The sequence below is a fragment of the Ruegeria sp. CDSC042 genome (genome assembly GCF_059610745.1).
Map to the genome: position 1 here is coordinate 1 of NZ_JBXWOF010000002.1, position 56,529 is coordinate 56,529.

General features: G+C 57.6%; 52 protein-coding genes and 1 tRNA gene (1 of these 53 only partly in view). 14 read left to right on the top strand and 39 right to left on the bottom strand.

Translation table 11 applies throughout. The features are described 5' to 3' along the window. Nucleotides 1-121: 121 nt before the first annotated feature. Genes AC2FHX_RS05670 through AC2FHX_RS05690 form a run of 5 tightly spaced genes read right to left on the bottom strand, consistent with a single transcriptional unit; the run spans nt 122 to nt 7,066 of the window. The gene (locus AC2FHX_RS05670; RefSeq protein ID WP_496701041.1) at nt 122-2,752 is read right to left on the bottom strand and encodes a phosphoenolpyruvate carboxylase; all 2,631 of its coding nucleotides are present in this window, start codon (nt 2,750-2,752) and stop codon (nt 122-124) included. After that, on the bottom strand, nt 2,752-3,723 hold the full coding sequence (locus AC2FHX_RS05675; protein ID WP_281972635.1) for a 2-hydroxyacid dehydrogenase: 972 nt from the start codon (nt 3,721-3,723) through the stop codon (nt 2,752-2,754). The genes AC2FHX_RS05670 and AC2FHX_RS05675 overlap by 1 nt, the downstream gene beginning before the upstream one ends. Further along, nucleotides 3,723-4,613, bottom strand: a complete 891-nt coding sequence (gene sucD, locus AC2FHX_RS05680) for a succinate--CoA ligase subunit alpha (RefSeq protein WP_281972634.1) — start codon at nt 4,611-4,613, stop codon at nt 3,723-3,725. The genes AC2FHX_RS05675 and sucD overlap by 1 nt, the downstream gene beginning before the upstream one ends. Beyond that, complete coding sequence (locus tag AC2FHX_RS05685) at nt 4,613-5,809, bottom strand: malate--CoA ligase subunit beta (protein ID WP_496676769.1); 1,197 nt, start codon at nt 5,807-5,809, stop codon at nt 4,613-4,615. Before AC2FHX_RS05685 ends, sucD begins: the two co-directional genes overlap by 1 nt. Nucleotides 5,810-5,824: 15 nt before the next feature. After that, nucleotides 5,825-7,066, bottom strand: coding sequence for a pyridoxal-phosphate-dependent aminotransferase family protein (locus AC2FHX_RS05690; protein WP_496701039.1), 1,242 nt, complete (start codon nt 7,064-7,066; stop codon nt 5,825-5,827). A gap of 219 nt (nt 7,067-7,285) precedes the next feature. On the opposite strand from AC2FHX_RS05690, the gene AC2FHX_RS05695 reads away from it, so the two are divergent. Beyond that, nucleotides 7,286-7,915 (top strand): response regulator transcription factor, encoded by a 630-nt coding sequence (locus AC2FHX_RS05695; RefSeq protein WP_246097171.1) that lies wholly within the window; start codon nt 7,286-7,288, stop codon nt 7,913-7,915. 823 nt (nt 7,916-8,738) lie between these two features. Here the strand turns inward: AC2FHX_RS05695 and AC2FHX_RS05700 are convergent. Then, the gene (locus tag AC2FHX_RS05700; RefSeq protein WP_142635208.1) at nt 8,739-10,859 is read right to left on the bottom strand and encodes a CHASE2 domain-containing protein; all 2,121 of its coding nucleotides are present in this window, start codon (nt 10,857-10,859) and stop codon (nt 8,739-8,741) included. Between the two features lie 181 nt (nt 10,860-11,040). Then, on the bottom strand, nt 11,041-11,727 hold the full coding sequence (locus tag AC2FHX_RS05705) for a FecR family protein (RefSeq protein WP_281972630.1): 687 nt from the start codon (nt 11,725-11,727) through the stop codon (nt 11,041-11,043). 600 nt (nt 11,728-12,327) lie between these two features. Between AC2FHX_RS05705 and AC2FHX_RS05710 the strand changes: the two genes are divergently transcribed. Further along, nucleotides 12,328-12,417, top strand: a tRNA-Ser gene (locus AC2FHX_RS05710). Nucleotides 12,418-12,803: 386 nt separating this feature from the next. Here AC2FHX_RS05710 and AC2FHX_RS05715 read toward each other — a convergent pair. The 20 genes from AC2FHX_RS05715 to AC2FHX_RS05810 all read right to left on the bottom strand — a co-directional run bounded on the left by AC2FHX_RS05715 (nt 12,804) and on the right by AC2FHX_RS05810 (nt 33,187). Further along, nucleotides 12,804-13,706, bottom strand: coding sequence for an FAD:protein FMN transferase (locus AC2FHX_RS05715; RefSeq protein ID WP_496701037.1), 903 nt, complete (start codon nt 13,704-13,706; stop codon nt 12,804-12,806). Further along, entirely contained in the window at nt 13,703-14,218 is a 516-nt protein-coding gene (locus AC2FHX_RS05720) for a nitrous oxide reductase accessory protein NosL (protein ID WP_142635212.1), read from the bottom strand. The genes AC2FHX_RS05715 and AC2FHX_RS05720 overlap by 4 nt, the downstream gene beginning before the upstream one ends. Beyond that, nucleotides 14,215-15,036: an ABC transporter permease gene (locus tag AC2FHX_RS05725; protein ID WP_271948643.1), complete on the bottom strand. Its 822-nt coding sequence runs from the start codon at nt 15,034-15,036 to the stop codon at nt 14,215-14,217. The genes AC2FHX_RS05720 and AC2FHX_RS05725 overlap by 4 nt, the downstream gene beginning before the upstream one ends. Next, complete coding sequence (locus AC2FHX_RS05730) at nt 15,033-15,926, bottom strand: ABC transporter ATP-binding protein (RefSeq protein ID WP_271948641.1); 894 nt, start codon at nt 15,924-15,926, stop codon at nt 15,033-15,035. Before AC2FHX_RS05730 ends, AC2FHX_RS05725 begins: the two co-directional genes overlap by 4 nt. After that, entirely contained in the window at nt 15,916-17,172 is a 1,257-nt protein-coding gene (locus tag AC2FHX_RS05735) for a nitrous oxide reductase family maturation protein NosD (protein WP_496701035.1), read from the bottom strand. Before AC2FHX_RS05735 ends, AC2FHX_RS05730 begins: the two co-directional genes overlap by 11 nt. Before the next feature lie 3 nt (nt 17,173-17,175). Next, a complete protein-coding gene (gene nosZ, locus AC2FHX_RS05740) occupies nt 17,176-19,083 on the bottom strand; it encodes a TAT-dependent nitrous-oxide reductase (RefSeq protein ID WP_281972625.1) in 1,908 nt (635 codons plus the stop codon). A gap of 14 nt (nt 19,084-19,097) precedes the next feature. Beyond that, nucleotides 19,098-21,221 (bottom strand): 4Fe-4S binding protein, encoded by a 2,124-nt coding sequence (locus AC2FHX_RS05745; RefSeq protein ID WP_496701051.1) that lies wholly within the window; start codon nt 21,219-21,221, stop codon nt 19,098-19,100. A gap of 44 nt (nt 21,222-21,265) precedes the next feature. Next, a complete protein-coding gene (locus tag AC2FHX_RS05750; RefSeq protein WP_496701033.1) occupies nt 21,266-21,670 on the bottom strand; it encodes a hypothetical protein in 405 nt (134 codons plus the stop codon). Nucleotides 21,671-21,819: 149 nt separating this feature from the next. Continuing rightward, nucleotides 21,820-22,011 carry a hypothetical protein gene (locus AC2FHX_RS05755; RefSeq protein ID WP_496691879.1) on the bottom strand — a complete coding sequence of 64 codons (192 nt, stop codon included), beginning with the start codon at nt 22,009-22,011 and terminating at the stop codon, nt 21,820-21,822. 28 nt (nt 22,012-22,039) lie between these two features. Beyond that, a complete protein-coding gene (locus AC2FHX_RS05760) occupies nt 22,040-23,593 on the bottom strand; it encodes a cytochrome D1 domain-containing protein (RefSeq protein WP_496701031.1) in 1,554 nt (517 codons plus the stop codon). Continuing rightward, nucleotides 23,568-24,782 (bottom strand): heme d1 biosynthesis radical SAM protein NirJ, encoded by a 1,215-nt coding sequence (gene nirJ / locus AC2FHX_RS05765; RefSeq protein WP_496691877.1) that lies wholly within the window; start codon nt 24,780-24,782, stop codon nt 23,568-23,570. Before nirJ ends, AC2FHX_RS05760 begins: the two co-directional genes overlap by 26 nt. Then, nucleotides 24,770-25,270: a siroheme decarboxylase subunit beta gene (gene ahbB, locus AC2FHX_RS05770; RefSeq protein WP_496691876.1), complete on the bottom strand. Its 501-nt coding sequence runs from the start codon at nt 25,268-25,270 to the stop codon at nt 24,770-24,772. Before ahbB (AC2FHX_RS05770) ends, nirJ begins: the two co-directional genes overlap by 13 nt. Next, nucleotides 25,267-25,716, bottom strand: a complete 450-nt coding sequence (locus AC2FHX_RS05775; RefSeq protein WP_142635234.1) for an Lrp/AsnC family transcriptional regulator — start codon at nt 25,714-25,716, stop codon at nt 25,267-25,269. The genes ahbB (AC2FHX_RS05770) and AC2FHX_RS05775 overlap by 4 nt, the downstream gene beginning before the upstream one ends. Next, nucleotides 25,713-26,702 (bottom strand): siroheme decarboxylase subunit beta, encoded by a 990-nt coding sequence (ahbB, locus tag AC2FHX_RS05780; RefSeq protein WP_496696563.1) that lies wholly within the window; start codon nt 26,700-26,702, stop codon nt 25,713-25,715. The genes AC2FHX_RS05775 and ahbB (AC2FHX_RS05780) overlap by 4 nt, the downstream gene beginning before the upstream one ends. 3 nt (nt 26,703-26,705) lie before the next feature. Next, on the bottom strand, nt 26,706-27,851 hold the full coding sequence (locus AC2FHX_RS05785) for a cytochrome D1 domain-containing protein (protein ID WP_142635237.1): 1,146 nt from the start codon (nt 27,849-27,851) through the stop codon (nt 26,706-26,708). Next, nucleotides 27,848-28,198 (bottom strand): c-type cytochrome, encoded by a 351-nt coding sequence (locus AC2FHX_RS05790; RefSeq protein ID WP_496701028.1) that lies wholly within the window; start codon nt 28,196-28,198, stop codon nt 27,848-27,850. The genes AC2FHX_RS05785 and AC2FHX_RS05790 overlap by 4 nt, the downstream gene beginning before the upstream one ends. Then, on the bottom strand, nt 28,191-28,952 hold the full coding sequence (cobA, locus tag AC2FHX_RS05795) for a uroporphyrinogen-III C-methyltransferase (protein WP_281972619.1): 762 nt from the start codon (nt 28,950-28,952) through the stop codon (nt 28,191-28,193). Before cobA ends, AC2FHX_RS05790 begins: the two co-directional genes overlap by 8 nt. 189 nt (nt 28,953-29,141) lie before the next feature. Continuing rightward, nucleotides 29,142-29,549: a cupredoxin domain-containing protein gene (locus AC2FHX_RS05800; RefSeq protein ID WP_496701026.1), complete on the bottom strand. Its 408-nt coding sequence runs from the start codon at nt 29,547-29,549 to the stop codon at nt 29,142-29,144. 53 nt (nt 29,550-29,602) lie between these two features. Further along, a complete protein-coding gene (locus AC2FHX_RS05805) occupies nt 29,603-31,387 on the bottom strand; it encodes a NapC/NirT family cytochrome c (protein ID WP_496701024.1) in 1,785 nt (594 codons plus the stop codon). 123 nt (nt 31,388-31,510) lie between these two features. After that, entirely contained in the window at nt 31,511-33,187 is a 1,677-nt protein-coding gene (locus AC2FHX_RS05810; RefSeq protein WP_271948614.1) for a cytochrome D1 domain-containing protein, read from the bottom strand. Nucleotides 33,188-33,419: 232 nt separating this feature from the next. Here AC2FHX_RS05810 and AC2FHX_RS05815 point away from each other — a divergent pair, with 232 nt between their 5' ends. The 7 genes from AC2FHX_RS05815 to AC2FHX_RS05845 all read left to right on the top strand — a co-directional run bounded on the left by AC2FHX_RS05815 (nt 33,420) and on the right by AC2FHX_RS05845 (nt 40,117). Then, nucleotides 33,420-34,601 (top strand): NnrS family protein, encoded by a 1,182-nt coding sequence (locus AC2FHX_RS05815; protein WP_496701022.1) that lies wholly within the window; start codon nt 33,420-33,422, stop codon nt 34,599-34,601. A gap of 98 nt (nt 34,602-34,699) precedes the next feature. After that, nucleotides 34,700-35,149 carry a c-type cytochrome gene (locus AC2FHX_RS05820; RefSeq protein ID WP_142635251.1) on the top strand — a complete coding sequence of 150 codons (450 nt, stop codon included), beginning with the start codon at nt 34,700-34,702 and terminating at the stop codon, nt 35,147-35,149. Nucleotides 35,150-35,164: 15 nt separating this feature from the next. Further along, entirely contained in the window at nt 35,165-36,532 is a 1,368-nt protein-coding gene (locus tag AC2FHX_RS05825) for a cbb3-type cytochrome c oxidase subunit I (RefSeq protein ID WP_496676741.1), read from the top strand. Nucleotides 36,533-36,537: 5 nt separating this feature from the next. Continuing rightward, the gene (locus AC2FHX_RS05830) at nt 36,538-37,347 is read left to right on the top strand and encodes a CbbQ/NirQ/NorQ/GpvN family protein (protein WP_416383916.1); all 810 of its coding nucleotides are present in this window, start codon (nt 36,538-36,540) and stop codon (nt 37,345-37,347) included. Nucleotides 37,348-37,356: 9 nt separating this feature from the next. Next, nucleotides 37,357-39,279 (top strand): nitric oxide reductase activation protein NorD, encoded by a 1,923-nt coding sequence (locus tag AC2FHX_RS05835; protein WP_496676738.1) that lies wholly within the window; start codon nt 37,357-37,359, stop codon nt 39,277-39,279. Then, nucleotides 39,276-39,824 carry a cytochrome c oxidase subunit 3 gene (locus tag AC2FHX_RS05840; RefSeq protein ID WP_496701020.1) on the top strand — a complete coding sequence of 183 codons (549 nt, stop codon included), beginning with the start codon at nt 39,276-39,278 and terminating at the stop codon, nt 39,822-39,824. The genes AC2FHX_RS05835 and AC2FHX_RS05840 overlap by 4 nt, the downstream gene beginning before the upstream one ends. A gap of 5 nt (nt 39,825-39,829) precedes the next feature. Next, nucleotides 39,830-40,117 (top strand): cytochrome C oxidase subunit IV family protein, encoded by a 288-nt coding sequence (locus tag AC2FHX_RS05845; protein ID WP_496701018.1) that lies wholly within the window; start codon nt 39,830-39,832, stop codon nt 40,115-40,117. Nucleotides 40,118-40,173: 56 nt separating this feature from the next. On the opposite strand, the gene hemA is transcribed toward AC2FHX_RS05845, so the two are convergent. Continuing rightward, a complete protein-coding gene (gene hemA, locus AC2FHX_RS05850) occupies nt 40,174-41,397 on the bottom strand; it encodes a 5-aminolevulinate synthase (protein ID WP_496701016.1) in 1,224 nt (407 codons plus the stop codon). Between the two features lie 179 nt (nt 41,398-41,576). Here hemA and AC2FHX_RS05855 point away from each other — a divergent pair, with 179 nt between their 5' ends. Further along, nucleotides 41,577-42,269: a Crp/Fnr family transcriptional regulator gene (locus AC2FHX_RS05855; protein ID WP_271948599.1), complete on the top strand. Its 693-nt coding sequence runs from the start codon at nt 41,577-41,579 to the stop codon at nt 42,267-42,269. Between the two features lie 590 nt (nt 42,270-42,859). Here the strand turns inward: AC2FHX_RS05855 and AC2FHX_RS05860 are convergent. Genes AC2FHX_RS05860 through pgsA form a run of 3 tightly spaced genes read right to left on the bottom strand, consistent with a single transcriptional unit; the run spans nt 42,860 to nt 44,225 of the window. Further along, nucleotides 42,860-43,303: a molybdenum cofactor biosynthesis protein MoaE gene (locus AC2FHX_RS05860; RefSeq protein ID WP_142635265.1), complete on the bottom strand. Its 444-nt coding sequence runs from the start codon at nt 43,301-43,303 to the stop codon at nt 42,860-42,862. Between the two features lie 4 nt (nt 43,304-43,307). Then, on the bottom strand, nt 43,308-43,553 hold the full coding sequence (gene moaD, locus AC2FHX_RS05865) for a molybdopterin converting factor subunit 1 (RefSeq protein WP_142635267.1): 246 nt from the start codon (nt 43,551-43,553) through the stop codon (nt 43,308-43,310). Nucleotides 43,554-43,556: 3 nt separating this feature from the next. Continuing rightward, the gene (gene pgsA / locus AC2FHX_RS05870; RefSeq protein ID WP_142635269.1) at nt 43,557-44,225 is read right to left on the bottom strand and encodes a CDP-diacylglycerol--glycerol-3-phosphate 3-phosphatidyltransferase; all 669 of its coding nucleotides are present in this window, start codon (nt 44,223-44,225) and stop codon (nt 43,557-43,559) included. Between the two features lie 175 nt (nt 44,226-44,400). Between pgsA and AC2FHX_RS05875 the strand changes: the two genes are divergently transcribed. Continuing rightward, nucleotides 44,401-45,285, top strand: coding sequence for a DMT family transporter (locus tag AC2FHX_RS05875; protein ID WP_496701014.1), 885 nt, complete (start codon nt 44,401-44,403; stop codon nt 45,283-45,285). Here AC2FHX_RS05875 and uvrC read toward each other — a convergent pair. The 6 genes from uvrC to AC2FHX_RS05905 all read right to left on the bottom strand — a co-directional run bounded on the left by uvrC (nt 45,282) and on the right by AC2FHX_RS05905 (nt 51,981). Then, nucleotides 45,282-47,165 carry an excinuclease ABC subunit UvrC gene (gene uvrC / locus AC2FHX_RS05880; RefSeq protein ID WP_281972609.1) on the bottom strand — a complete coding sequence of 628 codons (1,884 nt, stop codon included), beginning with the start codon at nt 47,163-47,165 and terminating at the stop codon, nt 45,282-45,284. The two genes, AC2FHX_RS05875 and uvrC, sit on opposite strands and share 4 nt — an antisense overlap. Before the next feature lie 290 nt (nt 47,166-47,455). Further along, on the bottom strand, nt 47,456-48,235 hold the full coding sequence (locus AC2FHX_RS05885) for an SDR family oxidoreductase (protein WP_496701012.1): 780 nt from the start codon (nt 48,233-48,235) through the stop codon (nt 47,456-47,458). 16 nt (nt 48,236-48,251) lie between these two features. Beyond that, on the bottom strand, nt 48,252-49,214 hold the full coding sequence (locus AC2FHX_RS05890) for a calcium/sodium antiporter (RefSeq protein WP_142635277.1): 963 nt from the start codon (nt 49,212-49,214) through the stop codon (nt 48,252-48,254). Nucleotides 49,215-49,382: 168 nt separating this feature from the next. Then, a complete protein-coding gene (locus AC2FHX_RS05895) occupies nt 49,383-50,180 on the bottom strand; it encodes a S49 family peptidase (protein ID WP_142635281.1) in 798 nt (265 codons plus the stop codon). A gap of 113 nt (nt 50,181-50,293) precedes the next feature. Continuing rightward, on the bottom strand, nt 50,294-51,055 hold the full coding sequence (locus AC2FHX_RS05900; protein ID WP_142635283.1) for an ABC transporter permease: 762 nt from the start codon (nt 51,053-51,055) through the stop codon (nt 50,294-50,296). Beyond that, entirely contained in the window at nt 51,052-51,981 is a 930-nt protein-coding gene (locus AC2FHX_RS05905; protein WP_142635285.1) for an ABC transporter ATP-binding protein, read from the bottom strand. Before AC2FHX_RS05905 ends, AC2FHX_RS05900 begins: the two co-directional genes overlap by 4 nt. A 154-nt stretch (nt 51,982-52,135) precedes the next feature. Between AC2FHX_RS05905 and AC2FHX_RS05910 the strand changes: the two genes are divergently transcribed. Next, entirely contained in the window at nt 52,136-53,230 is a 1,095-nt protein-coding gene (locus AC2FHX_RS05910; RefSeq protein ID WP_496701010.1) for a CaiB/BaiF CoA transferase family protein, read from the top strand. On the opposite strand, the gene hemE is transcribed toward AC2FHX_RS05910, so the two are convergent. Further along, a complete protein-coding gene (gene hemE, locus AC2FHX_RS05915) occupies nt 53,227-54,261 on the bottom strand; it encodes a uroporphyrinogen decarboxylase (RefSeq protein ID WP_271948582.1) in 1,035 nt (344 codons plus the stop codon). The genes AC2FHX_RS05910 and hemE overlap by 4 nt on opposite strands. Nucleotides 54,262-54,368: 107 nt before the next feature. Between hemE and hemC the strand changes: the two genes are divergently transcribed. Together hemC and AC2FHX_RS05925 are read left to right on the top strand one after the other, a co-directional pair. Continuing rightward, nucleotides 54,369-55,328 (top strand): hydroxymethylbilane synthase, encoded by a 960-nt coding sequence (gene hemC / locus AC2FHX_RS05920; protein WP_271948580.1) that lies wholly within the window; start codon nt 54,369-54,371, stop codon nt 55,326-55,328. Nucleotides 55,329-55,797: 469 nt separating this feature from the next. Continuing rightward, the gene (locus AC2FHX_RS05925) at nt 55,798-56,199 is read left to right on the top strand and encodes a carboxymuconolactone decarboxylase family protein (protein WP_142635290.1); all 402 of its coding nucleotides are present in this window, start codon (nt 55,798-55,800) and stop codon (nt 56,197-56,199) included. Between the two features lie 130 nt (nt 56,200-56,329). Here AC2FHX_RS05925 and AC2FHX_RS05930 read toward each other — a convergent pair whose 3' ends face one another. Continuing rightward, nucleotides 56,330-56,529: the 3' portion of a hypothetical protein gene (locus tag AC2FHX_RS05930; RefSeq protein WP_142635291.1), read on the bottom strand. It continues 121 nt past the right edge of the window; only the last 200 of its 321 coding nucleotides appear in the window; its start codon lies off the right edge, out of view; it ends in the stop codon at nt 56,330-56,332.

A 56,529-nucleotide genomic window follows, 5' to 3' on the forward strand; every position in this document is an offset into this window, starting at 1 on the left:
CGCTGACGGCCCAGCTCGGACGTGATCGAGCCGAACAGCTCTGGGTCGCGCGCTGAGAGAGACTGGGTGAAAAAACCTTGAGTGCGTTGCGGGGCGTTCACTTTGAAACCTCCTAAAAGGGTTAGCCGGTCCAGCCAAGGCCAGCGGAAATAGCGTTCATGGATTGCAGCAGGGGAACAGGAACCGATCCTGCCTGAGGCTCGGATCGAGCTTGTCGCAGCAATTCGACCTGCAGCGCGTGAATGCGGGCCAGTTCAGCCCGTTTGCGATCAAACCGTTCGCACAGGCGAGGGAAACGGTGTCCGATAGTTTGTCCTCCCGTCAGAAATTGCACTGCACTGCAGGCGCTATCGTATTCCGCTTTGATTGACTGAAAGACGATTTGTCGGGTGTTCTCATCGTGCACTAGTTCGCCGTATTGTGCGGCGATGCCCATATCCGCCTGATAGAGCGATTTCTCCATCTCATCGACGGCAAGGCGGAACAGCCGGGAGTGCTGAAACATATCCTGCAGCACTTCATCACCGCGCGCGCCACGAAATTTGCGGAAGCTGGCCATTGCGGCCCCGAAACCATACCAACCCGTGATCAGGTGGCGGTTCTGCGACCAGGCAAAGACCCATGGAATGGCGCGCAGATCATCCAGGCTGGCCGCGCCAAAGCGACGTGCCGGACGAGATCCTATTTTCAGGCGGGCTAATTCCTCGACCGGGCTGGCCTGCTGGAAATAGTCCAGAAAGCCTGGCATCTTCAAAAGCGAGACATAGGCTGTCTGTGACAGTTCCGACAGAGCATCCAGCGCGTCGTCGAACTCGGGTCGGGCCAGGGTTTCGCCGGGATTGGCGGTATGACGCAACGTGCTTGAGAGGAGCAGTTCCAGATGGGCCGCGGCTGTTCCGCGGTTGGCGTATCTGGTCGAAACAACTTCGCCCTGTTCAGTTACGCGCAAGCGCCCGGAAATTGTTCCGCTGGGCTGCGCAGCAATCGCCCGCCCAGTGGGAGCGCCGCCCCGACTGACTGAGCCGCCGCGTCCATGGAAAAACGTGACCTTGAAACCTTGCGAAGCCAGTGCCGTCACGATGCGACGTTGGGCGCGCTCCAGCTCCCATGTTGAGCAGAAATACCCGCCATCCTTGCCGCTGTCCGAATACCCCAGCATCACTTCGATTTCATTTCCATCGGTTTTGAGGCTGCGGCGGGCAAGCGGTACTGCCAAAACGTCCAGCAGGATCGCAGGGGCATTGCGAAGATCTGCAATCGTTTCGAATAATGGCACCACCGAGATATCCAATGTCTCGGACCCGAAACCGGAATAGCGGGCCAGCAGGTACACACCGAGAATATCATCGGCAGACCGGGTCATGGACAGGATAAATGGCCCAATTGCCTTGGGGTCCGGCCCCGAGCGAACACTATGAACAAGCGCTAAAAGCGCCAGCATTTCCTGCGCCTGATCGCTCAGCACCTCGCGGTTTTGATAGGGCAGGTTTTGATCTGCCAGCTCTGATCGCAGACGGGTAGACCAGTCGGGCGTGCCATATTCCGGAGCATGTCCGGATTGCGACCAAATTTCCGTCAGAACGTCATTCGTGACGGTTGAATTCTGACGAATATCCAGGGTTGTGGTTCGGAACCCGAAAACCGCAGCGGCGCGGCACAGCGGACGGATATGCCTCTGTGCCAGGACGTCGGCGTTGACCGCGCACAAAGCCGCATCAAGTGCCCCAAGATCGCTTACGAATTGTGAGATGTGATCATAGCCGCCATCGGTCAGCCGATAGCGAATGGCATTGAGAGCCTGCCGGAACGGTTCGTTTCGATTGCGATCGTCGTCCGGTGTCCGGTCGATAATTTCTTGTACACGTGCACGGTTTGGCTCAGGAAGCGGCAATATGAGCGCGCTGATGCTCAACCGGCTTGCAGCTTGATCGATGGCCTGACGATAAAGATCGTGAACCGTTTCACGGCCGCGTTGCAGGGCCAGTGCGGTCATCTCGGTTGTGACATTCGGATTGCCATCCCGGTCGCCGCCAATCCAGCTGTGAAAGCGAATGTTGGGTGTTTTGGCTAGAGTCTGACCCAACACATGCAGGCAGGCCTGATCGAACCGATCCATGACCTGCGGGACGGCGTCAAAGATTGCATCCCGGAAGAATTGCAACCCCCATTCGATCTCGTCGCGCAGGCTTGGGCGCGACAGGCGAAGTTCGCCTGTCAGCCACAAAAGATCAATCTCGCCTTCCAGACCATTCAGCAATTCGGTGCGTTCGGTCGGGGTCCATCGTTGCACTTCAAGACTGACAAGATTGCGGTAGATCCGCCGGTGAATTTCCAAAACGGTGACCCGTTTGGCCTCGGTCGGGTGCGCGGTTAGGGTGGGACCGGCGCATAGGTCAGCCGTCAGTTTTTTTGTCTGGCTGTCCGTTAATTGCAGTTCAGACAACACCTCGGCAAACCCGCCTTCGACCGATTCCGCGCCGCTTAGGGTCTCGGTCAGGCGCCGGTCCCGGACATGGGCGTTTTCATCAACGATGCGTAACAGTTGGAACCAGATCGATAGGGCTTGCAGATACGGCGTTGCCTCGAGCCCTGTAGGGATGGGTTGCAACGGCATGGCCTCGGCCCATGTCGCCACATGCGGCGCCCGCTTCGACAGAATATTCCGCCACAACGCCCGCAGTTCCGAGCGCAATTCCTCGGCATAGCCCGAAGGGTCCGGGGTGGACGGAATATTGCGGGCCAGCGCTTGCATCAGATCACCTGGTCCCGCGGGGTGCGACCTGCGAAGAAGTCGGCCAGATTGTCAAGTACGCGAAAGCCCATGGCCTCGCGCGATTCTTTTGTGGCGCTACCCAGATGGGGTAGCATCACCAGGTTGTCGCATTGCAACAGATCCGGGCTAATGCGAGGTTCGCCATCGAACACGTCCAAAGCAGCCCCACCGATCGTGTCGAACATCAGCGACTGCACAAGCGCGTGCTCATCCACGACCTCACCGCGCGCAGTGTTGATGAGGAAGGCGTTGGGCTTCATCAGATCCATTCTGCGCCCGTTGATCAGGTGCCGGTTTGCGGCCCCACCCGGGCAGTGCAGTGAGACGAAATCGCAGTGCGGCAGCAGATCGTCCACGGTATCGACCTGAGTTGCGTTGAACTGTTTCAATACCTCGGACGAGACAGTGCTGCGGTTCTGGACAAGAATATTCATGCCGAACCCATGGTGCGCGCGACGGGCCATTTCCTGACCGATGCGGCCAAAACCGATGATGCCCAGAGTCTTGCCGCTGACCTTGGTGCCGACCAGATGGGTCGGACGCCAGCCGGTCCAGCCGCCCGCGCGCAGCTCACGTTCGCCTTGGCCGGCGCGGCGGGCTACCATCAGCAGCAATGTCATGGCCAGATCAGCCGTGCATTCGGACAAGACATCCGGCGTATTGGTTACAGTCATACCAAGGCTGCGCGCAGCGGGTTCACAGATATGGCTGTAACCAACTCCATAATTGGCGAGGATTTTGGTTTGCGCTGCAGATACGTCCAGCGCTTCGGCGCTGAGCGTGTCGGTGACCGTGGGCAGAACCGCGTCATAGCGTTTCAACGCATCGCGGATCTCGGCCGGGGACAATGGTTTGTCCCCGATGTTGAGTACGGTGTTATAGTTTTCGGCCAGTTGCGCCTCGACGGCGGCGGGCCAGCGACGGGTGACAAGGACCGAAGGTTTGACCATCACGCAGCCTCTCCCATGACGCGGGCGATGGTCTCGCCAATTACCGCAGGGTTTTCAGCAACAGTCACACCCGCCGCCGATAGGATTTCGACCTTTTCCGAGGCGCTTTCGCCAAATGCCGAGATGATCGCCCCGGCATGACCCATGGTCCTGCCTTTAGGTGCGGTCAGACCGGCGACATAGGCCACGACGGGTTTGGTGACGTGGTCTCGGATATACTCGGCCGCCTCGGCTTCCTGAGGGCCGCCGATTTCGCCGATCATGGCGATGACCTCGGTGTCCTCATCCTGTTCGAACCGCTCAAGGATATCGCGGAAGGACGAGCCGTTGATCGGGTCGCCACCGATACCGACGCTGGTTGAGACGCCAATGCCACGCTCCTTCAGCTGCGCCGCGGCTTCATAGCCCAGCGTGCCCGAACGACCGATGATTCCGACATTGCCCGGCAGGTAGATATGGCCCGGCATAATCCCCAGCAGGGCCTTGCCAGGACTGATGGTTCCAGCACAGTTCGGGCCGGTCAGCACCATGCGATTGTCCTTGGGATAGCGATACATATAGCGTTTGACGCGGATCATGTCCTGCGCCGGGATGCCGTCGGTTATGCAAACGCAATAACGGATACCGGCATCTGCGGCCTCCATGATCGAATCCGCCGCAAACGGGGGCGGCACGAAGACAAGGCTGGCCTCTGCGCCGGTGGCCGTGACCGCCTGTTTGACAGTGTCGAAGACAGGCACGCCTTCTACGATTTCGCCGCCCTTGCCAGGGACGACACCGCCAACAACATTGGTGCCGTATTCCAACATATCCTTGGTGTGAAAGCGCGCCATACGTCCAGTGATGCCCTGAACAATAACGCGGGTGTCGCGGTCCAGAAGAATGCTCATTACACAGCCCTCATCTTGGTGTTTTGGGTCAAATCGTTTTGCCACGCACCAACGGCGCGTTCGGCAGCTTCCATCAATGTTGTTGCACGAATAATCGGCAGGCCGGACTTGGCGAGTATTTTCTGACCTTCTTCAACATTCGTCCCGGCAAGGCGCACGATGACTGGGATGTCGATATCCAGTTCCTTCAGAGCCTGCACGACGCCTTCGGCAACCCAGTCGCAGCGGTTGATGCCGGCGAAAATGTTGACCAGAACCGCTTGGACGTTCTTGTCGGACAGTACCAATCGGAAAGCTTTGGCAACACGTTCTGGTGACGCGCCGCCTCCGATATCGAGGAAGTTTGCAGGCTCTCCCCCGGCCAGCTTGATCGTGTCCATCGTCGCCATGGCCAGACCGGCACCATTCACGATGCAGCCGATATTGCCGTCCAGCCCGACATAAGACAGGCCACGATCCGCCGCGCGGCTTTCACGGGGGTCTTCCTGGCTTTTGTCGCGAAGCTCCGCGACCTGCGGGTGGCGGAACAAGGCGTTGTCGTCAAAGCTCATCTTGGCGTCCAGCGCCAACACGCGATCGTCACCGGTGATGACGAGCGGATTGATTTCAACCATGGTCGCGTCCAGCTTGTTGAAAGCGGCGTAACACCCTTGGAGGGTGCGGACCATGTTTTGGATCAGACGGGGCTCCAGTCCCAGATTGAAGGCAATCTCGCGCGCCTGAAACTCCTGCAGACCTACCGCAGGTTCGACGATGGAGCGGACAATGCTATCAGGGCGTTCTGCGGAAATATCCTCAATCTCCATTCCGCCCTCGGACGAGGCGACGATCATCACGCGTTGGCTTGAGCGGTCGAGCACAAAACCTAGATAGATTTCCCGATCGATCGGAACGGCAGATTCGACGTAGACGCGATAGATGCCTTTGCCATCGGGGCCGGTCTGATGCGTCACCAGCTTGCGGCCAAACATCTCGTCACAGGCTGCGTATATTTCGCTTTCCGAATTGCACAGCTTTACGCCCCCAGCTTTGCCGCGGCCACCTGCGTGAACCTGGGCCTTTACAATCCACTTGTCGCCGCCCAGCTCACGTGCACGATAGGCAGCTTGCTCGGGGCTGTAGGCCAAGGCCCCCGAAGGGACTTCGACGCCGAAATTCGAAAGAAGTTCTTTCGCCTGATATTCGTGGATATCCATCTGCATTTCTCCCGTTTATGCAGCGATAGATGTGCCGTAGCGGCTTTCCAGAAGCGCTTCGATCGCTTCGAGATTCACCGAACCACCCATCTCGCTGATTGCTTCGGCAAACAAATGCACGATGCGGCCGATCGACTGATGATTCAGTTGGTTCAGGATGCCGATGCGGACCTGAACAGGGGCGCTGAGGGTTGGCCAGATGCCAAAGCCGCGGGCCCGGCAATTCTGCACCAGCTCCATTTCGCGGCCTGCAAGTTCAGCGGGCAGGTTCAGCACCACAAGGCTGGACATGTCCGAGGTGACCTCGCAGCCCATCGCAATGACGGCATCGCGCAGCACGGCCTCGTGCGTTTTGTAGGCATGCGCGCGCTTCGCTAGCCCCTCCTGCAGGGTCAGGCGTAACGATTCATGAAAGGCCGCGACGGCATAGCCCGAATGTGTTCGGTGATATGAGCCTTTTTCAACATCCTGGCCATCGACGATGCCCCAGTGGCGGGCCTCGAAAATGGGATTGTGAACATAGCTGTAGGCACCCGTTGCTTTCAGGCTGTCGATATATGCGTCGGTAAAGCTGACGGGAGCATAGGTAAGCGGCAAGCAGCACAGGCCCTTTTGCGGACAAGAGGCCCAGCCCGCGATGCCCGGATAATCATCAACCCGGAAATCTTCGACACCCAAAGACGAAACGGCGTCGATCAGACCCATTGCACCATGGTGCTCGCAGGCATCCGAGAAGCCGCGCAAATCATTGATGCGTCCTGATCCCGTTTCCCAATGTGCCATAAACGCCCATTTGGGCTTGTGTTCAGCCAGTGCGGCTTCGACCATGTCACCGGTCACCGACTGACCATGCGGCACGTCGATGATCGTGACACTGGCGGCCTGCGGATCCAAGGGGTTGGCAGCATGTTCGTCCGGTGTCGCTGCCTTGATCCGAAGGGTCAGTGTATCGATGCCCGAAAAGGTCCCGTTGTTGAACGCAACAACCTTGTCACCGGGCATGACAGCCGAGAACATGGTGTCCAAAGCGCTCCAACCAGTGCCCGCGACCGCAAAGGTGTATATGTTCGTGGTGCCCCAGATTTCGCGCAGCATGTGCTTGCATTCGATCATGCCGCGCAAAACGTCGCCCTGCATGTGATCCGCAACTCCGGCGCTGGAAAAGGCTTGTAGAACGCGCGCGTCTGTATTGCCCGGCCCGGGGCCTGCGGCCAGCGTCTCGGGGATTTCGAGCGTTGGATAAATCTGGAAAGTCATTGCGATCCTCCTTGATCGTTGGGGTGGTCAACCACGCCCAGACATCTCGTTGTGGATCAGGAAAGCCTTGCTTGCGTCATCGCGCAACGTAACTTACTACTGCTTTAGGACTTCTAATGGGATGGGGAAAAACCTACCTGTATTGGCAAGAATACCGAAGTATACCAAGTTTTGCCCTATACGAATGGGTAGTTTCTTGAGGATTTGGATGTAAAATCAATGACAGAGCCTTCACAACAACCGATCGACGTCATGCTTGCCGACAACAATCCGCTGGTCTTATCGGCCATGTCAGAGATTTTTGAACGTGATCCGCGATTCTCTTTGGTTGCCACATCGGCGACTGCTGAAGGGTTCCTGGGCGCGGTCATGAGAGTTCCGGTCCAGGTGTGTGTGATCTCCTGGAGCTTGCCGGTTCTTGGCGCGGCCAAATTGATCGAGGTTTTGCGAGAACAGGAAGGCGCGCCCCGTTTTGTCATTTACGGCGATGATGTCGGAGATGTTCCGCGCCTTGCAATGCAGGCAGGAGCTGCGGGGTTCTCATCCCGGTCTGGTGAAGTTGAAGCGTTGCTGGAAACCTGCGCGGACGTGGCTGCTGGCAAGATGGTGTTCCCCTTCATCGATGTCCGCCAGATGCAACAGAATCCGATCCACAGCCTGTCGCGGAAAGAGCGCGCGATTCTGGAAGCTCTAGCCAAGGGCATGTCCAACCGCGAGTTGTCCAAAGAGCTTCAGATATCGACCAATACCGTGAAATTTCACCTGTCAAACATTTACGAAAAACTATCGGTTAAAAATAGGACGCAGGCCATCGCGTATTACTATTCGTCTAATGCGGCCTCACATTAGATAGATTTGCCCAAATGCTCCAATGGTGTGGTCATTCTGTTGGTCGCGTGATCGGCCTTTCTTAGGGACCCGTGGGGAATTGGGTGGCGGTTTCGGAAAAGCTCTGATCGACGGCGACGGTCGCAATGCAAACCTGAACATGTTCTTCGATAGCTCTGCGCGCGAAAGAGGTCACGGCTGTGTCCGACGCGGAGGCATCGTAGATTACAGTTGGTTGAGCTTCGATACTATATCGAGTTGGAAACAGAAACACGTCAATCTCATCATATAATTGCTGCTTTTTTTCGCCATATAGCGGGCCGTCCCATCTGATCTCGTCTTTGGCGACGGCGGCTTTGATCGAGGTCAGGTCTTGCTCCAGTGGGCCGGCCCGGCCAGGATCATTTCGACTTTAACCCCGAGAGAGAGTGCAGAGATCCGGCTGCTTCAGGAAAATCGTACAGCCCTTTCTCGCGGGACAGGTTGCTTAGAAGCCCGACCCGCAAATGGCCAGGAGACTGCAGGCTGGTCTGTGTTTGGGGGAGAAAAACGCGTTTTCGGCGACGTGCCATTTTTGATTGCTTCGGTAAGCGTGTAGGCGCCAAACAAGGTCAGGATAGTCGGAACATAGGCCATAATGGCGTCTGTTTCACGATGAGCATCCAATTGGGTCAGCTCGGTGCAGTAAGGTGCTGATCCAGTTTCTTCAGGCCAAAAGTAAGGAGCCAAGTTCAGGATGGATGATTTGGCCTTAGCCATATGGTTCCCAAACTTCCGTGCCTGCTTCTGGGTGGTTCTATGGGGTTCACATGCTCGCTTGAAAGTTGCAATGGCTCTGGGCCCGCTAGGCCAGATTTTGTCCTTCACGGGCGTGATGACTGAACAACAGCTTGTTTGATTGGACATCGGACAGAAAATCCGCAGTGCGCCCAGACAGCGCTCGATAAAAGGTTAGAAGACCGGGTTCGATTTCTTTGGCAATGTCGATGCAGTTTTGGCGTAGCTCATCGGTGCGCTCCAGCGGTTCACGCGCACGTATGGCCGACAAAAGTTGAGCATGCGCATCGCGTAAGTTCTGGAATGCCTCGCTGTCGAGCATGTCCTGATCGCCAATCAATATGTAAACGGGCTCCAGGTTCTTTTTTCCTTTCAGGTCCACAAACCCAGCTTCCAACATCGCCAACTCTTGTTTGCCTAGAATGTAAACTGAATTCGAAACCAGGATGTCATAGTCGACATGTCGGCAGCTTTGTTCGATCCTGGCGGCGACGTTCACCACATCTCCGATCACAGTATAATTGAACCGCCGCCGCGACCCGATATTGCCCACACAGGCCTGTCCTGTCGCGCAGCCAGTGGCCAGCGCAATGGGTGGCCGTTCGCGCATGATTTCGGACCTATTGAACTGTGCCAATGCACCGCGCATCATCAAGGCTGCCCGTGCAGCGCGACAGGGATGATTTTCGACCGGAAGCGGAGCGTTCCAGAACGCCATGACTGCGTCGCCGATGAATTTGTCGATTGTGCCTCGCTCGTGCAAAATCTGATCTCCGACCTGTGAAAACAGCTCATTCAGAATGGCGACGAGCTCCGTGGCCGAAACCGACTCGGATAACGGGGTAAATCCACGGATGTCGGCGAACATGACGGTGATCTCTTGTGTTTCTCCACCAAGGACCAACTGATGGTCCGAGCCTTCCATTTCATCCAAAATTTCAGGAGCGACATAGTGAGAAAAAATCTTTCGGATCGCTCTTTTCTCGCGCTCGGTCGAAATGAATAGATATCCGGCCAACAGCCCGAAATTCGCCATCCCACCAGCAAGTGGGAAGGTTGCATCAAATAATACGAGTTGATTTTGAAAGGCCATCCAGCTGATCAGCACAACTACGGCTGCAGATACGCCACCCGCAATGAAGGATGCGACCGCACCAAAGCTGGACATGACGGCGACGACCACTAACCCCAGTAAGACGAATGAGACCAACTCAAGCGCAGCGGTCACATCGGATCGGCTGAGCATTTCGCCCGTTAGGACCTGTTCAAGTAACTGCGCGTGGATCGAGACGCCGGGCACGGATTCTCCGAGCGAGGTCTGGTGCATATCAAACAGACCCGCCGCAGAGGTGCCAACAAGAATAATCTGGTTTTCGATCCGGGACCGCAGCGCAGGATCATCCGGATTCGTCATAACGTCATTGGCAGAAACATACAGTTCAGGCCGGTCTCGCCTGTACCGGATCCAGACTTCGCCGTTCTGAGTTGTTGGCAATCGAAAATCGCCCAGTTCAAGCGCCAGCATGACACCGGATTCATCGGACGCGCCCTCGGCGAAAAGGACTGTTTCCCCCAAGGCCACCCTAAGGGCCTCAATTCCCAGGCTTGGCAGGGCGCCATCCGGTCCCCCCCAAAGTACCGGGACCCGGCGGACCACACCGGTCCCACCAAGTGGTGAGACATTCACGCCCCCAATGCCTGTTGCATCTGAATAAAGTGGCGGAGCAGGAGGGGTCCAATGCGGAACCTGGACGAGCCCTGAGGTCGGAGACTCACCGATCTCGATGATCCCCGCCTTGGATATGACGGGCTGACCATCATCGGCTACACGGGCCGCTACACCCAGAACAACCGGCCATTTGGCGATTTCGGCTCCGAAAAAAACATCGTTGTCCAGGTTTTGGGCGTCTTCATCTACCGAGAGCACCTCGGCCAACGCAGGGTCTTCCAATAATCGAGCAGGCGAATAGCGGTCGGGTTCGACAAACAGCATGTCAAAAGCGATGACCGCAGCGCCATTTTGGCCGAGGTTTTCAACCATCTGAGCCATGAGATTACGCGGCCATGGCCATTGCCCCCAGTTGGCCAGTGACTGTTCGTCTATGTCGACAACACGGATTGGCAGGTCGGGGGTGTAATCGCGTGGGGCCATGCGCTGAAGGATGTCGAAATATATCAGCCGAGTCATGCGCACGGGAAACGGATCTATGACCCTGACAAAGCATCCAAACAGGATCAGGCACAAACCCACAAGGCGAAAACCCCTGCGGCGAGTGCTCCGTTCTTTCGACTTACCCGTCACGGTTGCCTCCGAAGACAGTGGTCGCTTTCACTGCCCGACATTACCGATTACCCATATCAGCCGATGCTCAGTTAACAGGTCTATTCGGTTTCGTATCCGGCGCTGCACCGCCTTCTATACTGGGCGCCTCAACGGGTGCAGATGCTACCGAAGCCTTCACCGCTTGCCGCTGCGGGGGCGCTGGGCGGGGCTCGGGAGCGTCGGATTTTTCGATGGGCTGCACTGGTGCTGATTCTCCGGCGCAGCCTTCGATATTCACGCGCAGCGGACTGAGAAGTCGTTCCTGAGACTGAATGAACGGAAATCCATTTTTCACTGCTTCGTCGTACTGTGCCTGATCGGCCGGGCGGCCCACCTTGCCTTTTTGACTGGTGGCAAACAGGCTGCATTGACGTCCAGTTGATCTGCAGCCGCCTTTCAGGCCGCACATCTGCACGGTGCCTTCCAGCACCAGCATCGAGCTTTGGGTGCCAGGCACAACCCACATGTCGAATATGGTCCCACGCACAGCCATTGTCGCAGTGGGGGTCTGGATGGAATAGGCACGTTTTCTGCTGTTGCCCGAGATGAAACGAAAGCTTCCACCCAAGGCCTGAACGGCAAAATTCTTGGCCTTCTTCTTGTTTCGCAACATGGTCACATCCAGCGCCATCTTTGCATTAGGCCCTATCGCGATCTTCGTTTCGTCAACAAAGATCAGCTGAACTACCCCTCTGCTGTCTGTGGATATGGAATCACCCGAGGCAACTTCCATGCCTTCAAGCAGTGGCCGGGAATTCCCGGCTCGGGTAATTTCTGCGCCTTGTTTGACGCTTACGACAGTACCAATGTTGGCCAGGATCTGCGACGGCAGTATCAAAACACAACAGGAAACACACAACACTCTTAACCATACCAAACTAATTATCCCTTCCCCAAGGTTATTCCAGAGCGCAATGCGCCCGCTGCCCGGTCTGTGCCTCGTGGAATTTATTTCTTTGTATTATTTGTAAAAAATCTAAGCAAATATGCCTTAATGCCTATGTGTTTGGCAAGTTTTCTATGAAGCTGGAGAAAATTCCCACCTAATTGGGCTGACCCGGAGCTTCGGAAACTCTCTGTTTGTACATTGCCGGTGTCTCGGACAGGGCCCTTTTCAAATCAGTGATTCGTTGGGCCGTCGCTCGCTTTCCCAGCCGATGTCTCTTGGGTCTGATCGCCTTATGGAAGGCCCGGCAGACACGCATTGCGGGTGACGTTTCGCGGCTGCCTTTGATCAAGCCAGAAAGCCATAGACATCATGGATTTGACTTTTTGAAGATTTTTTCACGAGGTCCCTTGTATTTCTTGGCGCTTATCGAATACACCGGCCAGCGGAGACGTGGCCGAGTGGTCGAAGGCGCTCCCCTGCTAAGGGAGTAGGCCCGGAAGGGTCTCGAGGGTTCGAATCCCTTCGTCTCCGCCACCAAATCTTCATATGATGTTTTTGTGATGGCTTACACGTTTTGAAGGCTTTACCCGCCACATCCGCCAAGAAATAACGTGATCGGAAGGTCGGGTGTTCCGTTTCCAGCACTCAATGACCCGGCCCTTCGAAATCCTCGCGGGACGCGGTAGGTTCGAAGCTTGCTCTCGTGATCGACCATTGGTGCCTGGATTGTTAGCAAATCCGCTTATACCACCGAAACCGGTACCGTTGGTGTTGCAAGAGCCGGCACAACTGGGGTGTTTCTGAATTCGGATGACTGTTCGGTATGAGGCTGCTGGCGCTCGAAAGGTTGACCGCCGGTAAAGTTGATTCAGCGGACAGGTCCTATTTGCCGATTTGACTGCCTTGGAACAGACTGCGGATTATCCGCTCAACTCCAAACTGGCCAATGGAAAACTCTGCAGAATTCTACGCGTCCATTCCTTTGGGGCGGCGCAAAGGGCTGTGGACAGACCGTCAGCTAAGGCTGCATTGGGTGCGGAAATGGAAACAATGTGGTTGCTTGGGCTTGGGCCGAATGGGTTCAGGATATGGCCGTGGTCGCCCGGCAAGAGCGTGCCTGCAACCGATGATGTGGCTACTGAGCGTTCTTGCAAAGTGATCTTCTTGAGGACTGTATTATTGTGACCCGCAAGGCCGACCCGCCAGTCTTGCCCGTCACTTCGCTGACCCATTGCCGCGATTTCTCCCATGTTAACCAGAACATCGCGTAAGCCAAAGGACCGTAACAGCGCCGCAATGCGATCGGTGATTGCGCCTTGTGCGATACCGTTCAATGTCAAGGCTGAGACACCGGGCTCCGGCAACTGGATAGCATCAGCGTCATATCGGACTCGGTGCCAGCCGACAGTTTCTTGGGCGGCAGTCAATTCAGATGCGCTGGCGCGCGCGGCCATCGCCCGCCAGACGGGTTGTATTGTGGGGTCAAAAGCCCCGTCTGATGCACTGTGAAGGGTCGAACACAGGCTCAGTACATTCAACAGCTCGGGGGCCGGCTGCTGCAGCAACCCGCTTCGGTTCAGCTCTGAAATCTGTGATCGCGATCGGTACAGACTAAAGATATCTTCCAGCCGGTTCAGTTCAGCCTCGATTGATGACAGCAGGGGCGCCGCCTCTGCCTCAGAAAGGCCAACAAGGTCAAGGCTGGCTCTGGCCCCCAGCGCGATGCCACGCCAATGCGCAACTGGTGCGCCAGAAGCGGCCGCCGGTAGCGCGGCGCATGCCGCAGACATGATCAGAAAACGACGTCGGGACAAACGGCTCATGCTGGTGTCTCCAGTTTCAGGTCCAGATCGACGGGGCCAAGCACTTCGGCGTCGGGTATGTCAGTCAGGGGCAAAGCGGACCCTCCGTACAGGATGATGAAGCTGTCCGCATCGGTCGGGTCTGCAAAGGGCACGACCTCGCGCGCGCCCATGCCGCCGGCGACATTGGCCCCGACGACGAAAGTCGCACCTTCGGCATTGATCCAGTTGGATTGACCTGGTTGATGCCAACTTGGGGCGGTTCCCATATCGCTGACATAGATTGCAACAATGGCTGCCTCGCGTTCGGGGCTTTTGAGATAGGCAACCATGTCGCGAACCTGCGCAAAAAACAGTGGTGTGGGATAGCCGTCGAGGTGAATCTGCCCTTTTGGACCGCCATGTTCAGCAATATTCATCTGGCAAAAAAAGCTGAGTGCGTCTGGCGTCAAATCGACTGGGTCAGGCGCGGCAATCTGTTCTTCCTTACAGGCAGTCAGGGCGAGTAGAGCAATCAGGAAAAGACGCTTCATGGCTCGACCCTTCGGAACGCGAGCCGGGCAAGTGCAAGGCCTAGCAGGGGCCAGATCAGCAAAGACAACGGGGCGGCCCAGACGGGCAGAGCCTGCGCAGCGCCGGTCATGCCGGATGCCATCGCGACGCCCTCGGTTGCGGCGATATTCCACAGACGGAAAGCGTCGGCCGGGTTGGCCACCATCACCCATGGAAAGACGGATTGAGTGAAGGTGCCGCCCTTGTCCATGACGACGGCCCCCAACAGGCCCAGATCATAGAGGACGACAAAAACCAGCCAGAGCCCGGCCGACAGACCTGCTGCCGCCGTGGCCCCCTTTGCCAGGGCGGACAGCAAGTATCCCAATGCCAGAAACACGGCGCCCAGCACGATCGAAGTGAGGATAAGACGGACCAGAGCCAACAGGCTTTCTGGACCGGCACCACCGAACCATGCTGCCACCGCGCCAGCCGTGCCAAATCCGATGGTCATCGCAAAGGCAAGCGCCGACAAATGGGCGGTGAATTTTCCCAACAGGATTTCTCCGCGCCCGGCGGGATAGGACAAGAGCAGCGATAAGCTGCCCCGATCCACATCGCCTGCGATGGCGTCAAAGGCAATCATCAGTGCCAGTAGGGGGGCAAGATAGACCGACAGCGTCGTCATCGAGGCAACCGAGACAGTCAGCATATCAACGCCAAGCGTGCCTGTGGGTGCACTGCCTGCAAAGGTAAGTGCCAGCGCGAATAACACCATGATCAGTGTCGCCATCAGCAGCCAGCGGTTGCGGCGCAAGATCAACATTTCAGTGCGGGTGATGGCGAGGAAGCGGGTCATGGCCTCTTCTCCTGTGCATAGTAGCGATAGAGATCTTCCAGCTTGGGAGGTGTCATTTCCACATCTGCCACCGCATCGCCCAATCCGGCGATCCGGCGCAGGGCCTCCATCTTGTCGTCGACGGTGCAGAGCAACTCAACGGACGCGCCATTGATCCGGCTGCCGCCCAGTTTGGCGGCCAAGGCGTCAGGGTTAGAGCTGGCGCGCACCTTCAGGCGGATTGGCAGACCCGCCAGCGCCGAAAGGTTGTTTAACGTGTCATCGGCCACCATCCGGCCCCCGCGCATGATTGCGATCCGGTCTGTGCGGGCCTCGACCTCAGTCAGGGCATGCGATGCGATCAGGACGGCGGTGCCTTTTGCGGCCAGTTCGTCGATGATGGCGTACAGATCCTGCCGAGAAATCGGGTCCAGTCCGCTTGTCGGCTCGTCCAGCAATGCCACTTTCGGCTGGCCCAGCAGCACTTGCGCCAATCCCAGACGTTGCCGCATCCCCTTGGAGTAGGTCCCGATCCGTCGGTCCAGCGCGTCGCTGAGGCCAACACGTTCCAGCAGGCCGGGCACATCGGCCTTGGATCCCGAGAGCTGCGCGAACAGAGTCAGCTGTTCCCGGCCCGTAAGCGCCGGGTGGAAGGACACCGCCTCGGGCAAATACGCCGTATCCCGTCGCGCCTGCGCACTGCCAGGAGTGGCGTTTCCGATCCGAATGGCTCCGCCCTCAATCGGGATCAGGCCAAGGATGGATTTGATCAGGGTCGATTTGCCGGCGCCGTTATGACCCAGTAGCGCCACGCGCTGACCAGGGGCAAGAGACAGGGTGATGTCGTCAAGAACGCGGGTTTTGCCTCGGTCCTTACAGACGTTGTTTATCGTCAGGGCCTTATCCGTCATGAGGCACCTTTTTCATAGCTGAGGGTTCAGGGGCTTGCATCAGTGGGTTGCTGTCCATCACACCCCCCGGCAACAGCGCCGGGAAGGCTGATTGCGACCAGCGCACCAGTTGCACGGCAGGCGAGCCGAGCAGCAGTTTGGCTGCGGGTTGGGTCCACAGCACATGGTCCATCGAGTCGTTGGGGCGATAGGGGGCGTCGGCAATGCCGTTGCCATCCACATCATAAGCGGCGAAATCGGACCAGTAATTGCCGCGCCCGTCTTCTGACCACTCGACCCATTTGGTCGAGACGTATTTCACCTGTGTCCGGTTGCCGATGAACGCGTTGCCAACGATATGGTTGCGTTCGCTGCCAGCGGTAAAGTGGATGCCGATGCCGCACCCTTCGAACCAGTTATCGGTGAATTTGTTCTTGTTCGAGTTATACAGGAAGGTGCATTTTTCCTTGGCACCTATCACCACATTGCCGGTGATCTGACTCTTGTTCGCGTAGTTCAGCATCACGCCATGTTCGCGGTCGCCGATCGAGACATTGTTGGCCACCCGCACATTGGTGGTGAACATCACCGCATAGCCCAGATCATTGCCGATCGAGACGTTATCGCTGACCACCGAGTCGTCGGCATACATGTAGTGCACCGCGAACCGCAGGTCGCGGAACAGGTTTCCAGTAAAGGTGTTCTTCTTGGACGAGTTCACAAAGATCCCATCGCGCCCGTACCGGATATCATTGTCTTCGACCCGCGCACCCGGTGCGTTCCAGACATAGACGCCGTTGCCGCGGTCATTCATCCGCTTGTCCTGACGCCCTTCGATCCGGTTGCCGCGCACGACACTGTCCTTGGCGCCGTGGATGTCGATGCCATAGAGATTGCCCAGCAACACATTGCCTTCGATCACCGGCGCATGGGCCGTTTTGACCAGCTGAATGCCACTGTCGATCCCATCATGGCTCGAGCCCGAACCAATCACGGTCAGACCGCGCACGGTCACGCCCGGTCCGGTCACGGTGATGACGCTGCCGACGCCTTGTCCGTCAATGGTGGCCTGCCCCAGCCCATCAATTGTGACGGGCCGGTCCAGAACCAGTGTTTCCGAATAAACGCCGGGGCTCAGGCGAAGGGTGTCTCCATCCGCCGCCTGCGCCAGTGTTTCATTGATGGCCCCCGCCCGGTTGGGCACATCCCAATCCGCCGCCCAAAGGGGCGAGCCGAGCAGGAGCGGTATGAGCAGGGGCCAACGCATGGGTTATGCTCCCTGCGGCTCGACCAGCATCCGGCCGCGCATTTCCATGTGCAGCGCGTGGCAGAACCACTGGCAATAGAACCAGTGCACGCCCGGACGGTCAGCGGTGAAGGTGACCGAAGCGGTCGCCATCGGCGCAACTTCCATCGCGATGCCGTAGTTGCCAAGACAGAAGCCGTGGGTCACATCGTCCACGTCATCCAGGTTGGTGATGTAGACTGTTACCTCATCACCCTGTTTGACGGTGAACTTCTCAAGGCTGAAGGTTGGGGCCTGCGAGGTCATATAGACCCGCACCTTGTTGCCGTCCCGGATCGGTTCCTCGGCACCATCTTCCAGATCGATGCCATCGGCCTCAGCCTGTTTGCGGGCGTCCTCCCAGGTGATGTCGTTACGGTCCCAGACGTTGACCGGGTTGACGATGTCAGCGCGCACCATGATCGAGTCATGCGGCTCCGCAAAGGTTGGTCCGTCGTGAACCACCTTCATCTCGTTGGTTGAGATATCGATCAGCTGCTCGTTCTCAGGCTTAAGTGGACCCGTGTTCAAGAACCTGTCTTTCGAGAACTTGTTCATCGAAATCAGCCATTTGCCATCAGCCTCCTTGGTTTCACCCATGGTGGTCGAGTTATGGCCCGGCTGATAATGCACATCGACCTTCGAGATGATCGGGTCAACATCGGCGCCGCCGTAAGCCTCGATTGCCTTGTCGAGGTTCCACTTCACGATCTGACTGTCCAGGAATAGCGTGGTGAACGCGTTGCCCTGGCCGTCATAAGCAGTGTGAAGCGGGCCAAGACCCAGCTGCGGCTCACCCACGATGCAGGACCGTGGATCGGCATCACTTTCGAACAGGGCGTCCAGTTTGGTGACATCCATGATCGATACGGTCGGCGACAGTTTACCGTTGATGCAGACATGCTTGCCGTCAGGCGCAGTGTTGATGCCGTGCGGTGAGTTCGGGATCGGGATGTAACGGGTGTATTTCTTGTTCTGACCCTTACGGCCGTCCAGAACCTTGACGCCTTTCAGCTCCTGATAGTCACCCGCCTCAATCCCCGCTTCGATTTCGGCGAGGTTGAAGACAACAACATGGTCCATCTCGTTCTCGGTCATCTCGGCCAGGTTCATCCCCATTTCCGAGTTGTACGAGGTCGAATAGGCGTACTTACCCTGATAGTCGCAGTCGGTGTTGTCGAGGTTACCCGACACGATCACCTGCCATGCCACTTCCATGGTGTCGCCGTCCAGCGCGGTGAAGATGTTCACGTATTGCGACGGATCGTCCAGCACAGTGCCGTCATTGACCAATGGAGTTTCATCTTCGCCATTGGCAAAGACATAACCAGTGCGCGGGAATTTCTGCGGACGCAGACCATGGATCGCCTTGGCGTTCGGGATTTCGGTGATCTTGTCGCATTTCATCACGTCGCAGCGTACGCGAGCAACGCGCGTGTTGGCCTTGTCGTTCATGAACAGGTAACGGCCATCGTAGGTGCCGTCGGTGAACGACATATGCGGGTGGTGCAGGTCACCGTTATCGTAGGTTTTCATGCCGCGCTTGGCGAGGAATTCCTTGGTTTCCGGCAGCAGGCCATCGGTCATGATCTTCAGCGATTCATTGGTCTGACCCCAACCGGTGGCCGAACAGCGGTTGAACACCGGCACCCGCATCAGCTCGCGCATGGACGGGAAGCCCAGAATGCGCAGCTCACCGGTCTGACCCGAGGACCAGAAACCGTAGTATTCGTCCAACTCACCAGGTTCGAGATTGGCATTGGCCGCGGCGCTGGCCTGTTTTGCGGTCATCAGGGTTGATCCCAGACCGGTTCCGGCCAGCACGGCGCCAGTGGCGGTCGCCCCCAGCATACCGCGGCGTGTGACGGTTAGTTTGTTGTCATGTTCCGACATGATCGTTCCTCCTTTTAGGAAACGGTTTTCGGTTTGGCGTTTGGATGGTTCGCCGGTGGTTGTCCGAGTGGGGTCTTGAGATCGACCGACCCTGTCTTGGCCCGCCGTTTCAGTTGGCGGATAACGACGGGACATTTGTCCTCGGACTGGTAGAGCACCTGACAATGCAGGCAGGTGACGCACTCGTTCGGATTGATCTCACCTGTGGGGTGGATCGCCTGAACGGGGCATTCATTGGCACAGGTCTGACAGGGGGTGCCGCAGTCCTTGTAACGGCGTAGCCAGTCGAACATGCGCATGCGGGCCGGGATCGCCAGTGCTCCGCCCAACGGGCAGAGATAGCGGCAATAGAACCGCTCAACGAACAGGCCGATCCCCAACAGGGCCAGCGCAAAAACCACAAACGGCCAGTCGCGCATGAATTTCAGAATGATCGCGGTCTTGAAAGGCTCGATCTCGGCATACTTCTCGGCCAGCGGGATGGAGACAAAGCTGAGGCCGAAGAGACCCAAGAAGATCATGTATTTCGCGGGCCACAGCCGTTCATTCAGGCCCCAGGGCAGGGTCCATTGCGGCACGCGAAAAGCCCGCGCGATCTTGTTGGTCAGTTCTTGCAGCGCACCAAACGGGCACAGCCAGCCGCAATAGGCACCGCGTCCCCAGAACAACAGGGCGGCTGCCACGGCGAACCATTGGATGAACACCAGCGGGTCCAGTAGGAAGGCATCCCATGAGAAACCCGTGCGCAAACTGCCCGCCAGCGCCATCAGGTTCACCACGCTCAACTGGGCATTCGCGTACCAGCCGATGAAGAACAGGGTCATTGTCAAATAGCCGATGCGGAACCAGTAAAAGACCCGCGCGTTCATCGTGGCATGGAACTGGAAAAAGAAGGTCGCCGTCAGTATCAGCAGCATGACGCCCAGACCGGCAATCTCGACTGTGCGATCCTTCCAGATACGTTTCCAAAGAGCGGCTTTGGCGGCGGCTTCACCTGTGGCGTCATCCACAACGGTGGGGGCTACGACTGGCAACAGGTACTGCTCAGGCAGTTTGTAGCCCAAATCGAAGGTCAGGAACGTCTTTTCAACCGCACCGACGGCGCGTTGCACCAACAGTTGCAGGCGGAACGGTTCGGCCGGATCAAACTCTGCCTCAGCGGGGATTTTGAAGATATCCAGCTCGGTGAAACTGGGCGCATCGGCGGCCGCAACTCTGCCCAGACGCTCTTGCTGTTTATCAAAGAAGCGTACCGAATTATCACCTTGAATCAGCTGAATACGGTCGAAAATTCCGCCACGTACATAGCCTGACCCCTTGAAGCTATAGGCGCCACGACCCAGCACCAGGATGGCTTGCTCGCCCTCGCCCAGCCACTCGGTCAGGTTTTGATACTCGGCCTCGCCCAGCAGCGACTTGCCGATCGACGGGACTGAAACCAACGCCAGATGCATGTCGATGAAGGTGTCGTCGGGCGCGCCCCGTTCACGGCGCCTGATGGCGCGCTGGTCGCCGGTGGCCTCGAACGCAGCGTTGACCTGACCGACATCCAGTGTCAGGCGTCGGACCGAGCCGTCACCCGAAAGCGTTGTCCAGTCATAAGTGGCGTCTTGTGCCATATCGACATCGCGCTTTGGCCCGTCGGCCTGCAGCGGTGACAAGCCACCCAGCCCCAGAGCCCGCGCTACCTTGATGCCGCCACGCACGAGACTGTCGTCGATCACCATGATTGTGACAGTCGCGCCCGAGATAATGTCGAGGTCATGGCCCTCACCGCCTGTTTCAGCCTCAATCCTAAGGTCCAGGCCGGCGTAGCCTTCGGTCAGTTCGACCATGCGCGCGTTCGGGATCCCGATCAGTACGATGGGTTCCGAATGCTTGACCAGCTTAACGCCAGTAAGCACCGCATCATTGTCGATCGCTGCAACGACGTGAATGGGTTTGCCGGAATAGCCTGTGGTGCCCACGAAATCCGAGGTCAGAAAGGCCCAGGCAATCGTTTTGCCCCCTTTCAGGATAGGCGCAACCGGAATGTCTTTTCTGATCGGGCCAAATGCCTCGGCGCCGGGGATCAGGTCCGCGGGCTCAAGTTCTGGCAAAAAGCTGGCAAGGCTGTCGGCATGTGCGCTGATCGCCATCAGGCAGGACAGAAAAAAGGCCAACAGGAAATGGATTGCGCGACTTACGACCACGGCGCACCTCCGATGGTTGGGGTGGACGCCATGGACGCGCGCGGGGCGCGTTCGGTTTTAAATTCTGGTGCAGGGGGAGGACCCCGGGTTTCTGGCCACAGCCGGTCAGAGCCATTTAGCTCGAAGGACCTGTTGTTTTGGCAAGATAAGAATTGAACCCTTCCCCGTAGCGTCACTTCCAGCGGCATGGGCAGAGGTGCGGCACCGGTCACGGCGCACAGCGCGCAATCGGCGCATTTGGGGCAAGGTGCGGTCGGGTCTGCATCGCCTTTTTCAAGATCAACCTCGACCCAGACCGCGCCGCCCTCCGAGCAGATCTCAACCCACATGCTTTGCCCGGGACTCGCCAGCGCCGGGCTAAGCAGCTGCAAAAGCAGAAGGATTATACCTGCCACCGCACAAGCTGCGCGGGACGCGCAAACAGCTGAAATGTGCAAAGGATTTTGGGCGGGCATGGAGAATCCAACTCGGTGATCTTTCCCAAGTCCTAAGAGATTCCCGAAAGCAGATACTTGACTTCGGTTAGGCCTTTGGAGAATCCGACCTAGCCGTCTGCTTCGTCCATCAAACTGCGTACCCAGCGCCCTGCAAACCAGCAGGCAGGTACACCCAATGGGATTGACCACAGGATGGCGGTGACAGGCTCAATCACTCCGAATCCGGCGCTGTTGGCGATCAGGCCAGCCAGAAAAAGGTTTATGGCCACGGTCAGCGCAGACGCTGGATACAGCAACATGGCCAGTTTCCACACCGGCCATTTGCCCTCAGTGGCTGGTTCCTTCCGAGAAGGTGATTTTGTTCCAGACATTGTACTTTCCCGAAGGTTTGCGCATCGGCAGACGGCGGACCTCTTCCAGTGTTTTTGCATCATAGATGATCACCGCGCCGTCATCTTCCCAGATCGAAACCAACGCATGGCTTCCGTCCTTGGTGAATTCCACATGGGCCACGGTTTTGCCCGGCGCTGGGCGCAGGGTCCGCACGATCTCAAGGCTTTGCTTGTCGATCACATGCATCACATCCTTGTTGGGCCCAAAGAAAACATCGGCCCAGACATATGGCGAGTTTTCATGGCTGCGCATGAAAAACCCCGGCCCTTCGGTCTTGATCCGCTTGACCGTTTCCCATGTCTCCATATCGATCACCGAGACGGTGCCATCAGTCAGGTGCGGCGTTGCCATCACAGTTGTATCGCCGCGCCGCCAGGTAATCCCGGAACCCAGATGCGGCATGCCGGGCAGATCCAGGTCAGCCACTTTTTGGCCAATGACCAGATCAATCACCTGACCGCCGTTCCCGTCGCGAGATGCGCCCATGACGTATTCATAAGTCTGGTCGAAAAAGAAATCGTCCAGATAGTCGGGCGTAGTGATCTTGCGTACTGGGAAAGGGTTAGGGTTCTTGAACTGCCCTTCGATACGAAAATCGTGTCCCAGCCCGGATTGGGGTGGATTGGCGCCATAGAAGACCTCCCAAATCTCTGGCACATCCTTCAAGGCCAGCACAAAGCTTTCCCGTGGCGGAGCTTGATAAACGGCCGAAACGCGGCTGGGATTACCTTTCCTGCTTTTAATCTCGATCACTTTTGCCACCGAAAGATCCCGGGTGGACAAAAGGGTCAGGCTGTTGGGTAGGTAATTCGCCACCGCCAGCCATTTGCCATCGCCTGACATGGCAATGTTGCGGCTGTTTAGTCCCGCCCGCACGCGACCCACCTGTTGCAACGCCCAGATGTCATATTTCTGGACCCAGCCATCGCGGGACATGATGAACACGTAACGCCCATCGGGGCTGAACTTTGGGCCGCCATGAACGGCAAAAGGAGTTTCAAATCTGTCCAAAACCTCAAATGTGTCACCGTCCAGAACGCTGACATGGTGGTCTCCGGTTTCCACCACCAACGTGATGTTCATCGGATCACTGGACCAAACGGGCGCATCAATCTCGACATAGTCTGCGTCCAGCGTACGGCTGGCCATGATGTCCGCCTCGGCCCAGTCCGGGACGGTCTCGAGCGGGGATTTCAACCAACCTGCCAACTCCTCGATCTGCAGGGTGTTCAGATTATGCGCAAAGGCGGGCATCTGGGTGGCGGTGCGCCCTTCGGCGATCACGGCGGCAACCCGCGGCCCGCGCATGCGTTTTAGCGTTTCGGGTATCAAGGCCGGACCAACACCGCCCAGCCGGGTGTCACCATGGCAGGACGCACAATGTTCGGCATAGTCGGACTGGGCGTCGGCCCATGCGGCGCTGTTCAGCAGAAGCGCACACAGTGTTCCAAGCGTCCGAGCCCTAAAAGAACTGATGCGCCGGATCATGGCTTTTCCCCCGGAAAGGTGTGACCTGCAGGCGTTTGCCCGCTTTATCCACGCCAATTTCATCGTTTGACAGGTAACAGGCCGGGTCCTCGGCCCAGGGATCGCCCGTCAGTTGCAGGGCCCGGATGCGCGTGTTGCCACCGCAAACATCCCTGAGCTGACAAACTCCACAGCGCCCTTTCAACGGACGCGGGCGAGTGCGCAGCATGGCCAGCATCTTGTCGTCCCCGGTCCACAACTCGGAAAACGGCGTCGTTTTCACATTCCCGACCGTGTAATCTGACCAGTAGGTGTCGGGATGGACCCGACCAAGATTGTCGATATTGGCCACCCCCAACCCGCTGGAGTTCCCGCCCCAGGCCGCCAAATGCGCACGTATATGCGAGGTCTTTTCGGCATCAAAATGCGTCCTGACCCAGTTCAGAAAATATCCGGCGTCGGCATCGTTATTGCCGGTGACGATATCCAGCGGGCGCCCGCCCGAGGCTGCCTCCCACGCACGGTCCAATAACAGATCCAGACCTTTGCGCGTGCGCAGGTGTTCGGCATCTTCGCCCCTGTTCTTGTCGCCGCGACCGGCGTAAACCAGATGAGACAGGTAGAATTTGTCGACCCCCTCATCATCACACAACTGCAGGAGATCGGGCAGATGGTGCTGCGTGCCCTCGGTCAAACAGAATCGCAAACCGACCTTGATGCCGCGTTTCTTGCACTCGCGCACGCCGCGCAGGGCATCTGAAAAGGCGCCCTCGACACCTCGGAACCAGTCGTTTGTGGCCCCGATTCCGTCAAGTGATATGCCGACATAGTTAAAGCCGACATCAGCGATCATATCGGCGGTTTCATCGTAAATCCGCGTGCCATTCGTCGACAGCGCCAGCATCGGCACCAACTTGCGCGCCCGGTTGGCGATATCAAAGAAATCGAACCGATCCAGCGGTTCCCCCCCCGAGAGGATCAGGGCCGGGACGCGAAATTGGCCGAGATCCTCAAGGGTTACCATGGCTTGCTCGTGGCTGAGCTCACCCGGGAACGCGACATCCGCCGAAACAGTATAGCAATGGCGGCATTTCAGGTTGCAGCGCCGGGTCAGATTCCAGATGACCACCGGCTTAACCGGGCCGGGGCGGCGCTTGCGCACGGGGGTCGGGGTGACCAGTTGCTGCATGTATTCAGTCAGGCGGAACATGGCGTTTGGCCTTTCGGTTTCAGGCGCAGCCCGGTCTTTTTCAGGATGCGCGTTGAATACAGGATGTCCTTGGCCCGGCAGGCACTGCCCAGAATACCGGCAATCTCGGCCCGTTTTTCTTCGACTTCACCCCTGTCTTTGCCATGCACCATGGCGAACAGGTTGTAAGGCCAGTCGGGCAGGGCACGTGGACGTTCATAGCAATGGGTGACAAAAGGCAGACCGCCAATATGTGCCCCCAAATCAGCGATTTGACTGTCATCGACGTCCCAGACTGTCATACCGTTCGAAGTCATGCCCAGTTTGTAGTGGTTCGGGGCTGCGGCGATACGACGTATAACGCCGCGCGCCTTAAGTTCTGCGAGGCGATACAGCAGCGCTTGTTCGTCCATCCCAAGGCTTTCAGCGACCCGAGCGTAGGGCGAAGGCACCAGGGGCAATCCGCCCTGCAGAACCTCGATAATCAGTCTATCTTTTGCGTCGATCATGCCGCCACCCGGAAGCCGATGAAGAATTCCTGCAACTTGGGAAATCTGAGAACTTCGATCCCCGTCTCTTGTTCGATCGCATCGGCGCAGGCCTCAATCCCTTGGGGCGTTTCGGTGGCCAACACGAACCACATGTTCAGCCGGTGCGTACGTTCATAATTATGGGCAACTTCGGGATGCGCATTGACTTTGGTCAGGACGGATTCAAATGCCTCTGTCGGTATGGCCATGGCACATAGGCAAAAAGCCCCGCCCATCGCGGCCGCGTCAAAGAACGGGCCAAAGCGCGTGATGACCCGGTCATCCTTCATCCGTGATAGGCGAACCAACAGATCCTGTTCCGAAATCCCCAGTTCTTGGGCCACCATCGCATAGGGTTGTGAGGTCAGAGGTAAGTCGTCCTGCATTCGGTTCAGGATTGCCCGATCAGTTTCGTCCAGGGTCATGCCGCTGTCTCCTTGGGTTGGATCAGCGCGCCGGTCTGTTTGAAACAGCGAGTCGAAAACAACACCTTGTGCTGCGCGCCAAACAGCTCAGGCAATGCCGCAGCCCCGGCCAGGACGTTTCGCGCTTCGCTGCGCGAGCGGGCGTGGATCATGGAATACAGGCGGTAGGGCCAGATGTTTTCAACGGGTCGACGCTCATAACACAGTGTCACGCCAGGGTATTTTGCCAGCGCAGGTCCGGCACGATCGACCTGATCAGTTGGCATATCCCAGACCACCATTGCATTGGCCGACCAGCCCAGTGCCCGGTGTCTTACGATCACGCCAAGACGCGAGACAATTCCAGCCTCGTGTAAGATCCGGATCCGCGTCATGGCGTCCTCTGGTTTACGGTCCAAAGAGGCGGCCAGTGCTGCGTAAGGTTCGCAAACCAGCGGTAAGCCGGAACTAAGCGCCTGCATCAACGAGCGATCACCCTTTTGCAGAACGGAACAGTCCACCTTGCGCGGTGCTGGTACGTTGCGTTGCTTGCCTGTCATTCGAAAGCCCAAATCAACATTGAACGGCCGAACCAGACGCAAGTCCAAAACCTGCAAACCGGTTTGCAGGCCAATCCGGGCCAGAGTGGCGTCCACATGCGCGCGATCAGGGCCGGTCGCTACAAACCAGAGGTTCCATTTGTCCTCGCGTTGATAATTGTGGTTCACACCGGGCTCTGCGTCGATCAGGGCGGCAATGTCCTCCAGATGCTCCTCGGGTGCGGCCACCGCGGCCAGAGTGCTGGCCGTCACCGCGCCCGGAGTGATCGTGGCCCCGACCCGGGTGATCCGGCCGGTCGAACGCATTCGCGCCAGACGGTTTAGCACTTCAGCTTCGTCCAGCCCCAGCGCCTTGGCCACTGGCTGAAACGGGCGGTCGACAATCGGAAATTCGCGCTGAAAATCGTCCAGCAGGCGACGGTCGATCGGGTCAGTGATATGTTGCATGGGTTACAACCCTGTTCTGTGCGCGCGGGCGGTGAAAAAGATACCCGAGGGGCTGTCCGCCGCGATCTCGCGCAGCTTTTCAAAGCTATGCGTGTCGTAGACCACGACCTTGTTGGCGTCGCGGACACTGATCCAGACCTCATGCCCGCGTGCCGTGAACTCCATATGCAGGACGGCAGGGCCCGGAGAGAATTCGTGGATGACCTGTTTGCTGACGCTGTCGATGACCTGAATTGTATCGTTCAATGGATGGGCAAAGTTCACCCAGACCTGTCGCCCATCCGGGCGCGCCATGGCAAAGACCGGCTGACCATGGGTTTGGGTGCGGCCTGTTTCTGTCAAGGTTTCGGCGTCAATCCAAAGAACCTCATGGTGGCCGACTGCGGGCAGGACAAATTCGCGATCCGTCAGTGCCCAGCCCTCAAGATGAGGCATCTTGTATACCGGCATCTCTTCCTGTCCGCGCCCATAGCCCGGCAGCACGCGGATCGGTTTTGGATTGTCTGCCCATAGGTCCAGTGCGGTCAGCCCGTCCTCGCCAAACAGACCGGTGATATAAGTGCGACCATTGGCGGTGATCAGCGCGTCATAGGGGTTCTTACCCATATCGGTGATCTTTGTGATCTCGGGCGCGCCATTTGCGAAATCAGCAATCCAGGTCTCGCCCGTGTCCCACATGGAAAACACGAACCGACGGCCCGGCGCATCGACAAGACCTATGGTTTTGCTGTCGGTGGGAATGTCGGCAACCAGTTCCAGTGTATCCGCGTCGAACACGCGTACGCCACCCGGCTCATAGTTCGACACCGCAACCAGTTGGCCGTCATCCGAAATCGCGCCGCCAATGGCATTGCCAGCCTGCACGACCCGATTTGCAATCTGACGGGTCACTATATCAACCTTGGTCAGCCCGCCATCGCGGCCAAAAACATAGGCAAAGCGTTCGTCGGGTGAATAGACCAGGGAGGCGTGGGACAGATCGCCCAACCCTTCGATCCGTGCCAATGCGGCCCGGTCCGACTGGTCCACCAATAAGACCGACCCTTTTGCCCGTTCGATCACAAGGCCCAGATCTCCAGTGGCGGTGGGGTCTGCATTGGCAGGTGTCATCATCATTAGGGCAACGATGCCAAGGGCAAGTTGTTTCATTTTGCCTCCTGTTCCAGCAGGTATCGGGCGATCCATTCGGCCTCTTCTTCGCTGATCAGGGGGCGCCAGGGGGGCATAGCCGTGTCGGGGATGCCGTCTAGTATGACCCCCGTCAGGACGTCCGCCTCGTAATGTTCCAGAGTTACCGGTCGCAGATCAGGACCAAGCCCGCCTTTCAGGGACAATCCGTGGCACGAGCCGCAATCCTGGTGGACCAACCGTTTCAGGGCGGTTGGGTCGATGGCGTCAGCGGCCAGAGCGGAAGTGGCAACCAGAACGACGGCAGTCAGAACAGTATGCGCGGCCCAGCCCGGCTGCTTGCGGTCCATATGCGCCAGGCTACCCATGCGCCCGCTCCAAAATCTCGGTCAGGGCCTGATTGGCATAAAGCGAAACGACCTTTCCGATAATGAATAAGGTAGGGGCCTTCAGATCCGCCTTGCGCACATCCGCGGCAATCTGGTCCAGTCGGGATACAAGGCGGCGTTCAGAGGCACTGGTGGCCTGCCCAACAGCCAGGACCGGGGTGGATCCGGGTAGGTTCTCGGTCATCAAGCCGATGGCGATCTGGCCGATATTGGCCACGCCCATATAGACGACCAGCGTCGTATCCGGGTCCGCCAGCCGTTTCCAATCCAGATCAAGAACTTTGTCGGACTGCCTGTGCCCGGTGACATATTGAACCGAGGTCGCCAGTCCGCGATGGGTCAGGGGCACGCCGGTCGAACAGGATGCGCCTTGTGCCGCCGTGATGCCCGGTGCGTATTCGACCGTAACACCGTGTGCCATCAGAAAAGCGGCCTCTTCCGAGCCGCGACCAAAGATCATCGGATCCCCGCCTTTCAGCCGGGCCACAACGTGACCTGCGCGTGCGTGTTCCAGCAGGATTTCGTTGATGCGATCCTGAGGAACAGTGTGGCACTTGGGGGCCTTGCCGACGGCGATCAGCCGCGCGCCCTCGGTGTGCATGGCCAGAATTTCATCCGAAACAAGGCGGTCATAGACCACCACGTCCGCCTCCTGCAGCATACGCAGGGCGCGCATGGTGATCAGTTCGGGATCACCAGGGCCGGCACCAATCAGAAAAACCTTACCGCTCATGTGCAAACTCGCTTGTTCTGAATGTCTTCGGAACCCGGTGTTTTGGTCGTTTCCATGCGCGAATATGGGACGTTGCTGGGGGAACCGGGCGTGTCATGGAAACAAGTTGGCGCACAGGTAAACCGACCTCCTTGACTTAAGTTAAGGAGCACGGGAATTGCGCCCGCGCATCTTTCAGCCTGCCGCTTATCAGGGCTCTACGGTGACCATTCCGAACATGTTCTGTGTCTCCCAATGTGGTCCGCACAGGTAATCCTGGGCGCCGGGAACAAGAAATGTCAGATCAACAGATTCCTCGGGGAACAGGCGGTCACTCTCGGCTTTGCTGCCATCTTTCAGCAGGACGCTATGGCTGGTGCGTTTGTCTACGTTCACCCAACGCACTGTGGTCCCCGCTTTGACCGTCAGTTGGGCTGGGCAGAAATTGTATTTGTACATCAGCACAACCCCTGCATCTTCCACATCTGAAGACGGCTGACCGAACAGGTCCACGTAGCGGGTTTCTGCCTCGGCGCAGATCTCAGCTGTGTCTTCGTCAGCGGCCACTGCAGGTGACGCCAAAGCCAGAAATGCAGGAAGAAGTAGGCGGATCTTCATCGTCCAGGTCTCCATACCTAATACTTTGGGGCCGGTTTACCCGGCCCCATCAGTCATTGCCCGACCACGTTGATATCGGCACTGTCGTCGTCCAGCGCGAAGCTTGTGTTCAGCGTTACGTGGTGAAATCGTGCCGCGGCAAAGTCATCGTGGATTGCAAAGCCGACCGTATAGGCCTTGCCCGGTTCCAATGGCACATCACCCGGTGCGCCCGAGTTTAAGGGCCGCGAGAACGTGACGGTCCAAATACCACCCGACAAGTTGGCCGAGGCGGCGATTTCGCCATCATTGACTATGCGCTGTTCCAGAAGATAGCCGTTGCTGGCGCTGCCATCGGCATAGACGCGCATCAGATCCAGATAGGTGCCGTCATCCAGATATTGCGCGATCTGCGCTTCGGCCTGCAATTTGTCCCAGCCACCCAGAGCTTTCCCACGCCGGCCTTTGACTTCGACCTCGGTGCGGCTTTCGCTGATATATTTGGTCACAGTGTCCTGAGCGGCCAGGCGGCCTGCAACATCGCCATTGGCGACAATCGCATCTGCACCCGGATCAAACGGCATATAGGTGTTGTCCGCGTGACACGAGGCCCAGCAGCCCACCTGATCCCCCATTTCGATCCCGGTTCCGGTGATCATCATGGCGACCTTGATCTGGTTGTCCGGGTCCATCTTACCGCCATCCACAAATGGTGCAGGATTGTGGCCTGCATCCGGCCATTGCAAGCGGATATAGAGGTTTTCGGCATCATGGGCCGCCTGAACAGTTGCGTCGATTACACCTCGTTTTCCAGGGATCGGGGTTGGTTCCAGCTCGCCGCCTGCGACGATCTTGTTTCCAATCATGTCCAATTCCTTGGCATGACAAGTCGAACATTGGTCGCCACCTTTTGTCAGTGGCCGGGCGCCGCCGTGGAACTTGCCATTCTGAACCCATTCAAACGAAGCCTGACCGGGATAAAACAACTTCAGATCCGCGCTTGCGATGCTGGTCCAGTCGATATCGCCTCCGATATCGCTGCCACCGCCTGCCGGGGCTGTAGATTCTTCACCGCTTGATTTGGCGCGCTCTTCGGCGACTGCAGCGTCCACAGCGGCTGCGATCTGGGCTTGCACCGCCTCTTGTTGTGCTGTCTTGGCCGATTTTTCGGCTTCGGCCTCAGCCGCCTCCTTGGCTTCTACACGGTCGAGACTGGCCAGGTATTCTGGCGGAATTGCACGGATGAAATCAGGATTCGGGGCTTCAATCTGTTCCAGATATTCATCTGTGGCCCTGTCGCGGATGTTCGAATGCGCAATCCCTTTGTGGCAGTCGATACAGGTCTGGCCTGTCTCCATTGCGTTCAAATGTTGCTGGCGCGCGCGGGGGCGCTGGAACTCGGGCATCATCGATTCAAAGTCGTGGCAGTTGCGGCACTCGCGCGAATCTGTGGCCTTCATCCTTTCCCATTCATTCATCGCCAGATGGATACGCTTGGCTTCGAACTTCTCGGGTGTACTGATCGAGCCAACCACCTTGCCATACAGTTCTTTGGACGCCTTGATCTTGCGGATCATCTTGTGGGTCCAGTCCTTGGGTACGTGACAGTCGGAACAGACCGCCCCGACCCCCGATCGGTTCACATCGTGGATGGTCCCGGTGTATTCTTCATAGACGAAATCGCGCATCTCATGGCACGAGATACAGAACTCTTTGGTGTTGGTGGCTTCCATGGCGGTGTTGAACCCACCCCAAAAGACGATCCCGGCGGCAAAGGCAGCGGCAATACCGGCCACAGGCATTCCCCACAGGAAATACCGACGCCAGATCGGTGGTTTCTTATCTGGATCGGAGGTCATGTCCGGGCTCCGTTTTGGCTGTGTTGACTGGCGCGGCGTGTCAGGCCTGCGCATTCGGCTGATGGATGAAACAAGGACAGGGCGGGCGAGGGGCCCGCCCTGCTCCGAGTTGATCGAAACCCGTCAGGTGACGTGGTTCGACCGGTTGTAGACGTTGAACTTGCCGGTCGGGGCGTACAGCCCTTCGATGCGACCGATCTCTTCCAAAGTCTTGGCGTCAAAGATCACGATCTGACCGTTGGGTTCTTTTGAATCCGACAGGTTCCACTTGGACACCCAGACCTCGGTTCCATCCGCGTTGAATTCAAAGTGAACAGCGGCGCTGCCTTCGTCTTCGGTGATCTGGATGGTTTTCACGATCTCGCCGGTCTCTTTCGAGATGACCTGCACAGATTGCTGCACTTCCGGTTCCGGGTGTTTGGTCTGGTCAGCCCAAATATAGTCCGATTCCGGATGCGTACGGACGAACAGGCCCGGGCCGTCTGTTTCCACTTCGTAGCAGATCTTCCAGGCGTCATCGGGTCGGTTTTCGGGGTCGTTGCCCCAGACCGTCACGGTGCCAACCCCGAGGTGGGTTGTGCCAGCTACCGGCCCGCAATTCGGGTCAATCCAGTTTGCGCCCGGACCGGGATGCGGCAACGCGGCCGTGTCGATCATCGCCTCAAGCTTGTGGGTCTCGGTATCTACAACCACCATCTTGTTCGATGCGTTTGCAGCGATCTGGAAATACCGGCCCGTCGGATCGAAGAACCCGTCATGCAGGAATTTGGCGCTGTCGATCTTGTCGATCCGCAGATTGTCTAGATCAGTATAATCTACTTGCCACAGTTGCCCCAGCTCTTTGACGGCAACGATCCAGGTCGGCTCATTTGGAGTTGTGTAGATAGCGGCCACGCGAGCCTCTTCCACATAGTCCCCGTCCACGTTCACGCCGCGGGTCGATACAACCTTGACCGGCTCCATCGTTTGGGCGTCAACGATTGCAAAGTGCGGCGGCCAATAGCCCCCGCCGATGACGTATTTGCCATCGCCGGAAACAGCAACGTCGCGGGCATCATAGGCAATCTTTACCTCAGACACCAACATCTTGTCCGGCGTCTGCCAGAGGTCGATCTTGGTCATCTTGCCGTCGCGGCCCATGGTGTACCAGAAACGACCGGGCTGTTCCGGCTCTTCCAGCGAATGGTGTTCGGATGCTTTCAGAACGTGCACCGCATAGCCGGTCGGAATATGTGTCAGCACCTCTTTGGTGTCGCCATCGATAACAGCGACTTTGCCGACGTCGCGCTCGATAACAACAAAGAAGTTTTCCCAGTTGCGGCCATGCATCGGCTCGGTTGGGTAGTCCTCTTCTTCAACATATACCTTGCGGGTCGCCATCATCTGGTCCAGCGACATTTCAGGTGGTTTGGGCGGCTCCATCATGATGTAAGTCGCCATGTCTTTGATTTCCTGCTCGGACATGATGTCCGAGAAGTTGTTCATCCCGCCTTCGGTGCCCCAGGCGATGATCTTCTCAAGCCGCTCTTGCCCAAGCGCAAGTGTGCCGCCTTCGGTCACAGCGCCGTCAGCTGCGGTTTTCTTCCAATGCGGTTCAAGGTTCTTGCCAGTGGCGCCTTTACGCAAGACACCGTGGCACCCCGCGCATTGTTCAAAGTAAAGTTGTTTCGACGCTTCAAACGCTTCTTCGTTCAAAGTTGGCTCTTCGGCGAAAGCTGGTGCAGCGACACTGCCCAGCAACATCGCCAAACCGACCCCGAAGACGCGGCCCGTTTTGGTATAGCTGATTCCAAGTGACATGATCACTCTCCATTTGCTGGTGAGGCGGTCCAAGCGTGGGGCATCGCGCAAGGGTGCTCCTTGACGAAAGTCAACACCAGCCGCGCAATTCAGGTGGCGGGCAGGGAAAAACGTCAATTTTCCGGCTGGGAAAATCTGTATCTTTGGCACACTTTTTCGGCCGGTTTGATTTTTGTTAAGTCGCGCAGCCGGGCGGCTTGCTAGGGCTTGGAAAACACCAAGGAGAGCAGCCATGCCCGCAATCATCACCCGCGTGTTTGGTGAAGGGTTTCGTGTATTCTTTCTGTCCGCCGGCCTCTATGGCCTCTTTGTCGGAGTGGTTTGGGGGCTGTGGCTGACGGTGCCATATGCAGTGCCGGATTATGGCATGGCCCCGCCCATGTGGCACGCGCATGAGATGATCTTCGGCTATGCAACAGCCGCGCTGGGCGGGTTCTTTCTGACCGCGGTGCCAAATTGGACCGGCGCACCAGATGCGCGTGCGCAGTTCATAACGTTGGCCGCCGGATTGTGGTTGGCTGGTCGGATGGCGATGTGGTTTTCGGGAATGCTGCCTGCGGCGCTTGTGGCGGTGGTCGACCTGGCCTTTGTACCGATTCTGGCGGCCAAGATTGCAACCCAGCTCATCCGGAGGCCGAAACCTCAGAACATGCTCTTTCTGCTTTTGCTCAGCTTTATCTGGATTGCTGATCTGTTCACGCATCTTGAATGGACCGGGATGACGGATGACACATTGCATACCGGGCTGCGCGCGGGGTTGCTGGCGCTCTGCGCGATGATTGCCATTCTTGGCGGACGGATCACCCCGGCCTTTACCCGAAACGCCATGAGACGCGCGGGCGTTCCCGAGGCGAACTGGCCAAAATCTGTGCCAATTCTGGATAAATCAGCGATGGCGGTTGCCCTGACCCTGCCGCCAATCGTTCTGGTGCTGGGGTCAGATGCTTTGGCTGGATCGATGGCGCTGGTTCTAGGGGTGGCGCAGGTTTCGCGCATGGCCCGCTGGCGCGCGGGCTGGGCTGCGCGGGAGCCGATCCTATTGGCACTGTATCTTGGGCTTGCAATGCTGGCGCTGGGACTGATCCTCTGGGGGCTGTCAGTGCTGGGTTTCGGAAACGAGATCGCTGCCCTTCACATCCTGGGCATCGGATGCGTCGGCGGCATGACCCTAGCGGTCATGAGCCGCGCCGCGCTTGGCCACAGTGGTCGCGCGCTGGTGGCACCCGGCCCAATGGCGGTGGCCTATGGTCTGATGGCGGTGGCGGCCCTGTCGCGGTGGATTGGGGCAGATCTGAATGCAGGTTACATGGTTGCGATGCTGCTGTCGGACGGGTTGTGGGTCAGCGCATTTGCGCTTTTCCTGATCGCGATGTGGCCCGCGCTGACGGGTCCCAAGGTGCAACGGTCAGCGTGATTTGATTTCCTTTTGCAAGTCTTGACTTTCGTTAAGGATATACCGTGCCCATCCCGTCATTTTAGCCAGACTAGCTAATCTGCGCAAAGGAGAGCGCAATGCGAGAAGTCATGACCAAGAGCATGGCACGCAATATATTCTATGGCGGGTCACTGTTCTTTATCCTCATCTTTCTGGCTCTGTCGGCCCATTCTCACTGGTATATCGTGAACTCTGAGAACGCAGCAAAGCTCGATGAAAGTGTTATCAGGGGCAAGCACGTCTGGGAAAAACACGCCTGCATCAACTGTCATACCATCCTTGGCGAAGGTGCATACTTTGCACCAGAGGTTGGCAATGTGATGACACGTTGGGGCGTGCTGGACGACCCGGAATCGGCCTTTGAAGCCCTCAAAGGCTGGATGGAGGCGCAGCCGACAGACATTCCCGGTCGTCGTCAGATGCCCAATTTCAACCTCAGCGACGAAGACATCCGTGATCTGACCAACTTTTTGATCTGGACGGACAATATCGACGCTCAGGACTGGCCGCCCAACGAGGCGGGCTGAGAAGGGAACGGAGCAATGAAATACGAATCCCAAAAAATCGCCTATGCCTACTTTGCGGTGGCAATGGCCCTGTTCGCGATACAGGTTCTAGGCGGCCTTCTGGCCGGCTTTATCTATGTATCACCCAATTTCCTGAGCGAGCTTTTGCCGTTCAACATCGTGCGGATGCTGCACACCAACTCGCTGATCGTGTGGCTGATCCTCGGGTTCTTTGGTGCGGCCTATTTTCTGATCCCGGAAGAGGCCGAGCGTGAGATCCATTCGCCCATGCTGGCCTATCTGCAGCTGATCATTCTGGTGGTCGGTACACTGGGCGTGGTCTTGACCTATACGTTCAACCTGTTTGAAGGAAACTGGCTGCTGGGTAAAGAAGGGCGCGAGTTCCTAGAGCAACCCAAATGGGTCAAGGCCGGCATCGTCGTGGCCGCACTGATCTTCCTGTACAACGTGTCGATGACCGTTCTGAAAGGCAAGAAGACCGCGATTACCAACATCTTGTTGCTGGGTCTTTGGGGTCTGGCGCTGCTGTTCCTGTTTGCCTTTTACAACCCGGGCAACCTGTCCTTGGATAAGCAATACTGGTGGTATGTTGTCCACCTGTGGGTCGAAGGTGTCTGGGAACTGATCATGGCCTCGATCCTGGCCTATCTGATGCTGAAGCTGACCGGGGTAGACCGTGAGGTTGTCGAGAAATGGCTCTATGTCATTGTCGCCGCCGCGTTGTTTTCGGGTATCCTTGGTACAGGTCACCACTACTATTGGATAGGCACACCAGGGTACTGGCAGTGGATCGGCTCGATCTTCTCAAGCCTCGAAGTGATCCCCTTCTTTGCGATGATGGCCTTTGCCTTTGTGATGGTCTGGAAGGGCCGTCGGGACCACCCGAACAAAGCGGCGCTGCTGTGGTCGCTGGGCTGTGCCACATTGGCCTTTTTCGGTGCCGGTGTCTGGGGCTTCCTGCACACGCTGCATGGGGTGAACTACTATACCCACGGTACGCAGATCACTGCGGCTCACGGACACCTGGCGTTCTATGGAGCGTATGTCTGCCTCAACCTGGCAATCTTCAGCTATGCAATGCCGATCCTGAAGAACCGCGATCCTTATAATCAGGTTCTGAACATGGGCAGCTTCTGGCTGATGTCCAGCGGTATGGTTTTCATGACCTTTGTGCTGACCTTTGCTGGAACAGTGCAGACGCACATGCAGCGGGTGGTCGGAGACTACTTCATGGATGTGCAGGATCAGGTCGCGATCTTCTATTGGATGCGCCTTGGCTCTGGCATCGTCGTGGTCTTGGGTGCGCTGCTGTTCATCTACTCGATCTGGGTTCCCCGGAAAGAGATCATTGAAGCCGGCGCGGCCGAAACCCCAGCGGAGTGATGGATATGGATGGCTCCATGAAACTGAGAACGGGGGCGGCTGACGCCCCCTTCTACCTGCCACAGGGTGATGAATGTGACGTGTTCGCTGCTGCCTATACCAACAACCTGCCGGTCCTGCTGAAAGGCCCGACAGGTTGCGGCAAGACCCGGTTTGTGGCGCATATGGCCGCCAGCCTTGGCCGCCCGCTTTACACGGTGGCCTGTCACGATGACCTTGCCGCTGCGGACCTGATCGGGCGCTACCTGCTGAAAGGCGGGGAAACGATCTGGGTCGATGGCCCCCTGACCCGCGCGGTGCGCGAAGGCGCGATCTGCTATCTGGATGAAGTGGTCGAGGCGCGCAAGGACGTGACCGTCGTGCTGCACCCGCTGACTGACGACAGGCGCATCCTGCCGATCGACCGCACCGGTGAGGAGCTTGTGGCCGCGCCCGGTTTCATGCTGGTCGCCTCATATAACCCGGGATATCAGAATATCCTGAAAACCTTGAAACCCTCGACCCGGCAGCGGTTCATCTCACTGGAGTTCGACTTTCCGTCGCCCGAGATGGAGGCAAAGGTGGTCGCTAAAGAAAGCGGGCTGGCGCTGGAACGCTGCAAGCCACTGATCCGCTTGGCAGGTAAACTGCGCGGGCTCAGGGGGCAGGATCTTGAAGAGGGCGTTTCAACCCGTCTGGTCGTCTATGCCGCCACGCTGATCGCGCAGGGCATGTCCACCGACCGCGCGATCCTTGCCGCCATGATCGAACCTCTGACAGATGACGAGGACATCAAACGCGGGCTCCTCGATCTTGTCACGGCTGTCTTTGGGTGAGGCCGGCCGATGGTCAGGATCGATTTTGAGCCATGGGAACCCGAAGAAACGATCGGGAAACTGTGGCACTCCCTTGCCAGCCGTCTCGATGCACCCCAGGTGCATGTTGGAGCCGCGGTCGACCTTTCTGAGGTCGCGGGGCGGCTGGCAGTCCTTTTTCGCGGGCTTGGGGGCAGCCCGGGCGTTGAATTGCGCCCGGTCTCGCCCGAGGTTTCACACCATCGCCTAAGCTGGCGCCGTCGGTTGGGTACCGAAGTTGAACTGATGCCGCGCGCTTCGTTCGATGGCGAAGTGCTGCGCCTCCCGGACCGTCTGGCGGTGTTTCCCGCGCGCGAGGCGAACGGAGCGCTGTATGTTTGGCTGGCCGCCGCAGCGGCCCATGCGGGAACCCGGATCGTCGAAGGTGATCCGTTGCGCGCCGATCTGCACGCGCTGAGCGCTGCACAAACCATGGTTAATGCAACCTTGGACAACGCCCCCGGCTTGCGACCGCTTTACACCGAGCTTTGCAAAGGTGTTCTGCATGACCGCAACAAATCCGGCCTCCCGCCTGTGGAAACAGCGGTTGAAGAACTGATCCGCCATCGGCTGGGCGACCCCGCGCCTTTATCCCCGAAGGCCAGGCAATTCATGTCATTTGACGATGACCTGACTGCCCCACGCGGATATCAACATTTCCGCCCTGTCCCTCTGTGGCCGGAATTACGCGCTGTTGGTTTTTCAGAGCATAACGATGTCGAAAACCCCGATACCGAAGGCCCGCCCGAGGAATCGGGTGAGAAAACCCACCGTGCCCGGCGGCGCAAATCCGATCAGGCTGAACGCAGTGACAGTTTTATCCTTCATAAATTCGAGGCGATCCTCAGCTGGGCCGAGTTTCTGAACATAAACCGTCGCATTGATGACGATGATCCCGACAATGCCAAAAAGGCCGCCGATGATCAGGATGAGATCGGTTTGGGCCAGATTTCCAAGGCGCCACCGACCAAGCTGAAATTGCATCTGGACCTGGCACCCGAGGATGTGAATCGCGAACGTCTGTCGGGCCGTATTCTCTATCCGGAATGGGACGTGCGCACCGGGCAATATCTGCCTGATCACGTCAACGTTCTAACCTCGGACGCCGATATTCGTGAGGATGCCGCCGAGTTTGGAAAAGACCCCGCCACCGCCCGCCGTATCCGCGCCGTCAAACGTCAGTTCGAAGCGCTGCGCCCGGGCCGCGTGATGACCCGAGGCCATCTGGACGGCGATCAGCTGGATATCGAGGCCGCCGTTCGGGCGCAGGTTGACCGCTGTGCCAACGGTGAAGGTACCGAACGCATCTGGCAACAATCCCGCCCCGAGGCACGCGATCTGGCGGTTTCCATCCTGCTGGATGTCAGCCGCTCGACCGAAAGTGCCGTGACTGGCCGCGCCGTGATCGACATCGAACGCGAGGCGCTGGCAGCGCTGGCCTGGGGCCTGAACGCCTGTGGTGACGATTTCGCCATTCACGCCTTCAGTTCACTGAAACGACAGCGGGTCTATGTGCAACGCTGCAAACGGTTTGATGAGGTGATGGGCAGCCAGGTTGAACAGCGCATCGCATCGTTACGCCCGGGGCACTATACAAGGCTGGGTGCCGCGATCCGCCATTGCTCGGCCGATCTGGCCACCCAAACGCGTAAGCGCCGGTTGTTACTGGTGATCACCGATGGCAAACCCAATGATCTTGACCACTACGAAGGCCGCCACGGAATCGAAGACACCCACATGGCCGTGCGCGAGGCGCGCCGAGCCGGGCAATCGGTCTTTGGCGTCACCATCGACAAGACAGGTAAAAGCTGGTTCCCGCGGATGTTCGGGCAGGGTGGCTTTGCCGTCATCCCGGACCCGCATCGCCTGACCATGGCGCTGCCGCAAATCTACCGCCAACTGGTCGGCGCATGAGCGACGCGTCCCTAATCGACGAGTTGCCCGGCGAATTACTGATGTGGGTTCTGATCATTTCGGAGCTGCTGGTCTTTGGCGCGGGCCTGGTCGCTTTCATGGGCGTGCGCCTGACCGATCCGGCGGGCTTTGCCGAGGCGCAATCGCATCTGCACCGCACCGGAGCCGCGCTGAACACTGCGGTTCTGGTCACCTCTGGCTATCTGGCCGCGCAAGCCTTGCATTGGCGGCAGATTGCGCGTCGGACTGCTGCCCGCCTGGCGTTAATCGCAGCTGCCGCGCTGGGCGTTGTATTCCTGATTATCAAAGGCGTGGAATACGCGGACAAGGCTGCACAAGGAATTACCTACGAGACCCATCCGTTCTTCCTGTTCTACTATCTGCTCACCGGCTTCCACGCGGCACATGTGTTGGCTGGGGTTGTTATCCTGCTGCTGGTCGCCTGGCGGGACAATCCCCGCAACATCGAGGCCGGCGCCCAGTTTTGGCACATGGTCGATCTCGTCTGGATCATGCTGTTCCCCGTGATCTACCTGTTGGGATGACGGGCATGACCCAAACCTCACCGGATCAAAACAGCTCCCGCTGGATGCTCCCAAACCCACTCACCCGCGCATGGCTCAGCCTGTTGGTTCTGAGCACCGCTTCGGCCCTGCTGACGATACTCCCCCTGTCCTCACCGGTGTTGAGCGCAGGCATTTTGATCCTGGCCCTGTCCAAAGCCCGCATTATCCTTGCACGATATCTGGACCTGACGCACAGCCCGGCCTGGCTTAGCGGTTTCACCAATGTACTGACCGGATTTGCGATGGTGATCTTCGGCCTCTCACTGTTTTGACATGAAAAAAGCCGCCCCCGTGGGGCGGCAGTTCTCCAAGCGCAGGGACGCCTCAGTTATTGTGCGGCCATCGGCATTCGCGCGATCTGACACCGTTGCCACAGGGCCGATAAGGCACCGACCAGATGGTCGATATCTTCGTTTGTATGAACCGGAGAGGGGGTAATTCTCAGGCGTTCGGTGCCTTTGGGAACGGTCGGATAGTTGATCGGCTGAATATAGATCCCGAATTCTTCCAGCAGCGTATCCGAGATGAATTTGCATTTCACCGGGTCACCTACCATCACCGGGATGATGTGGCTGGGATTGGGCAAATGCGGGATGCCTTCGGCGTCCAGTTTGGCGCGCACCTGCGCAACGCGGGTTTTCTGCAGATCGCGCTCGGTATTGGATTGCTTGAGGTGTCGGATCGAGGCGGCAGCGCCTGCTGCTATTGCGGGCGGGAGGGCGGTGGTAAATATGAACCCGCTGGCAAAGCTGCGGACAAAGTCACACAAGGCAGCGGATGCCGCGATGTAACCGCCAACCACGCCGAAGGCCTTGCCCAGCGTCCCTTCGATGACAGTCAGGCGATCCATCAACCCTTCGCGTTCGGCGATGCCACCACCGCGCGAGCCATAAAGGCCAACGGCGTGGACCTCGTCCAGATAGGTCATCGCACCATATCTATCCGCCAGGTCGCAAATCTCTTTGATCGGAGCGATATCCCCATCCATCGAATAGACAGATTCGAAGGCGATCATCTTGGGCGCATCTGGATCGGCTGCGGCCAGCTTTGCCTCGAGGTCCGCCAGATCATTGTGCTTCCAGATCACTTTTTGTGCCCGCGAATGGCGGATGCCTTCAATCATGGAGGCATGGTTCAAAGCGTCCGAGAATACGATCAGACCTGGGATCTTCGCAGCCAGCGTCCCAAGTGCCGCCCAGTTCGACACATAGCCAGAGGTGAACAGAAGGGCGGCTTCTTTCCCGTGGAGGTCGGCCAGTTCCTGTTCCAGCAAAACGTGGTCATGTGTCGTGCCCGAGATATTGCGTGTGCCCCCTGCGCCCGCGCCGCAACGGTCGAGTGCATTGTGCATTGCCCCGACTACATCAGGATGCTGGCCCATTCCCAGATAGTCGTTGGAACACCAAATTCGTACGTCGCGCTGTAAAGCGCCATCTGTCTGGCGTGCATTCGGGAACGCGCCACAGCGGCGCTGTAGATCAATGAAGATGCGGTAGTTGCCTTCGTCGCGCAGATGCTCAAGGCTTTCGCCAAAAAAACGCTCGTAGTCCATCTCGAACACTCCTGGGAATACTGGCTTTCCAGCAAGACTATGTGCCGGGCCCGCTACGCAACATGACAAATGTCAAGCCGCAGAAAGGAAAGGCTGGCTTGGAAGCCGAAGGTTTGGCATAGCCTTAAGAGGACGGACGTACTGATCGGGTACGCAACTAGAAAAGAGGGGAAAGCTTCGTGGCGCATGAGGCACTAAAAGCGATCGCCAAGCAGTCACTATTGCTCAAGAGCTTTCCCGAGCATCATATCGACACGCTGTTAAGTCACGCGATCTGGCGGAAATATGATCGCGGAGAGACGATTTTTCTACAGGAAGAAAAAGCCCAGGCCATTCATGTGGTTCTGTCGGGCTGGGTAAAGCTGTTTCGCATGTCCCCTACCGGTGCCGAAGCAGTTGTCAGCGTTTTCACCCGCGGCGAAAGCTTTGGCGAAGCGGTCGCCTTGCGTAACGTTCCCTATCCGGTTTCGGCCGAGGCAGTTTCGGCCTGTGAGATCATGCACATTCCAAGTCCGGTCCTTTTGTCCCTTATGCGAGAGGACCCGGAAATTGGGGTGTCAATTCTGGCAGCTACCTTTACCCATCTGCATTCTCTGGTCGCCCAGCTTGAGCAGCTTAAGGCCCAGACCGGCGCACAGCGGGTGGCAGAATTTCTTCTGACTCTCTGCGAAGCCGAGATGGGGGACTGCATTGTCGAGCTGCCCTATGACAAGATGTTGATTGCCGGGCGCCTGGGCATGAAGCCCGAAAGCCTGAGCCGCGCCTTTTCCCGGCTAAAGCCGTTTGGCGTTAAAATTGACCGGACACATGCCCTGCTCTCGGACATTCAAGTACTGCGAGACTATGCAGAAAGTGACCCCTCCGAAAAGTGACCGAATTTATTGGCCGGTGCTTTGCCGGGTGCGCCAAAGAGCCCCGAGAACGTGCTTCTTTGTTCAGGCTAGGACATGCGCATCGATCCCGTGAACGCGATTCCCTGTTTCCGGATAAGGGCCTTGTGCAACGTCAGGTAGTCCAGAACTCCAAAACAAGCTGGTTTTGGTGCTTCCTGGATCCACGCAGCTGAGTGATATGCCGCCAAGTTCCAGTCGGCATCTTCCGTCTGTACTTAGGGTCGAAATCGAATGGGAAACTCTAACCTTCAGGGGCTTCTACGATGTCAAAAATCCGTTCAACGACTATCTATTCGGAACCGGCATTCTGACAGCGCTAATTACCGCTTTCCTGTCGATAGTCATTTCTTTTGCGGCTTCGGCGGAGGAAGATTGTCTCAACATCTTTGCCCACATGCGGGATGTTTTGCTTTCGGTTCTAGAGTTGATCGAAACTGAGCGGCTGCCTGAAACCAACACCTTTATCCAGCATAGTTTTGGCGGATCCAAATTTGCAGCACACGGTGATAAGCATGTGAGCACCGAATACGAACAGCATGGTGCAAAGGCTTATATGCAGGGACCCGTGTTTACCACCGGGTCAGTGCATCTTCGTCTTCGTCCTTGGCCGAAACCCACTCCGCACCAGCGGTGGTGATTTCTTTCTTCCAGAAGGGGGCGCGGGATTTTAGGTAGTCCATCAGATATTCGGCCGCCTCGAACGCATCCTTGCGATGCGGTGCGGCAGTGGCCACCATCATGATCCGATCCCCCGGAGCGAGCCTGCCATGCCGATGGATCACCAGCACATTGCCCAGCGACCAGCGGTCTATTGCTTCTTGCGCAATCTGGGTCAAGGCCCGTTCCGTCATGCCCGGATAATGCTCAATCTCCATCACGTCCAAATCGCCCGTGGCCAGATCACGCACAACACCGGTAAAGGTCACGATTGCGCCATTTGCAGCATCGCCCGCCGCAAAGTCATTTGCCTCGGTACCTAGGTCAAACGGGTCTTCCTGCACCACGATGCGCATGACTTCAGCCACCTGTCATTGGTGGGAAAAAGGCAACCTCACGAACGCCCGCCAACGGGGCGTCAAAATCCGACAATTCCTGATCCAGCGCAACACGTAAGGCCGACAGATCCGCAAAGGCCGCTGCATAGCGATCCTCGCGCGCGCTAAGTTCTGCGACCAGATCGGATACGGTGGCGGCCTCGGTTTCAACCCGTTCTTTCGGCAGGCCAATCCGTTCGCGGACCCATGCGAAATACAGCACATCCATCCCTTAGTTCTCCTTCAGGTGTGGCATGGCTTTACGTAGGTAGTCATAGCCGGTGATCAATGTCAGCGCTGCTGCGATCCACAGCAGCCACAGGCCGATCCGACTGGACCAGAACATCCCTTCAAGATGCCAGCGCAGGCCGTTCAGGTCGTCTTCCTGCCCGGTCAGAATCTGGTCGATCAGCGTTGGGTCCATGCCGAAGCTGGCCATCACAAAGTAATGCTCGAAGATGCCCTGTGAAAACAAGACGGCTATCGCCACCATCTGGGCCGTGGTTTTCCATTTGGCAAGTTTGGTAACTTTCAGCGTCCCAGCCGTATCACCCAGATATTCGCGCAGGCCTGACACAAAGACCTCTCGGAACAGGATCACAGTGGCAGGCAGGACCAGCCACGGCGTCCAGTGTTCGGCCGAATACCCGACCAAGATCATCAGCGCGATCACCACCATCGCCTTATCGGCAATCGGGTCCAGCATGGCGCCAATTTTTGTTTCCTGCTTCCACGCTCGTGCCAGATAGCCATCGAACCAGTCGGTTAAGGCGGCTGTCAGAAACAGGATCAACGCGAACCAGTCGGCATAGGGCCGGGTGAAATACAAAAACATCACGGCCAGCCCCGGGGCTGCCAGCAGACGCAGGACGGTCAGAATATTGGGCAGGTTCCACTTCATGCAGCGGACCCTACATCGCTAAAATCCAACAGAAAAGATAGACAGTCAAAAAACCGTACTTGTCCCCTGAACTTGGTCAAAGCGCCGCAGGCAAGGCGTGGTGCGCCCATGCCCCTTGGAGTTTGTTCTTTTTGCGGTCAGGTTCACCGCACGTATCCGGGACAGAAGGCACATCATGACAGCTCATATACAAACCGATGCCCGGTCAAATCTGACCGGCAGCCTGTGGATGATCGCTGCAATGGCGGGGTTTGCGCTGGAAGACGCGCTGTTGAAAGCGGCTTCGGGTGCCGTACCGATCTGGCAGGTGATGGTTCTGTTCGGGGTGGGTGGGGCGCTGGTCTTTGCGGCGGTTGCACTGGCGCGCGGCACGCAACTGTTTCAGCCGGATGTCCTGTCGCGCCCGATGAAAGTGCGCGTGCTCTTCGAGGTATTCGGACGGTTATTCTATGTCTTAGCCATTGTGCTGACGCCTTTGTCCTCAGCTACTGTGATTTTGCAGGCGACTCCGTTGGTCGTGGTCGCTGGCGCTGCGCTGATCTTTGGCGAAACAGTTGGCTGGCGACGGTGGAGCGCGATTCTGATCGGTCTGATTGGCGTTGTAGTCATCCTGCAACCGACCGGAGACAGCTTTTCGGCGCTGTCCATTCTGGCGGTGCTGGGCATGTTGGGCTTTGCCGGTCGCGATCTGGCCAGCCGCGCAGCCCCGGCGACACTGGGGACTGAGGTTTTGGGCTTTTACGGCTTCCTCAGCATCATCGTTGCCGGTTTGGCCTATCGCCTGTGGGAGGGCGTGCCAATCGTCCCGCTCGATCTGTACAACGGTCTGTTTCTGACCGGTGCGGTGCTTATGGGTGTGATGGCCTATGCCTCGCTTATGAAGGCGATGCGGATCGGAGAGGTCTCGGCCGTGACGCCGTTCCGCTATACGCGTCTGCTGTTCGGTATCGGTCTGGGCGTGTTCCTGTTCGGCGAGCAACTAGACCAGACCATGTGGATCGGCAGCGCGCTGATTGTGGCCTCGGGGCTGTACATCCTGTGGCGCGGGCGGCGGGCCTAGCCCTTGTCGTGGAAGAAATCATAGACCTTTTGCGCCAAGCCGGCCGAAATCCCCTCGACCGCTTTCAGATCGGCCAGGTTGGCCCGGCCAACTGCTTTGGCGCTGCCGAAATGAGCCAACAGGGCACGTTTGCGCGCGGCCCCCACGCCGGGGATTTCATCCAGCGGTGTGGCCCCCACGGCCTTGGCACGCTTGGCTCGATGGGTGCCGATGGCAAACCGGTGGGCCTCGTCTCTTAGGCGCTGAATGAAATAGAGCACCGGGTCGTTGCGTTTCAGCGCAAAGGGCCTTTGGCCGGTGCGGTGAAATTCTTCCTTACCATGGTCGCGGTCAACGCCTTTGGCGACACCTATCATGGGAATCTCCTCGACCCCGTGCTGCGCCATAATCTCATGGACGGCGCTCACTTGCCCGGCGCCACCGTCAATCAGCAGCAGATCGGGCCACATTCCCTTGTCACGGTCGGGGTCTTCTTTTTGCAGGCGGGTAAAGCGGCGGGTCAGCACCTCTTTCATCATGCCAAAGTCGTCACCGGGGGTCAGGTCATCTCCACGAATGTTGAACTTGCGATAGGCATTTTTCATGAAACCTTCGGGGCCGGCCACGATCATGCCGCCCACGGCATTTGTTCCTTGAATATGGGAGTTGTCGTAGACTTCGATCCGGTTTGGCGGGGCATCCAGATCAAATGCCTCGGCGATCCCGCGCAACAGTTTGGCCTGGGTGGCACTTTCCGACATCCGCCGGGCCAGGGATTCACGCGCGTTGCGTATGGCCCCTGCGACAAGTTCTTGTTTCTCACCACGCTGGGGCACAAGGATTTCTACCTTGCGACCGGCTTTTTCGGTCAGCGCCTCTTGCATCAGATCGGCGTTTTCAATGGCATCTGACAGGATCAACTGACGGGGTGGTTCCTTGTTGTCGTAGAACTGACCCAGAAACGCCTCCATCACCTCGGCGGCTGACACATCTGCCCCGACGCGGGGATAGAAGTCCTTGTTGCCCCAGTTCTGGTTGGCGCGGATGAAGAACACCTGAACGCAAGCCTGCCCACTGTCCATATACAGGCCGATCACATCCGCCTCGGCCACACCGCGCGGGTTAATGCCTTGCGAGGTCTGCACCTGCGTCAGCGCCCGGATGCGATCGCGCAGGCCAGCGGCGCGTTCAAACTCCATCGCCTCAGACGCGGCCATCATCTGTTCGGCCAGCTCCTCTTGCACTTTGGTCGACCGGCCTGACAGGAATCGTTCCGCATCCTTGACGCTTTCACGGTAATCCTGATCCGAGATCAACCCGACACAAGGCCCAGAACACCGCTTGATCTGATAGAGCAGGCAGGGACGGGTGCGGCTTTCGAACATCGAGTCAGAACAGTTGCGCAGCAGGAAGGCCTTTTGCAGCTGGTTCAGGGTTCGGTTCACGGCACCCGCGCTGGCGAAGGGGCCGAAATACGCGCCCTTTTCCTTTTTTGCTCCCCGATGCTTTTTGATCTGTGGAAAGACATGGTCCTTTGCCACCAGAATATTGGGAAAGCTTTTGTCGTCGCGCAGCAGCACGTTGTATTTCGGTTTGAGCTGCTTAATCAGGTTCTGTTCAAGCAGCAGCGCCTCGGTCTCGGTCCGGGTCGTCAGGAACATCATCGAGGCCGTGGCCGCAATCATCCGCTCGATCCGGCCAGAGTGTCCCGGTCTTGTATAGTTCGACACCCGTGCCTTCAGATTGCGCGCCTTGCCGACGTAAAGAACCCGGCTGTCCGCATCCAGCATCCTGTACACGCCAGGTGAACTGTCGAGCGTTTTCGCATATCGCTGGATGCAGGCGTATCCTGTCGACTGGGCGTCATTCTGAGAGCTGTTGGTGTCGTCTTGAGAGGTCATGGCCAAAATATGTGATTCTTTGACCATGGCTGCAATCTTGAGCGCTTCAGATCAAGGGAAAACAAATCCACGTATTCTGTGGATAACTGTGCAGATAACTTTTGTGGGGCTTGAATTTTCCCTTGTTTCATTAAGGATTCCTTGATTTGCTTAAAAAATAGGCACATATGTAGTCTATTGAATTTAAACAGTAAAAATTTCTACACATGGCAAGTGTATGAAAAAAAAGACATTTTTGTAACGGATTGATAACAGAAATGAGAGCGGTGCAAAACTTCCAGCACCAAACGTTATTCCACGCCCAGAACATCCGGTGTCTGCCACCCCAAATGCTGTCCGCCATCCACGCAGAGAATCTGGCCGGTGACCGCATGAGCATCCAGGAAATACCCAAGTGCAGCGGTGATGTCAGAGGGGTTTGACCCACGTTCCAGAATGGTGTTGGCGCGCTGTGCTTTGAAGTGATCTTCGGATTGCCTGTGACCCTGCATCGTCGGTCCCGGTCCGATGGCATTGACGCGGATCGCCGGGGTTAGCGCCTGAGCTGCAGTACGGGTCAACGCCCATAGCCCCATTTTGGCGACGGTGTAGGACATGAATTCGGGCGTCAGTTTGCGGACCCGCATGTCGACCATGTTTACAATCAGGCCCGTTGCCAGCGGCTCGCCCGTATCATCGGTTTCAGGTTCCAGACCCTGTTCAGCCATCGCCTGAGTCAAAACGAATGGCGCCCGCAGGTTGCTGTTCATGTGGCGGTCCCAGCTTTGCCGGGTGGCCGTGTGGATGTTGTCGTATTCAAATATCGAAGCGTTGTTGACCAGGCAGGTAATGGGTCCGCCCAGCGCCTCGGATGCGCGTGGCAGCAGGGCAGCCACGCTTGCTTCTTCTAACAGGTCGGCCTGCAGAGCTACCGCATTGCGGCCTAGGGCCCTGATTTCAGCGACAACCTTAGATGCCTCTTGTTCAGAGGAGGCGTAATGGACCGCCACGTCGTACCCACGCCCGGCCAGATAAAGGGCCATTGCCCTACCAAGGCGAATTCCGGCACCGGTAACTAGGGCTCGGGTCATGCGGCCTCTCTTTGTGTCACACCAACAAGGAAATAACGTAAACCGCGTAAAGGCTTGTCAACAGAATTCCCCATCCGCGGGTGATATCCCGTTTGAAAAATACAAAGGGGACCAAAAGGAGTGATGCGCCCAGCATGACCCAAAGATCAAATCGCAGGAATTCTGGATCAACAGGAATGCGCCCAAACAGGGTTGCAATGCCGACGATGGCCAACAGATTGAACATGTTGGACCCGATAACATTGCCCAATGCGACATCGGCTTGTCGGCGCAGTGCAGCCATAACAGTGGTCGCCAGTTCCGGCAGAGAAGTTCCCACCGCTATAAGTGTCAATCCGATTACAGTCTCGCTGACGCCGTAAGTGCGGGCAATGATTGTAGCGTTGTCGACCAGAAGATGTGCGCCCATCGGCAGGCCTATCAGTCCGAGCACCAGGTAGACTGAAATCTTCCAATAGGGCATGTCTGGATCGGCTTCTTCGAGGCCATCAAAATCGTCATCCTCGGCGCAGGCTTTGCCACAGGCCTTACGATGGGCATGGGCTTCTCGGAAGGCGGTCCATAGAACAAAGCTGAGAGCAGCCAGCAAAATCGCGCCGCTGAACAGGTTGAACACGCCGCAGAAGGCAAGGCCGATGAACAGAACGGTTGCCAGCAACATGAACACATAGTTCTTGCGGCTGTCGCATTCGCTGGTGTGCAGCGTGGCAAGCAGCGCAGGCAGGCCCAGCACCAGCAGGATATTGGCCGTGTTCGACCCCACAACGTTACCCAGGGCGATGCCCGGTGCGTTTTCCTTAATTGCACTGATTGCAATCAGAAGTTCTGGCGCCGAGGTGCCGAATGCCACGATCGTCAAACTAACGATCAACGCCGGTACTCCAATCCGCAGGCTGAGGTTCACGGCACCGCGTACCAGCGCATCACCCGCCAGCAACAGGATCAACAAACCGAGACCGGATAACAGCCATGCCGTCATGCGCGGCCTCCTTTTTCGCAGGCACAGGGACCTTTACCGATCCTGAACCGATGACAGCGCGGGCATCTTGCGGATTGCAGTTTTTTCTGCCCCGGGAACCGCAGTTTGCCGAACATTGCCAGGACGCCCATGGCAATCAAAAAGAGGGTCACGATCTTGATAATCACGCTACAAACCGAAACGTGCGTATGCGGCACGCTCCTCAAGTCCGGCAACCGCGTCCTGTGCCAAGGAGGCGCCGAACCGTGACCAGAATGGCTTGCGCAGCCCGTAACGGCGGAATTTTACTTTATCGCCAAACCGGTCCTGCATTTTGGGTTTGAGATGAGCGATGCCGTCGATCAGGCCAAGTTCATGCGCGCGGCGTGCCAGCCAGACTTCGCCAGTGAACAGATCAGCACCCGTTTCAAGCTTTGCCCCGCGTCGTGCTTTGACATGAGCAGTGAAGTTCTCGTGGATATCGCGTAACAGGCCTTCAAGCCTTGCGACATCTTCAGGTTTTTCCGGGGCAAAGGGATCCAACATGGATTTCGAATGGCCCGCCGTGTGCACTCGCCGTTCGAAACCCTGCCTCTCAAGGAAAAGATGTGCGCCGAACCCCGAAGAGATCACGCCAATCGAACCCAGTACCGAACTGTCATCGGCGTAAATCTCATCAGCTGCCGCTGCCAACCAATAGCCACCCGAAGCTGCCACATCCTCGACAAATGCGAAGACGGGAACATCCAGTTCTTTCGAAAGACGCTGAATGCGCGCACCGATCAATGAACTTTGGACCGGGGATCCGCCGGGCGAGTTGACCTCAAGCGCGACGGCGGCAGGTTTGCCTTTGCGAAATGCTTTTTCGAGAACCGGTGCCAGAGTTGTGTCAGACATCGACCCGCGCCCGGACATGCCGATTGCACCCGACAAGCGCACGACCGAAACGGTTGGCTGTTTTTTGAGAAACGGCAGGCTGACCTTCATGGGTGCCGATGTAGAGTGCGCCCACGCGGTAAACAAGGGAGCGGCTGACCGTTATCGGTCGCGTGAACGTATTTACTGAAGGTGATGGGCAAAAATGCAACGCCGTCCATGGCCTAACTCCGGATGCGCCAGCCAGTTTTGAAGATCCATCCGATGATGCCCAGACACACGCCGGTAAACGCCAGTATGGCCAAAAGGCTGAACATGATCGGCACATCGGCCAGGCCGTAAAACGACCAGCGAAAGCCTGAGATCAGATAGACGACCGGGTTGAACAGGGTGATGGTCTGCCACAGCGGGGGCAGCATCGAAATCGAATAAAAGGTACCGCCCAGAAAGATCAGCGGTGTCACCACGAGTTGCGGAACCAAAGACATCTGCTCGAAATTGCTGGCCCAGATGCCGATGATGAAGCCCAGCAAGGAAAAGCTGAGGCAGGTCAGGACTAGAAATGTCGCCATGGCAAGCGGGTGTTCAATACGCAAATCCACAAAGAATGCAGAGGTCACAAGGATCACGACACCCACAAACAGCGATTTTGTCGCTGCCGCTCCGACATAGCCGATGACGATCTCGATGAAATTCACCGGCGCCGAAAGAAGCTCATATATCGTTCCCAGAAACTTTGGGAAATAGATCCCGAAAGAGGCGTTCGAGATCGACAGCGTCACAACAGATAACATGACCAGCCCCGGAACGATGAACGCCCCATAGGATACGCCTTCGACCTCTTGTATGCGGCTGCCAATCGCCGTGCCAAAGACAACGAAATACAGCGATGTCGACAGGACCGGAGATATGAAGCTTTGCGCAAGGGTGCGGAAGAACCGGGCCATTTCGAACCGGTAGATGGCGGTTATGGCGGACCAGTTCATGTGGCTTCTCCCGACACCATATTGACAAAGATCTCTTCAAGGCTGGACTGACGCGTCTGTACATCGCGTAAAATCAGCCCGGCCTCGGCCACATCGTTCAACAGGGTGGTGATGCCAGTGCGGTCGGCATTTGTGTCGTAGGTATAAACCAGCGCGTCACCCTTGCCATTCAGTTTGAGATTGTGTGCGGCCAGACTGTCGGGGACGGTTTGAATGGGCTGGGTCAGCATGACTTCGATCTGCTTCTTTCCCATCTGCGCCATCAAAGTGTCTTTGTCCTGAACCAGTAGCAGTTCACCCTTGTCGATGACGCCGACACGGTCGGCAATGGCCTCGGCCTCTTCGATATAGTGGGTGGTTAGAATGATGGTGACACCGGCCTGCTTCAACTCGGCCACGATTTCCCACATGTCTTTGCGCAGTTCGACATCAACACCTGCGGTCGGCTCGTCCAGAAACAGAACACGTGGCTCGTGTGCCAGCGCTTTTGCGATCAGAACCCGACGTTTCATACCGCCCGATAGTTCTTTGATTGCGTTTTTGCGTTTTTCCCACAAAGACAATTTTCGCAGAATTTCTTCGATACGTGCGTTGTTCTGCCCAAGCCCGAACAGCCCGCGCGACAATCGCACAGTGTTCCAGACCTTTTCAAAGGGTTCGAGCGCGATTTCCTGCGGAACCAAACCGATCATCCGGCGGGCTGCGCGAAAATCAGTCTGGATATCGTGGCCGCCGACGGTCACGCTTCCTGAGGTTGGCGTCGTTATTCCACACACCGTCGAAATCAGCGTGGTCTTGCCTGCACCGTTGGGACCCAGAAGAGCCAGGATTTCTCCCTGCTCGATGTCCAGAGACACGCCCTTTAGCGCCTCAAAACCTCCGGCATAGGACTTTCGCAAATCCCTGATGGACAGAATTGTTGTCATGCGCCTCCCCCGTTCTGGCGGCGACACTACCCTGCGAGTTAGCCACAGAACAGGCCCAATTCACACATTCTGCTCAGCTTTCCAATTGGCCTTTCCAGTCCGGGCTTGCATTTCCTGGCTGGCCCCGAAACCCTGCGCGGGCAGGAGGACTGGTATGTTAAGTGGAATTCGGATCATCGAAATCGAGGGCTTGGGCCCCGGTCCCTTTGCCGCCATGCTGTTGGCCGATCTCGGTGCAGATGTGATCACCATCCACCGCAAGGGTCAGGCCGCGACTCCGGGCATGCCCGAACAGTCAGTTCTGGATCGGGGCAAGCGGTCGATCAGCCTGAACCTCAAAGACCCGGCCGATCTGGATGTGGCCCGGCGCCTGATCGCCACGGCTGATGCACTGATCGAAGGGTTTCGACCCGGTGTGATGGAAAAGCTGGGCCTTGGCCCTGATATCTGTCGCGATCTGAACCCAAAGCTGATTTATGGCCGTATGACGGGTTGGGGACAGAACAGCCCCTTGTCCAAGAATGCCGGGCACGATCTGAACTACATCGCCCTGTCCGGGGCGCTCTGGTACGCGTCGCAACCGGACCAACCGCCGCAAACCCCGGCCACTTTGGTGGGTGATATCGGTGGCGGTGCCATGTATCTGGTCGCGGGCATTCTGGCCGGATTGCTGAATGCGGCACGCACAGGAAAGGGCTCGGTCGTGGACGCCGCCATCTATGATGGCTCGGCCCATATGATGAACCTGCTGATGAGCCTGCGCCAAACCGGAAACCTGTCAGATACTCGCGGACACAGCCTTCTGGACGGTCCCCATTGGAGCCGAACCTATGCCTGCTCTGATGGTGGATTTGTGGCGGTGCAGTGCCTGGAGCCGAAATTCTATGCCGAGTTCCTGCAGATATTGGACCTGTCTGGCGATCCCGAATTTCGGCAGCAATATGATGCTTCCACCTGGTCCGCGCTGACCCGGCGACTGGCTGAAATCTTTGCTGGCAAACCACGTGATCATTGGGCGGCGCTGTTTGCAGCAAGTGACGCCTGTGTTGCACCGGTGCTCAACCCGTCCGAGGCGCAGAACCATGCCATGAACACTGCACGCCAGACCTGGCTTGCCCCCGACGGTATGCTACAGGCCGCCGCCGCGCCGCGGTTTTCCGAGCGGGAGTGGAAGCCCAGACCCAGCCCGCGCCGCGGAGATCATACACAAGACATACTGGCCGAGCTGGACGCCCGACCCAAAGCCTAGCGGTTGCGCACTGCGTCGATCATACGCTGAACATTGTCGGGATCGGCATCGGGCGTGATGCCATGACCCAGATTGAAGATATGCGGCCCTTTGGAGAATGCATCGACAATCCGCCGGGTCTCGTCCACCAGCGCTTGACCGCCGGTCACCATATGCGACGACGCCAGATTGCCCTGTACGCAACCATCCACCTGGACATGCTCGGCGCCCCATTCCGGCGAGACCGAATTGTCCAGCGCGACGCAATCAACCCCCGTGGTTTTGGCGAACCCGATATAGCCATCTCCGGCCTCTCGCGGGAATCCGATCACCGGGATGCCGGGGTGACGTTCCTTGATGGCCTGGGTGATTACGCGGCACGGCTCGACCGCATATTTGCGGAACGCCTCACCCTTCAGCGATCCGGCCCAGCTGTCGAATATCTTGACTACCTCGGCGCCGGCCTCGATCTGGGCTGAAAGATATTCGATCGTGGCCAGCGTGATCCGGTCCAGCAGCGCTTCGAACAGCGCAGTATTCCCCTCGCGCAGAGCATGGGCGGGGCCTTGATCCGGGGTGCCGCGTCCGGCGATCATGTAGGTCGCCACTGTCCACGGCGCGCCAGCAAAACCGATCAAGGTTGTCTCGGACGGCAACTCCTGTGACAGGATGCGCACTGTCTCATAGACTGGCGAGAGTGTTTCGTGGATATCCTCGACCGATTTCAGCGCATCAAACTCGGATTGCTGCGTGATAGTCGACAAACGCGGGCCTTCACCGGTGACAAACCAAAGGTCCGCACCCAGCGCCTGTGGTACCAACAGGATATCCGCAAACAGGATAGCTGCATCGAACCCATAGCGACGGATCGGCTGCAATGTGACCTCGGCCGCAAGCTCGGGGTTGTAGCACAGCGACAGGAAATCCCCGGCCTGCGCGCGCGTTGCACGATATTCTGGCAGATACCGCCCGGCCTGGCGCATCATCCAGATCGGAGGCACATCCTGCACCTGTCCTGCCAATGCCCGCAGCAGTTTCTTTGTTTCGGCCATCTGTGCCCCCAATCGTCTGGTTTGTGGCAACGGGTCTTCCTTCGGCGGCAATTTGTCAAGCTCTGCCCCCATTGTCAGGGCAATGTGACGCGACTAAAGCTGTGTCCATGACATTGACCCTGCCTTCACCCGCCTCACCGCTGAAAATCGGCACCCGTGGTTCGCCCCTGGCGCTGGCGCAAGCCTATGAAACCCGGCAGCGGTTAGGCACAGCCTTTGATCTGCCCGAAGATGCATTCGAAATCGTGGTGATCAAGACCACCGGCGACAATCGCGCGATGATCGACGCCGACCGCCCGCTGAAGGAGATCGGCAACAAAGGCCTGTTCACCAAGGAAATCGAAGAAGCGATGCTGCGAGGTGATATCGACATTGCTGTGCATTCGACCAAGGACATGCCGGTCGAACAGCCCGCGGGTCTTGTGTTGGACACGTTCCTGCCGCGCGAAGATGTGCGCGACGCTTTTATTTCGCCCAGCCTGAATTCTATTCATGACCTGCCCAATGGCGCGGTGGTTGGCACCTCGTCTTTGCGCCGCCGGGCTCAGCTGTTGAACCGGCGCCCTGACCTGAATGTGGTCGAGTTCCGAGGCAACGTGCAAACGCGCCTGAAGAAACTGACCGATGGCGTAGCGGATTGCACGTTTCTGGCGATGGCAGGTATCCGGCGCCTGAATATGGACGACGTTCCCGCAACTGCTATCTCGCCCGAGGATATGCTGCCCGCTATTGCACAAGGTACAATCGGTATCGAACGTCGCAGTGACGATCCCCGTGCTGCAGGGATGTTGGAGGCAATTCATCATAGCGAAACCGGGTATCGACTTTTGGCCGAGCGCGCCTTGCTGGCCGCGCTTGACGGGTCCTGCGAGACTCCGATTGCCGGGCTGGCTGATATCAGTGGTGGCATTCTGCGCCTGCGCGGAGAAGTCCTGCGCCCGGACGGGTCTGATTCTATCGCCGAAGACGCCACTGGCGTGATTGGTGATGGTGCAGAAATGGCGCGCGCAATGGCCGAAAAACTACTGACAAAGGCCGGCCCCGGGTTCTTTGATTGGAAGAATTGAAGATAAATTTATTTAATGTGAACTAGTTCACTGTCGCGCTCTCAAAGATCAGGCATTAAGGATGCACACCGATTGAGAAATCGGGTTGGTCTCGAAGAAGTCGAAAGTTTTTGTTAGTCTGTCCATTTTTAAGTGGTATTCGAGGGGGCGAGACCAAACCCCGACATTCAGTCAGTAAGGGCCGCTGTCTCATTAAGACGGCGGCCCGTTTACTTTTGGGTGTCTCAAATAGCCGCGACGTCTTGAACCGCTTGCACAATCGCAGCCCTCTGGTGAAGCGATGTCAGTACATATAATTGCCTGTCTTCAAGACTGGATGCGCGGGGCAGTGGAATGATCCTCGTGCCAAGGGGCTAGAAAATCCGTCGCATTTTCTTATCCGGCGTAAAGTGCAAGCGTTGATAGTACCTGTAAGAGGCGTAGAGTGTTTCAGCGCACCGCTTCATTGTGACGATTACCGGAGACCAAAATGGCCGAGACTTTCGACGAAGATCTGTTCCTCAGAGGGCTGGAGCAACGCAAAAGCACCCTGGGCGCGGAATATGTTGAGAAAAACCTGGCTGCCGCCGACGATTTTACCCGGCCGTTTCAAGAGGCAATGACCGCTTGGTGCTGGGGTTTCGGCTGGGGCGACGATGTGATTGACGCCAAGACCCGGTCAATGATGAACCTGTCCATGATCGGCGCGCTGGGCAAGATGCACGAATGGGAACTCCACTGTCGCGGCGCCATCAGCAACGGCGTCAGCAAAGAAGAAATCCGGGCCATTATTCACGTGATCGGCATCTATTGTGGCGTGCCGCAGGCGCTGGAATGCTTTCGTGTCGCGCGCAAGGTTCTGGACGAGGCAGAGACAACCTCTGAGACATGATCATGAATTGAGCTGTGCCCAAGCTTCATCAAGCTGAGGGGATTTTCGGGCCCGGTTTGGCAGGTGTCTGAAACACACAACGGCGCCCTATATTTGCGGGTGTCGCAAGTTGCCGATTCCTCTGGTTCTCTTAGTCCGCGTTGTTGATCCGGCCGCGTAATTCTTCGGCCTCCTGCCGCGCGGCGCGCAACCCGTCCATGGCAGCGCCCAGTTCCGCCTCGGTCTGGGTGAGCTGATTGGTTAGCTCGGCCTCACGCTGTTGCAGATAGGTGATGGCCTGATCGCGGGTTTCTTCGGCCTCATGCAATTCCTGGCTCATGCGATCCAGAT

Bases quoted from the DNA above. Each gene is read 5' to 3' on its own strand.
- AC2FHX_RS05735 (WP_496701035.1), bottom strand. From the start codon at position 17,172: ATGCGTTGGCCCCTGCTCATACCGCTCCTGCTCGGCTCGCCCCTTTGG.
- AC2FHX_RS05925 (WP_142635290.1), top strand. From the start codon at position 55,798: ATGGCCGAGACTTTCGACGAAGATCTGTTCCTCAGAGGGCTGGAGCAA.
- AC2FHX_RS05760 (WP_496701031.1), bottom strand. From the start codon at position 23,593: ATGATCCGGCGCATCAGTTCTTTTAGGGCTCGGACGCTTGGAACACTG.
- nirJ (WP_496691877.1), bottom strand. From the start codon at position 24,782: ATGTTCCGCCTGACTGAATACATGCAGCAACTGGTCACCCCGACCCCC.
- AC2FHX_RS05840 (WP_496701020.1), top strand. From the start codon at position 39,276: ATGAGCGACGCGTCCCTAATCGACGAGTTGCCCGGCGAATTACTGATG.
- AC2FHX_RS05725 (WP_271948643.1), bottom strand. From the start codon at position 15,036: ATGACCCGCTTCCTCGCCATCACCCGCACTGAAATGTTGATCTTGCGC.
- AC2FHX_RS05825 (WP_496676741.1), top strand. From the start codon at position 35,165: ATGAAATACGAATCCCAAAAAATCGCCTATGCCTACTTTGCGGTGGCA.
- AC2FHX_RS05685 (WP_496676769.1), bottom strand. From the start codon at position 5,809: ATGGATATCCACGAATATCAGGCGAAAGAACTTCTTTCGAATTTCGGC.
- AC2FHX_RS05895 (WP_142635281.1), bottom strand. From the start codon at position 50,180: ATGAAGGTCAGCCTGCCGTTTCTCAAAAAACAGCCAACCGTTTCGGTC.
- AC2FHX_RS05675 (WP_281972635.1), bottom strand. From the start codon at position 3,723: ATGGTCAAACCTTCGGTCCTTGTCACCCGTCGCTGGCCCGCCGCCGTC.
- AC2FHX_RS05815 (WP_496701022.1), top strand. From the start codon at position 33,420: ATGCCCGCAATCATCACCCGCGTGTTTGGTGAAGGGTTTCGTGTATTC.
- cobA (WP_281972619.1), bottom strand. From the start codon at position 28,952: ATGAGCGGTAAGGTTTTTCTGATTGGTGCCGGCCCTGGTGATCCCGAA.
- AC2FHX_RS05810 (WP_271948614.1), bottom strand. From the start codon at position 33,187: ATGTCACTTGGAATCAGCTATACCAAAACGGGCCGCGTCTTCGGGGTC.
- AC2FHX_RS05830 (WP_416383916.1), top strand. From the start codon at position 36,538: ATGGATGGCTCCATGAAACTGAGAACGGGGGCGGCTGACGCCCCCTTC.
- pgsA (WP_142635269.1), bottom strand. From the start codon at position 44,225: ATGAAGTGGAACCTGCCCAATATTCTGACCGTCCTGCGTCTGCTGGCA.
- AC2FHX_RS05755 (WP_496691879.1), bottom strand. From the start codon at position 22,011: ATGTTGCTGTATCCAGCGTCTGCGCTGACCGTGGCCATAAACCTTTTT.
- AC2FHX_RS05775 (WP_142635234.1), bottom strand. From the start codon at position 25,716: ATGACCCTGGACGAAACTGATCGGGCAATCCTGAACCGAATGCAGGAC.
- AC2FHX_RS05745 (WP_496701051.1), bottom strand. From the start codon at position 21,221: ATGGCGATCAGCGCACATGCCGACAGCCTTGCCAGCTTTTTGCCAGAA.
- AC2FHX_RS05910 (WP_496701010.1), top strand. From the start codon at position 52,136: ATGTTAAGTGGAATTCGGATCATCGAAATCGAGGGCTTGGGCCCCGGT.
- AC2FHX_RS05890 (WP_142635277.1), bottom strand. From the start codon at position 49,214: ATGACGGCATGGCTGTTATCCGGTCTCGGTTTGTTGATCCTGTTGCTG.
- hemC (WP_271948580.1), top strand. From the start codon at position 54,369: ATGACATTGACCCTGCCTTCACCCGCCTCACCGCTGAAAATCGGCACC.
- AC2FHX_RS05790 (WP_496701028.1), bottom strand. From the start codon at position 28,198: ATGGGTAGCCTGGCGCATATGGACCGCAAGCAGCCGGGCTGGGCCGCG.
- AC2FHX_RS05785 (WP_142635237.1), bottom strand. From the start codon at position 27,851: ATGAAACAACTTGCCCTTGGCATCGTTGCCCTAATGATGATGACACCT.
- AC2FHX_RS05730 (WP_271948641.1), bottom strand. From the start codon at position 15,926: ATGACGGATAAGGCCCTGACGATAAACAACGTCTGTAAGGACCGAGGC.
- AC2FHX_RS05885 (WP_496701012.1), bottom strand. From the start codon at position 48,235: ATGACCCGAGCCCTAGTTACCGGTGCCGGAATTCGCCTTGGTAGGGCA.
- moaD (WP_142635267.1), bottom strand. From the start codon at position 43,553: ATGGATGTGCTGTATTTCGCATGGGTCCGCGAACGGATTGGCCTGCCG.
- AC2FHX_RS05705 (WP_281972630.1), bottom strand. From the start codon at position 11,727: ATGGAAGTTGCCTCGGGTGATTCCATATCCACAGACAGCAGAGGGGTA.
- ahbB (WP_496696563.1), bottom strand. From the start codon at position 26,702: ATGCAACATATCACTGACCCGATCGACCGTCGCCTGCTGGACGATTTT.
- ahbB (WP_496691876.1), bottom strand. From the start codon at position 25,270: ATGATCGACGCAAAAGATAGACTGATTATCGAGGTTCTGCAGGGCGGA.
- uvrC (WP_281972609.1), bottom strand. From the start codon at position 47,165: ATGACCTCTCAAGACGACACCAACAGCTCTCAGAATGACGCCCAGTCG.
- AC2FHX_RS05900 (WP_142635283.1), bottom strand. From the start codon at position 51,055: ATGAACTGGTCCGCCATAACCGCCATCTACCGGTTCGAAATGGCCCGG.
- sucD (WP_281972634.1), bottom strand. From the start codon at position 4,613: ATGAGCATTCTTCTGGACCGCGACACCCGCGTTATTGTTCAGGGCATC.
- nosZ (WP_281972625.1), bottom strand. From the start codon at position 19,083: ATGTCGGAACATGACAACAAACTAACCGTCACACGCCGCGGTATGCTG.
- hemE (WP_271948582.1), bottom strand. From the start codon at position 54,261: ATGGCCGAAACAAAGAAACTGCTGCGGGCATTGGCAGGACAGGTGCAG.
- hemA (WP_496701016.1), bottom strand. From the start codon at position 41,397: ATGGACTACGAGCGTTTTTTTGGCGAAAGCCTTGAGCATCTGCGCGAC.
- AC2FHX_RS05875 (WP_496701014.1), top strand. From the start codon at position 44,401: ATGACAGCTCATATACAAACCGATGCCCGGTCAAATCTGACCGGCAGC.
- AC2FHX_RS05700 (WP_142635208.1), bottom strand. From the start codon at position 10,859: ATGACTCGGCTGATATATTTCGACATCCTTCAGCGCATGGCCCCACGC.
- AC2FHX_RS05800 (WP_496701026.1), bottom strand. From the start codon at position 29,549: ATGAAGATCCGCCTACTTCTTCCTGCATTTCTGGCTTTGGCGTCACCT.
- AC2FHX_RS05695 (WP_246097171.1), top strand. From the start codon at position 7,286: ATGACAGAGCCTTCACAACAACCGATCGACGTCATGCTTGCCGACAAC.
- AC2FHX_RS05715 (WP_496701037.1), bottom strand. From the start codon at position 13,706: ATGAGCCGTTTGTCCCGACGTCGTTTTCTGATCATGTCTGCGGCATGC.
- AC2FHX_RS05905 (WP_142635285.1), bottom strand. From the start codon at position 51,981: ATGACAACAATTCTGTCCATCAGGGATTTGCGAAAGTCCTATGCCGGA.
- AC2FHX_RS05845 (WP_496701018.1), top strand. From the start codon at position 39,830: ATGACCCAAACCTCACCGGATCAAAACAGCTCCCGCTGGATGCTCCCA.
- AC2FHX_RS05670 (WP_496701041.1), bottom strand. From the start codon at position 2,752: ATGCAAGCGCTGGCCCGCAATATTCCGTCCACCCCGGACCCTTCGGGC.
- AC2FHX_RS05835 (WP_496676738.1), top strand. From the start codon at position 37,357: ATGGTCAGGATCGATTTTGAGCCATGGGAACCCGAAGAAACGATCGGG.
- AC2FHX_RS05720 (WP_142635212.1), bottom strand. From the start codon at position 14,218: ATGAAGCGTCTTTTCCTGATTGCTCTACTCGCCCTGACTGCCTGTAAG.
- AC2FHX_RS05690 (WP_496701039.1), bottom strand. From the start codon at position 7,066: ATGACTTTCCAGATTTATCCAACGCTCGAAATCCCCGAGACGCTGGCC.
- AC2FHX_RS05805 (WP_496701024.1), bottom strand. From the start codon at position 31,387: ATGACCTCCGATCCAGATAAGAAACCACCGATCTGGCGTCGGTATTTC.
- AC2FHX_RS05860 (WP_142635265.1), bottom strand. From the start codon at position 43,303: ATGCGCATCGTGGTGCAGGAAGACCCGTTTGACCTAGGTACCGAGGCA.
- AC2FHX_RS05820 (WP_142635251.1), top strand. From the start codon at position 34,700: ATGCGAGAAGTCATGACCAAGAGCATGGCACGCAATATATTCTATGGC.